The organism is Streptomyces sp. NPDC018833 (assembly GCF_044390825.1).
Classification (GTDB): Bacteria; Actinomycetota; Actinomycetes; order Streptomycetales; family Streptomycetaceae; genus Streptomyces.
Window position 1 is genome coordinate 55,243 of record NZ_JBIRZM010000012.1, and the last position, 55,103, is coordinate 110,345.

Here is a 55,103-nt window from a genome sequence, read left to right on the forward strand (position 1 = left end):
TCTCCACCCGCAGAGTCGAGAAACTCGCTGAGTCCCTCGGAGTCACGCAGCTGTCGAAGTCCCAGGTCAGTGCGATGGCCAAGCACCTGGACGAGCAGGTCGCCGCCTTCCGTAACCGGCCTTTGGAGGCCGGGCCCTACTCGTTCGTCTGGGTGGACGCGCTGACCCAGAAGGTCCGCGAGGGCGGCCGCATCATCAACGTCCACGCGCTGATCGCGGTCGGCGTCAACGCCGACGGACACCGCGAGATCCTCGGCCTGGACGTCGCCACCGCCGAGGACGGCGCCGGCTGGCTCGCCTTCCTGCGCTCGCTGATCGCCCGCGGCCTGTCCGGTGTCCAGCTGGTCATCTCCGACGCGCACGCCGGCCTGGTCGACGCCATCGGCGCGGTGCTGCCCGGCGCGTCATGGCAGCGATGCCGCACGCATTACGCCCGCAACCTGCTCAGTCAGGTTCCGAAATCGGCCCAGCCGTGGGTGGCCACGCTGCTGCGGACCATTTTCGAACAGCCCGACACCGACGCGGTCCGGGCCCAGATGGCACACGTCCTGGACGCCCTGGAGGCCAAGTTCCCCAAAGCAGCAGCCCACTTGGACACTGCCCAGCACGACCTGCTCGCCTTCACCGCGTTCCCGCGCGAGATCTGGCGGCAGATCTGGTCGAACAATCCGCAGGAACGGCTGAACAAGGAGATCCGGCGTCGCACCGACGTGGTCGGCATCTTCCCCGACCGCACCGCCGTCATCCGGCTCGTCGGCGCGGTGCTGGCCGAGCAGAACGACGAGTGGACCGAGGCCCGCCGCTACATGGGACTCGACCTGCTGGCCAAGGCCCGCCTCCACCCGATCGAGTTAGAAACTGACGAGACCGGTGGGACTGGCGTTGCCAGACGGTCGTCCTCGACGCGCTGGAATGTCTGCAGCGTTCCGCCCGGTGATCGCTCGGAGCGGCGCCCTCACTCCATTCAGGGGCATTTGCGACAGCCGCGCGACTTGATCACGGGGAGATGGTGGACATAGTCCACCATCTCCTTCCTTCCTCTCTCACCGCCCGGTCGAGTCTGGCGTACCCAGTGATCGTCGCCAACGATCAGTGCGCTCCCATGCGGCGGGAGTGCCCTACGCGTCCTACGCCGCTTTGGATGACCGCTGGTAGGCGGCCGGCTCAGGGGGTAGTCCGCGCAGCACTCGGTGTACAGGCCGGAACAGGAATCGGAAAACGTGTCTGACGCGACCGAGATCGTGTCCGCGCCGGGAGCTTCGGACGTCACCAGTGCCGGGCACAGTTCACGGTCAGGAATCTGCGTCGCGGGTACAGGAAGAGGACCAGGTGACCGGTTGAGCGCGGAGCACACGGCCCTTTTTGGTCGCCTCGGGCAAGCTTCAGGTTCAGGAGGACGGGATGCGTCTTTACCACAGCCGTCCCACGGACCCCGGGTACCGCCGCGTGCGGCACGGGCGCGGCTTCCGGTACCTCGACACTCACGGCGAGCCGCTGCGCGACGCTGCGGCGCTGGCCAGGATCCGGGCGCTGGTCATACCGCCGGCCTGGCGTGATGTGTGGATCTGCGCCCGGCCGAACGGGCATCTGCAGGCCGTGGGCACCGATGCCGCCGGACGCCGCCAGTACCTGTATCACCCGCAGCTCCGGGCCGAGCAGGAGGAGGCCAAGCACCACCATGTGCTTGACGTCGCCGAGGTCCTGCCCGTGGTACGGGAGGCCGTGGAGGGCCATCTGAGCGATCGGGGGCTGACCCGGCAGCGGGTTCTGGCCACGGCGTACGGCTGCTCGACCTCGGTTCTTCCGCGTCGGCAGCGAGCGCTACACCGAACTGAACAACAGCTACGGCCTGACCACGCTGCTGCGCGAGCACTCTCGCTGGCAGGAGCTGGCCGGCCTGGAGATCACCGCCAAGGACTTCCGTACCTGGCACGCCACCGTCATGACCGCCGTGGCACTGGCTGTCTCGGAGCCCGTCGCGCGCAGCGAGACCGCCCGGCGCCGGGCTATCGCCCGGGCGGCGCGCGAGGTGGCCGGGTATCTCGGCAACACCCCCGCAGTCTGCCGTGTCTCTTACATCAACCCGCGAGTGATCGAGATGTATGAGGAGGGGGTGACGGTCGCCTCCGCGCTGCCGTACCTCGGCGACGAGGGCGCGTACGGCATTCCCGCCACCCAGGGACCTGCCGAACGGGCCGTGCTGCGCATGCTCCGCAACGGACGCCCACCGGAGACCGGGTAACACCTCAGACGGGTGCAATGGGAGCCGCAGAGGGCCATGCCCACCCCCGGCTGCGATACCGGCGGCGTCGGGCTCCGGCCGCGGAAGCAGCGAAGACGTCGGCATGGACGGCCGTCCGCCAGGACCCAGAACCCGCCGTGGGTGAGAAGCCGAGCCAGGTCCCTCGCCGTCGTCGTCGGCGGGTTCCTCCTGGCGCGGGTCGAGCCGGGCGACTCTGTCTCGGGTAGGCGCTCAAGCCGACGGGGCGCAGTCGTCACCAGCGGGGTTTCCCCGGCGTCTGACCGGGTGACCCGGGGGTAAAGCCTGAAGATCTCGCTATGAAGAAGGGCCGATCCGATGGGTGGCGCACCGAAGGACATGGACCAGGCAGCGCGGCAGGATGACGATGTTGTGGCTCTGCTGCTGGAACAGCACTCCATGATCAGGGAGCAGTTCGGCACCGTGAACGGCAGCCGTGGCGCGCTGAAGCAGAAGGCGTTCGATGAGCTGCGGGCCATGCTTGCCGTCCATGAGACGGCAGAGGAGATGATCGTGCGTCCGGCTGCGGCGGACACCGCCGGGAAGGCGGAGGCCGATGCGCGCAATCAGGAGGAGGCCGCAGCCACCAAGGTGCTGGCGGACCTGGAGAAGATGGACGTCGACAGCACCGAGTTCGACACCAAGTTCGCCGAGTTCCAGCGCTCCGTGCTGGCGCACGCCGAACACGAGGAGAACGAGGAGTTCCCTCCCCTGCGGGCGGGCAAGTCCGAGGAGGAGCTGCGGACGATGGGACAGCGGCTGCGATCGGTGGAGAAGATGGCTCCCACGCATCCGCACCCGACGGCGGCCGGGTCCCCCAAGGCCCAGTGGTTGACAGGGCCGTTCGCCTCGATGATGGACCGCGCCCGTGACGCGCTGAGCCGCACCTGACCGACAACAGCCTTGGGGCGCTCCGAAGGCGCCCCTCGGTGGCGTCTTGGCTACTTGCTGCGCGGAGTTTCTGTCGCCACAGGACACACACTGCGGCACTGATGCTTGTCGCGCAGGCCATGACCGCACAGGCGCATGCGGCATGGCGTCTGAGGAGGGGGACCTGTCCCCGAGTGGTGGACACCTCTGATCCCGGCCCCGGCAGGGGCCGGGTAGGAGGCATCTTTTATGGTGATGAAGGTCTACTCGCCCGAGTTCAAGGCGGACGCCGTCGCGCTGTACCTGTCGGACCCGAGCCACACCTTCGAGGGCATCGGCAAGGATCTGGGGATCAGCCGCGAGACGCTGCGTAACTGGGTACGGGCCGAACGGGCCCGCCACGGCGGGGGCAGCACGACGAGCACGAGCACGGAGAAGAACACGGTGGATTCCCTGCCGACGGCCGAGGAGCTTCAGGCCGAGAACGAGGCCCTGCGCCGGGAGCTGGCGGCAGCGCGCAAGGAGATGCACAAGCTCGCCACCGAACGGGACATTCTCCGCAAGGCGACGAAGTTTTTCGCACAAGAGATGACCTGGTGACCAACCGCTTCCAGTTCATCGAGGACCACCACCGCGCCTGGGGCGTGAAGCGGTTGTGTGCCGTGCTGGAGGTCGCCCGCTCCAGCTTCTACAAGTGGCGGGCCGGCCGCGAGGCCCGCGCCGCACGTGAACAAGCAGATGCCGCGCTCGCCGAGCGGATCAGGGCCGTCCACGCCGAGTGGGACGGCACCTACGGCCGCCCGAGGATCACCGCCGAGCTGAGCGGCGACGACGACGAGCGCGTGAACCACAAGCGCGTCGGCCGGGTCATGCGCAAGTTCGGCATCGCCGGGCTGCGGCTGCGCAAGCGCCAGGCCACCACCGTGCCCGAACCGTCCGCCACACCGATGCCCGACCTGCTGGAGCGCGACTTCACCGCCAGCGCCCCGAACACGAAGTACGTCGGCGACATCACCTACCTGCCGGTGAGCGACGGCGAGTTCCTGTATCTGGCGACCGTGATCGACTGCTTCTCCCGCCGCCTGGTGGGCTGGTCGATCGCCGACCACATGCGCACCTCGCTGGTCACCGACGCGCTCCGGGCAGCCGCCCAGGTCCGCGGCAGCCTGGCCGGCGCCGTCTTCCACAGCGATCACGGAGCCCAGTACAGCTCCCGCGAATTCGCTGGTGTCTGCGCCGAGTTGGGTGTCAGGCAGTCCATGGGCGCGGTCGGCACCAGCGCGGACAACGCCCTCGCCGAGTCATTCAACGCGACCCTCAAACGCGAAACGCTCCGTGGCGCCCGCCGCTTCGACGGGGCCCGCGCCTGCCGCCTGGCCGTCTTCCGCTGGACCACCCGCTACAACACCCGCCGACGGCACTCGGCGAACGGACAGCAGGCGCCGATAGCCTACGAACAGCAGTCAGCTACCCTGACGCTTGCCGCATAACGACACGAACAGGTGTCCACTCCTCGGGGACAAGGCCCAGGGTCGTGCCGGAGTTCGGTGGCGAACAGCAGCTTGATCCCTTTTGATCCGTCGTCGTCAGCCACGACACGGTCACCTGGCCTCTGCTGCGGCGTGCCGCCGTTGGGACCGGTGAGATGGGGTCGGTGTGGGTTGCCATGAGATTCCTCGATGCGGATCCGTCGATGCATGGCAGGTTCGGGCGGAGGTCGCATGACTGCACGAGCCCTCAGCCGGCCCTCGTTACCGGGCGGTGCGTCGCTGCGGCCGAGTGGCCGATTACGTCGTCCATGTCAGTGACATGTGGTCATCGGGGGCCGGGAGTTGGAGGAGGAACGCAGTTCGGTTCACACGTAACTCCAGGTTCCGCATGCTTGTATGAGGGTGGTGGGGATGTCGGTCCGCGTGGGCGGTGGGCGGGCGGGGCCGGGGCGGCCGGAGTGGATGGCAGGGCTCCAGTCACCCAGCCCTGGAAGTCGGTGCGTCGGGTCCGGACCTGGCGATGGCCGTGCGCCGCATCGGCTTCGCCAGTCAGGTCACCGACAGGCCGAACCCGGCGCAACAACCTGGAGCAGCCGCTGCCCGGCCCCGGCGCCGTCCACGGCGAACTCAACGGTCACGCGCTGCGGCGCAGCCACTACACCGAATGGCTCGGCCACCACCCCGCCCTCCAGCTCGTCGCCTTGGCCGCCGGCCTCACCGCCACCGCGGCCATGCCTGTCGCCGCCTACGTCACCGGGCGTATTCGGCGTCCCTCCTGGCAGACGCGAGTGGCACGGCAGGCCGCAACACTCGTGCTGCAGGGACGCCGCGGGGCCGAGCGGCGGTGGAGCGGAAACCGTTTCGTGCGGCCATGACCTGACGCGCGTGCCGGGCAATCTGGCTTGCGCCCGCCCACGCCCCCATCGCGCGGGCCGCGGCGGGAAACCGCAGCCGTCGGGGGCTCGTCGAGCCAGCAGCCCACCGGCACTGCGTCCGGCCTGCCCGCGCATCGGAGATCAACCTCATGGGTACACGGCCGGTGGCGACGGGGGTCGTGGGAACTGGGAGCACTCGATGTTGATGGCGAACCCGGCGGTACTGCGAAACCTGCTGGAGGAGTACGAGGCGCTGGTGTCCTTGCATGCCGAGACCGGCGGAGCGCGGGCGCGGCAGCGGATGGAGGACGTGGCCTATACCCTGTGCGTCTCGACAGGGACAAAGGACGTGGACAGCGCCCTGGCCGCTGCACGGCAGCAGCTGGGGAGCGGCGCTGGACGATGAGCACCGCGGAGGCGCTGGTCGCCGGGGCTGAGCAGGCGCGTGCGGCGGTCGGCGGGTAGGCCGGGAAGGCGGCAGTTGCCGTCTGTCAGGAGGCAGCTTTGGTGAGGGCGCTGATGAGCTCGTCTTTGTTCATCTTCGACCGGCCGGGGATGTCGAGTTCGGTCGCCTGCTCGTACAGCTGACCTTTGCTCAGTTGCTTGAGCTGATCCTTTCCGCCTCGTGCGGCCTTCTCCTTCTTCTTGCCGTCTTTCTTCCCGCCGGCTTGGAGCCGCTTGACCTTTCTCTGGCCGGGGGAGGGCCGCTCGCGGCCTTTGCGGGTCTGGTCGACGCTGCGCTGGAGGGCCTCCATCAGGTCGATGACGTTGGTGGCCTGCGGCGGTGCCTCCTCGCTGACGATCTCCTGGCCCTTCGCCTTGGCGTCGACCAGTTCCTTCACCCGCTCCTCATAGGTGTCGTGGTAGTCCTCGGGGTTCCAGTCGATGGACAGCGCGCCGATCAGCTGCCGGGCCATGTCCATCTCCTTGCCCTTGGCTTCGCCACGCCCGGGCAGTACCGGCAGCTCCTGGTGCGGGTCGCGAACCTCGTCCGCCCAGTGCAGCGTGTGCAGCACGAGCACCTCTTCCTGCGCGCGCAAAGCGACGAGGTACTGCTTGCCGCGCATCACGAACGTGGCGATGCCGGTCTTGTTCTCCTTCTCCAAGGCAGCGCGCAGCAGCTCGTAGACCCCGGTGTACTCCTCACCCTTGGGGGCGAGGTAGTAGGTGCGGTCGAAGTACACCGGCTCGACCTGCTCGAGGTCGACGAAGCCGGTGATCTCGACGACCTGGGACTTGCCCGGGGCGATCTCGTCCAGCTCGTCGGGTTCGACGATCACGTAGTCGCCGCCGCCCAGGTCGTAGCCCTTGACGATGTCGTCGTAGTCGACCTCCTTGCCGGTTCTCTCGTTCACCCGCTGGTAGCGGATGCGGTCGGAGGTGTCGCGCTGCAGCTGGCGGAAGTGGACGGTGTGGTCCTCGGTGGCGGTGAACAGCTGCACGGGCACTGTGACTAGCCCGAATGTCAGCACTCCGCTCCAGATCGCTCGTGCCATCGTTGCTCCCTGCCCTTCTTCTCAAGTTCGTGACGGTGTGCGGCGCACCTGTTCGGCGAGCTTGCGGGCGTGCGCGGCAGAGTCCTCGGCCCGGCGCCGGGCTTCGCGGACGGCACGGTCGGCGTCACGGGCTCGCCGGGCGGCATCACGGGCCTGACGTTTGTCGCTCTCGGCTTCCTTCAGCTGCTGGGGCAGCTCGGCGATGCGCTGCTCGGCCTGCTGCTGGAGCTCCTCCGCCCGGTCGCGCTCCTGCTGGGCGTCGGCGAGGGACTCTTCCTGCTCCTTGAGCTGCCGCTCGGCGTCCGCCGCCTCCTGCTGGGCCCGCTGAAGGCGCTCTTGCTGCTCTTCTCGGCGAGCTCGGGCGGCATCCAGGTCGGCCACCCGTCCGGAGGGTTCGCTTCCGCGGCTGCGAGCCGGGCGCTCCGCGGGTGCCTGGGGCAAGGCGGAAAAGCCGACGAGGGCGCTCAACGGCTTGGTCAGACGGCCCTGGGCCCACTGCTGGGCCGCATCCGGGTCGGCCAGCACCGCGTGCAGCGTCTCCTGGACCTCACGCTGGACGTCTTCGCTGATGCGCTGCCCGGCCTCGGCGGTGAGCCGTCCGGCCTGCCGGGCCAGCGCGAACGTCACCTGCCGCTGCCGCGCCGACAACTCCCGCAGCTGCTCGCCGTCCAGATTCCGGTGGGCTTGGCGCAGCGCTTCACCGAGCTGCAGCAGCCGTTCGGCCTCGTCCGGCTGCTCGCGCACCAGCAGGTTGCTCGCCCAGGCCGCCAGGGTGGGGCGGCGCAGCCGACGGATCTGTTCGGCCAGCTCCCGGTAGCCTGCGGAGCGGGCGCCCTTGGCCCGCTCGTTGCGGGTGGCGGTGAAGTCACCCGGCGCGAGGCCGTAGAGCTCGTCGGTGACAGCGTCCAGATCCACCCCGCCCTCCCACCACCCCCTTGTGTAGATTTTGTCACTATTTATGAGGGTATGTGGTGGATGTGGTCGTGACTCCTCCGCTTGAGCCGATGCTCGCCCGTTCCGTGGATGTGCTGCCGGGGCCTACCGCGCTGCCCGGCGGTACGTTGTACGAGCCGAAGTACGACGGCTACCGGCTCCTGGTCTTCGCGCGTGGAGGTCAAGCCTTCCTGCAGTCACGCAACCAAAGCGACTTCACCGCCGCCTTTCCCGAGATCACAGACGCCGCCCGGACGCTGGACGAGGACGTCGTCCTGGACGGCGAGGTGATCATCTACCGGGAGGGCCGGCTGGACTTCGCCGCCCTGCAACAGCGGATCAACCGCAGACCCGCCACCGCGGCCCGCCTCGCCCGCGAACAGCCCGCCCACCTGATCGCCTTCGATTTGCTTTCGCACGCCGGGGGCGAGCTGCTCGGCCGACCGTACCGAGACCGTCGGGCGGCCCTGGAGTCGCTGTTCAAGGGGCACCGTCTTGCGGCGCCGTGGGCGCTTACTCCCGCCACGACCGACCCGGAGCAGGCCCGGCAGTGGATGCGCCGGTGGGCGGCCGTCGGAGTAGAAGGAGTGGTGGCCAAGGGCTACGCCCAGCCGTACCAGCCCGGGCGCAGAGGCTGGCAGAAACACCGCGCGCGGGACACCGCCGAAGGCGTCATCGGCGCAGTCACCGGCACCCTCCGCAGTCCGCAGACGCTTCTGCTCGGGCGCCACACGGAGCAGGGAGAGTTCCGGCTGGTCGCCCGAAGCACCCCCTTGCCGGACGGGCTGCGCAGTGACCTCTCACAACTGCTCACCCGGGCCGGGCCCGGCCATCCCTGGCACGATGTGCGTGTCTCCTCGCACTGGGGAAGCCGGGATCCATTGGACTTCATACCCGTGGCCCCCGCACTGGTGGCCGAGTTCTTCGGCGACGTGGCCGTCGACGCCGGCCGCTGGCGCCACCCTGTACGCGTGCGCCGGCTTCGCAGCGACATGACCCCCGACGATGTACCCCGGCTGGAGGAAGGCCGTGCTGGCACGCTCCCGAAGCGGCGGCAACCGGCGTACCCACAAGCAAAGCAGCACACCATGGCGGCCAAGAAACCCAAACGCACCCTCTATCACGTCACACCGGCAGGGGAGCGCAGTGGTGCCGGCCGTTGGCAGGTCGAACACGAGGAGGGCCGCCGCAGACTGCGTGAGCCGCACCGTACCCGGAAAGAGGCCATCAGCGCGGCGCGCGCACAGGCCAAGGAGCACGAACCCGCGCAGGTCATCGTCTACGGCCGCGACGGGCGCGTCCGCGCCGAGTACACCTACGGCGACGACCCGCGCCGCACCCCGCATGACCCCGCCGCGTGAGACGAGCAACGTCTGCGCGGGCTCTACGAGCTGATCAGCAGGGACGTGTTCCGTTGGTTGCTGGTGGACACGTCGGCCGCCGAGGGCGCCCGGCGACCACACCGTCCCGAGCCCACACGCAACGGCGGAACCCGCTATGCCGCTCGGGAGACCGACTGGTATGGGGTCGGCCCCGGGGGTACCCAGAGGACGCCGGGGGCGGACTCGCGCACGCGGGCGCCCGAGCAGCGAGGGAGCGGGCCATGGGACGGCAGGGGCAGCGGACGGAGCAGAGCCGGGCCACGCGTCTGCGCCGGACCGCCGCCGATGTCTTCGGCTGGGACTCCCTCCTGCCCGAGCAGCTGACCGCCATGGAATGGGTGCTGGAGGGCGAGGACACCCTCGTGGTGATGCCGACCGGATCGGGCAAGTCCGCCATCTACCAGGTCCCGGCCCTGATGCTGTCCGGCCCGGTGGTGGTCGTGTCGCCACTGCTGGCCCTGCAGCGGGACCAGATCGCCGGCCTGCCGGACGGCGTCGGCGCTCCCGGTGCCGTCGCGGTCAACTCCGACCTCGGCACGGCCAAGACGCAGGACGCGTGGGAGGCCGTGGGCCGGGGCGAGGCCCGATTCCTGTACCTGTCGCCGGAGCAGCTGGCCAAGGACGAGGTCGTGGAGCGGCTGGCCGACGCTGGTCCCGCCCTGTTCGTGGTGGACGAGGCCCAGTGCGTTTCCTCGTGGGGCCACGACTTCCGCCCCGACTACCTGCGGCTGGAGCAGGCGGTACGCCGCGTGGGCAGACCACCGGTGCTGGCGCTGACCGCGACCGCCGCTCCACCGGTGCGCAGAGAGATCGCGCAGCGGCTGGGCATGGTCCGGCCGAGGCTGATGGTGACGGGATTCGACCGGCCGAACATCAAGCTGGAGGTCCGCCGCTTCCTGGAGGAGGACGAGCGGCGCCTGGCCGTGGTGGAGCGTGCCGCCGCCGAGCCCAAGCCGGGCATCGTCTACGCCGGGACCCGTAAGGACAGTGAGTACTACGCCCGGGAACTGGCCTCCCTGGGACTGGCGGCCGAGGCGTACCACGCCGGACTGCGCGCCGCCGAACGCGAACGGATCCACGACTCCTTCCTCTCGGGTGCGGCGGACGTCGTGGTGGCGACCTCGGCGTTCGGCATGGGCATCGACAAGGAGGACGTACGGTTCGTCCTGCACGCGTCGCTTCCCGGGTCCCTGGACGCCTACTACCAGGAGATCGGCCGCTGCGGCAGGGACGGGCACCCGGCCCTCGCCGTACTGCACTACCGGTCCGAGGACACAGGAATGCAGACCTACTTCGCCGGCCGCACCCCAGGCCGCGACACCCTGTCCGACGTGGCTGACGCTGTCCACGATCATCGCGCGGATCCCGCCGGCCTGGACGAGTTGCGCCAGGACACGGGCCTGCCCAGGAACCGGGTCACCGCCGCGGTGAACCTGTTGGAGGAGGCCGAGACCGTCGCCACAGGGGAGGAGGGCGAGGTGCGTCCGTCCCCCGGCGTGTCTCCCGGTCGGGCGGTCGAACAGGCAACGCACGCTGCGCAGGCGCATCGCCGGACCGACCGGTCGCGGGTCGAGATGGCCCGCGCGTACGCCGAGACGGCCGGTTGCAGGCGGCATTTCCTGGTCGGCTACTTCGGCGAGGACTACGCAGCGCCGTGCGGGAACTGCGACGCGTGCGAGGAGGAGGGCGCCGAGAGCGGGCACGGGGAGAAGCCGACTCACCCCGCGGCGGCGTCCTACCCCGTAGGGACCGAGGTCCGGCACCAGCAATGGGGCGAGGGCACGGTGCTGAGCGAGGACCAGGACCGCATCACGGTGCTGTTCGGCCAGGCCGGTTACCGCAGGCTCTCCCTGGAGGCGGTGGCCGGGCGCGACGACCTGCTCGCGGTGGTGCGCAGACCGGGCGAGGAGCGGTCCGCCACCTGACGCTGGGCCGTTCCCGGCTCCGCCCTGTGAACCCCATGGCAGCGTGAGGAACCACCCTGTGGGCACTCGCCGAGCTGTGAGAGAGGCTTTCCGGTGGTTTAGTCACTTATTGAGCATCTAGTGGTCAAAAGGAGAAAAGGGGCCGTCGATGCGAGTACGTGATTCCGTGGTGCTGATCACCGGCGCGTCCAGTGGCATCGGTCGGGCCACTGCCGTCGCTTTCGCCCGTAAGGGCTGCCCGGTCGTCCTGGCCGCGCGGCGGGAGGAAGCGCTGGAGGCGGTCAGGCAGGAGTGCGAGCGCCACCGGGGCGCGGAGGCGCTCGTCGTGCCGACCGACGTCACGGACGCAGGCGCGGTCGAGGACCTGGCCCGGCGTGCGGTGGAGCGGTTCGGCCGGATCGACGTGTGGGTCAACTCCGCGGCCGTGACCGTGTTCGGCCCCTTCGAGGAGGTTCCCCTGGAGGACTTCCGCAAGGTCCTGGACGTCAACGTCATGGGGTATGTCCACGGGGCCCGCGCAGCCCTTCGTGTGATGCGCGAGCAGGGCGAGGGCACGCTGGTGAACGTCTCGTCCATCGTCGGGGTGGTGAGTCAGCCGTACACCCATGCGTACGGCATGTCCAAGTACGCCATCCGGGCTCTGAGCGCGAGCCTGCGCCAGGAGCTCCGTCTCGACAAGGCGAAGGACATTCACGTGTGCACGGTCCTGCCGGCCACGATCGACACTCCGCTGTTCGAGCACGCGGCGAACTACACGGGACGCAAGCCGGTGGCGATGCCCCCGGTCTACAGTCCCGAACGCGTCGCCCGGACCATCGTGGACCTGGTGCGCGTGCCCCGGCGGGAGGTCGTGGTGGGGCCGATGGGCCGTTCCATGGTGTGGCAGTCCAGGGTCGCGCCGGGGCTGGTGGAGCGGATGATGGCCCGTCAGGTGGACAAGAGCCACCTGTCCCGCAAGGAGCCCGCTCCGGCCGGCCACGGCAACCTGCATGTGCCCGCGCCTGGGGAGGGAGCGGCCCACGGCGGTTGGGGCGGACGCCGCCGTACCGCGATGCGACGGCTGACCACCGCCACGCTGCTCGCGGGCGTGGCGGCGGGTGTGGCACGACGGGTCCGTACCTCTTGACCAGTCGGGAGACACACGAGTTCACCCCTGCGGCCGGTACCCGCGTCCACGCGGCCGTCCTGGGGCCGCCCGGGGTGCCCGAGGCCGTGTGCGTCCACGGCCTCGGCTGCTCTTACCGCTACTGGCTGCCGTTCGCCAGGGCCCTGACGCCGTATGCCAGGACTGTGGCGGTGGACCTTCCCGGCTTCGGCCGCACCCGGGGACCCAGGCGCGCCCTCGATGTCCGGGGGCTGTCGCTCGCACTGGCCGACTGGCTCCGCGCCACCGCGCGGGGACCGGCGGTGCTCGTCGCCAACTCGACCGGCTGCCAGGTCGTCGTGGACCTGGCCGTCCACGCGCCCGAGCTGGTGGGGCCGGTCCTGCTGAACGGTCCGACGTTCGACCGCAACGCCAGGTCGTGGCCGATTCAGACGGGTCGCCTACTGCGCGACGCCCGCTGGGAGCGGCCGTCCCTCGGGGTGGCCCTGGCCGCGAGCTACGCCGACTGCGGCGTGCGCCGGGCCCTGCACACATACCTGCGCATGGTGCGCGATCCGGTGGAACGCAAGCTCCACCACCTGCGCACCCCCGTCGTCGTGGCGCGCGGGACGAGGGACCCGATCGTGCCGAGGGCGTGGGCGGAGGAGGTCACCGGGCTGCTGCCGGACGGCCGCCTTGCCTCGGTGCCGGGCGCCGGACACACGCTGAACTACTCGGCGCCGCGCGAGCTCGCCCGCATCACCCGGACGCTGCTGCCCGAGAGCGCTCATGCGCCGGGGACGCCGGAGAGGGAAGGCCGATCCGATGCGTCGCCTTGAGGCCGCGCGGTACCTGACGGACTTCGACTCCTCCGTCAACATGGTCCGCGCGGTGGCCTCCTTCCTGAGAGGTGAAGACCATCGCGGGCTGTCGGTGGGGCCAGGCTCCCCGAGGCTCGCCGCTCTCCTGTCCGCGCCGCCGCGACCGGTTCGACGCCGTATGTTCGAGCTCATGGGCTTCTCCCAGGGCATTCCGCTCGACCGGGTGCGTCATGTGACGTCGGAGGACCTGGATACCTGGGTGGTACGGCAGTACGGGCAGGGCCCTTACCCGGCCGTGGTGATCGGGGCACCGAGCGGCGGGGCGGTCCACCTGGCCGCCGCCCTTCGCGCACCGTTCCTGCCGCAGACGCTGCTCGTGGCCGTACGGGATGTCGCCACGTACCCCGACGACCCGGTCGGCGCCATGGAGGCCGTGGCTCCGAGCGCGCGCATGGTGGCGGCGAGAAACCCGGACCTGGCCGTCCATCACATGCACGATCCCGCCCAGGACAGGCCCATGCTGCAGAAGATGGCGTACCTGCGGCTGAAGAAGCAGCGTCTTGGGCGGGTGTACGAACGCTTCCTCGAGCAGTGCCTGGCGCCCGGGGCCACGGTCATCCAGCTGGAATGCACCCGCGACTGGCGCAGCCGGAAAGTGGGCGAACGCACCTTCCTTCAGTTCGGCTGTCTGGGTGGGGTGACGGAAGAGGAGTACCACTCCAGTGGCGAACGCATCTCCCGGTATCTGCGGGCCGAGGGTTCGCCGTACGACCACTGGGAGCCGCCCGAGCCGGACGCTCGCCGCCCGGAAGCGGAATGGGGGTTCGACCCCGCCCTCGCCCCCGACATCCGGCGGACCGCCGACGTCAACGGTTACGTACTGCGCCGTCTCGTCGTCCACGAGCCGCAGGACCTCAGCCCGTTCGTCGCCGACCTCCACCGATGGTGGTACCGGCGGCGTGGCCTCACCGGTGACCGGCTGCTCGTCGAGTCCTACGTTCAGTGGGACCCACTGTGGACGCTGCGGCTCGGAGCCGTACCGTTCTGGATGAGGTTCAACATGCAGCCTTCGTACGACGCGCTGAAGACCTACCTCGACGCGAGCGAACCCTATGGAGCAATTCACCTGAACCTCTTCTCCCAGGGGCTGAGGTCCCCAGGCGTCGTCCCGCTGGAGCGGTTCGCGGATCTCGTCACCTCCCGGGCCACACGCACGGGTCAGATCATCGGCGTGGACGAACGCGCCTACCCCTCCGACACCGGCAGCAGCTTGCGCTACCAACCGGCCTTCGAATCGCTGCCACCACGACACCCGCTGCCTCCACCGCTGACGGTCGAAGCGGTGGACACCTTCCTCGGGCAGGCCACCCGCAGTTACGAGGTTGAGTGGGCCTGACCTCGGCCGGCCAGGCAGCCGGAGTAGCGGCACCGTTGGAGAGCGGCGGCCAGGAGTACCGGTGACGCGCGGTGTTGTGAGGTGTACGGGGCCGGGCGGCGCGTTGAGCGCCCCTCGGAGAAGGGACTCAGTAGGTTTTGTCCGCATACACCGACTCTCGGGAAGGCGCTACGTGAGTCCCAACGGCTCTGACCTCCCCCACGACCTGGGGGCGCGGGCGGTACCCTCACGCCGCAGCGGCCGACGCGGCGGAAGCCCGTGCAGGCACTGACCGCGGGCCTGGTCCTGGCGACCGCCACCAGTTGTACGTACAAGGACTTCCCCGGCCTGGGGATGCCCAGAGGATCCGCGGATCCTTTCCCTGTGGCGGGGTTCCTGGGCGGCTGCGCTGGCCGTGGGAGTGGTGGTCTGGGGTCTGATCCTGTGGGCGGCGATCTTCCACCGGCGCAGTAGGACGAAGGTCGAGGTTCCCCCGCAGACCCGGTACAACATGCCGATCGAGGTGCTGTACACCACGGTTCCGCTGATCATCGTCTCGGTCCTCTTCTACTTCACCGCCCGTGACGAGTCCGAGCTCCTCACGCTCTCCGAACGGCCGGCCCACACGATCGGCGTGGTCGGCTTCCAGTGGAGCTGGGGCTTCAACTACATCGAGAACGTGGACGGCAAGGCAGAGACGGGCAACGCGAACGCCGACCCCGACCAGGGGGATTGTTCCGGACAGGTACAGCAGGGATTTCCCCAAGGGCGCCGAAGGTGTCTACGACGTGGGCGTCCCCAGCACCCGCAACCCGCAGACCGGTAACCCTGGCCCGACACTGTGGCTACCGATGGGCGAGAAGGTCCGGTTTGTCCTGTCCTCGCGTGACGTCATCCATTCTTTCTGGGTGTTGCCGTTCCTGATGAAGCAGGACGTTTTCCCCGGCCACAATGTCAATGCCTTTGAGATGACGCCCAACCGTGAGGGCACCTTCCGGGGCAAGTGCGCCGAACTCTGCGGCGTCGACCACGCCCGGATGTTGTTCAACCGTCAAAGTCGTCACCCCTGACCGCTATCAGCAGCACCTTGAGGAACTGGCCGCGAAAGGGCAGCGCGGCTTCATTCCGGCGAGCATCAACATCACTGACCCGGCCAGAAACGCTGAGCCACGCAAACTGTAAGGACCGTGGCCGTACTCCAGCTCGCTGTGCACGTCGCTGAGGGGGAATCTCGGCAGCGACGGCCCGGCGCAGGTCGTCAACGAGCCAGCGCCTCATCAGCCAGGGATTGGCGACACACGGCGTTGATCAGCCGTGGTGTCGAGCGAACCGTCCCGTTTCAGCGAGCCGGCGGTTCCACCAGCCGGGGCGGGCTGCCGCGATCGCCTTCAGCCGGCGGTGTTCCGCTCGCTGGGCGGCGACGAGGAGGGGAACCAGCGGAGGAGTCAGCAGGGGCAGGCGTCGCGGAGCGGAGTCGTTCTCCAGGAGCAGGGCGGCTACGGCCGCGGTACCGGAGACGTAGAGGATCGGGTTGTAGTACGGCATGAGCCGCGGGCCGAGTCCTTCGCAGTCCGTGAGCCACGGGAGGCCCAGCCGCGTCCGCCTGCGCGGCCAGCCCGTCAGGTGGGCGATCACCGCGGCCAGGCTCACGCTGTTGAGTACGGCGAAGGCTGGATCGTCGTGCGAGGGCCGGGTGCCCGCCGCGCGCCAGGCCGTTGCCGTACCGGCGGCCCACGCGGTCGCAGCGGTGAACGGTCCGAGAAGGGACGCCAGGGGCATTCCGACGCCTGCGGCCAGTTCGAAGAAGACGTGTCCGGCCGTCGCGGCTGCGGTGACCCTGGTCAGGGGCCGCCGTCGGGGTGCCGTCCGGTTCATCGCCGTCACCTCCTCCGCCTCCGGGCGTTCCGCCTGCTGTCCTGCTCATGGCCGCCCTGGTGCGGGCGGCATCGGTCCGACGGTGTGGGTCGCACCGGCTCGTTGCCCTGTTGTCGTTGCCGCCGCGGGTACCCGGAGTTGCGCGTCGCCACCCACTGGCCCGGGCCACTGCACGCCTCGCGTGTATATCCGGCGGCTGATGATCGCGGATCTACCGCATGAGTTCGCGTGCGGCGCCGGGTCAGCACCGGGCGTACGGTGGACCGGCGGGGCGTCGTGGCGTTCCGCGGGGGAGGGGGCGGGTTTCCACGGCGCGCCTGCCTCGGCCGTCGACCGGGTCGGGCAGGCAGCCTAAGCCACCACAGCGAGCGCTGGAGGGCCGGTTCCGATGGCCACGCCGGTTATGGACAGGGCGGAGCAGACTTCCGCCGCGTCCCCGTAGATCACGGTCACCTTCCGGACCCGCCGGTTCGAGCCGGAGGTCTCCGCGGAGGCGACCTGGCAGGACTTCCTGGTCGAGATCGATCCGAAGGAGCGCGTCCTCGACGGTCTGCACAAGATCAAGTGGGAGCAGGACGGCTCGCTGACGTTCCGCCGCTCCTGCGCGTACGGCATCTGCGGGTCGGATGCCATGCGGGTCAACGGTCGCAACCGGCTGGCGTGCAAGACACTGATCAAAGACATCAACCCGGGCAAGCCCATCACAGTCGAGCCCCTCAAGGGCCTGACCGTGCTCAAGGACCTGGTCGTGGACATGGAGGCGTTCTTCCAGGGCTACCGGGACGTGATGCCGTTCCTCATCACGACCGGCAACGAGCCCACCCGGGAGCGCAGACAGTCCCCAGAGGAGCGGGAGCGCTTCGACGACACGACCAAGTGCATCCTGTGCGCCGCGTGCACGTCGTCGTGCCCGGTCTTCTGGACCGACGGGCAGTACTTCGGTCCGGCGGCGATCGTCAACGCGCACCGCTTCATCTTTGACAGCCGGGACGAGGGCGGTGAGCAGCGGCTGGAGATCCTCAACGGAAATGACGGCGTGTGGCGCTGCCGCACGATCTTCAACTGCACCGACGTGTGCCCGCGTGGTATCGCCATCACCAAGGCGATCCAGGAAGTGAAGCGGGCGCTGATCACACGCCGCATCTGACCGGGGCAGCGCGCCGACGCCGACGGCTGGGCATGCGGGAGGAGCCGTTGGGCTGCGCTGGTACCTGCACCCGGGGGCTTCCCCGCCGACTGTCCGTTGGTGCAGCTGGCGACGGGCGCTGTCACGTGCTTCTGTGTCCGTCGGTATGCCCGTCAGCCTGTTCGGCCGGTCGGGGATGGTCGCGTTGGAAGGTGGCGTACAGCCACCACAGGGACGGCAGCAGGAGAACCGCTCCGGCGGCCAGGGACATCAGGCTGGCCGACAGGACGGTGTCGGTGGCGGCGGCGTCCTGGAGTGTGACGCCGGGCAGCAGCCGGGGGTACTGGGCGACTCCCCAGCCCCACAGCAGGCCGGTGACGGCCAGGGCGGCCGTCAGCCGCACGGCCAGAAAATGGCGGCCCCACGTCAGGAGGGCCAGGGAGGCCAGCCCCGACGCCACGGAGAGGATCAGCAGGGGCAGGGCGCTGCCGGAGGTGAGTTCGGCGTAGAGCTGGGGTGCGTCGGCGTGCAGGACGACGAGCCCTGCGGCGGACAGGGCACCGACGACGAGGCCGGCAAGGAGTGCGCGGCGGCGGAACGCTTCGGTCAGCGGCGTATCACCGGCTCGCTGGGCGTCTTGGGTGAGGTAGACCGCGGCGAGGTAGGCGGCGGTTCCCACTGCGAGAGCCCCGCTGATCAGCGAGGTGGGGCTGATCCAGCTGGAGACTGTGTCGCCTTGGGTGATGCCCGCGGGGACTCGGCCGGAGGCCACCGCGCCCGCCACGGTGCCCAGGAAGAAGGGTGTGGCGAGGGAGGAGAAGGCGAAGGTGGCGCCGAAGAGTCGTTGCTGCCAGATCTCGACGCTGACCTTGCGGAAGGCGAAGGCCGCACCGCGGGCGATGATCCCCAGGGCGGCCAGGGTCAGCGGAATGTAGAGGGTGGAGGCGATGGCGGCGAAGACGGGCGGGATACCGGTCCACAGCAGCACGATGACGAAGATCAGCCAGACGTGGTTGGCCTCCCATACGGGTCCGATGGAGTGCTCCACCAGGTCGCGCTGGGGCCTGCCGCGTTGGGTGGTTCCGGCGAGCAGGTCCCATACGCCGCCGCCGAAGTCGGCGCCGCCGAACAACACGTAGGCGGTCAGGCCGATCCACAGCACGGCCAGCGTGGTCTCGGGCAGCGACATGACCGGTGTCCTCCCTTCCGCTCGGCATCTCAGACGACCTTGAACTCGGCGACATCGCGCTCCTGCGGGGCGATCGGCACCGGCTGTGCACCGGCCAAGCGGCGCAGGACATAGACCGTGGCCACGGTCAGCACCAGATACACGACGCTGACCACCACGAATCCCCACACCACTCCGGGTGCGGGGTTGACCGCCTCGGAGGTGCGCATGACGCGGTAGACGATCCAGGGCTGGCGCCCCACCTCCGTGACGACCCACCCGGCCTCCAGCGCCAGTACCGCGGCCGGACCGGAGAGCGCGGCGGCGCGCAGGAACCACCGGGTGCCCGGCAGCCGTTTGTGGCGCCGCCACACCAGGCCCAGCCACGCGGACAGGGCCAGCAGCGCGAACCCGCAGCCCACCATGATCTGGAACGCCCAGTGGGTGATGTTGACGGGCGGGCGGTCGCGTGCCGGAATCTCGTTCAGGCCCATGATTCGCGCATCGGGGTCGAAGTGCGCCAGCAGGGACAGGCCGCGCGGGATTTCCAGGGCGTAGCGCATCTCGCCGTCGACGGCGATACCGCCCACATGCAGGGGAACACCGCGCGCGGTGTCGAAGACGCCTTCCATAGCGGCGAGTTTGACGGGCTGGTTGTCCGCCACGAAGTGCGCCGCCCAGTCGCCCACCCCGATCTGCACGGGGGTCACCAGCGCCGCGATCGTGAACGGCACCAGGAAGCCGAGCCGGTGGTACCGGTCGCGGCGACCGCGCAGCATCGCGACGGCGTACACGCTGGCCATGAGGAAACCGGCGACCATGAACGCGGCAAGGATCATGTGAACGGTCTGCGGCGGCGTCGCCGGATTGAACATCGCCTCCCAGGGATCGACGGCGACGACCCGGCCGCCCTGCACCCGGAAGCCCACCGGTTGCTGCATCCAGGCGTTGGCGGCGACCACGAAGAAGGCGCTGGCCACTCCCGCGACGAGGATCGGCAGCGCGGTGAGCATGTGCCGGCGGGGCGGCAGCCGGTCCCAGGCGTACAGGTAAATACCGAGGAAGATCGCCTCAATGAAGAAGGCGATCCCCTCCAGTGAGAACGGCAGGCCGATGACCTGTCCGTAGGTGCCCATCATCCCGGGCCACAGCAGCCCCATCTCGAACGACAGGATCGTTCCGGACACCGCTCCGACCGCGAACAGCACCCCCATCGCCTTCGCCCACCGCCGCGCCAGCAGCCGGTAGTGCACATCCCCCGTGCGGTGACCGCGCCACTCGGCGAACACAGTGATCGCGGGCATCCCCACCCCCAGGCAGGCGACGATGATGTGCCAGCCCAGCGACAACGCCATCTGCGACCGGGCCGCCCCCAAACCGCCGGCCTCGGCAGCGGACAGCACGTCCCCCACAAGCGCCGTTCCGCTCACCCGAATTCCTCCTCACGGCAGACATCGGGGCGCGAACCGGCACGCAGCACATGAGACCGCCATGGCCCGCAACCCGGTGGCCACCCGGCCGGCCCATCCACGCCAACGTGCAAGAACGCGCCCGGTGGAGAATCACGCGTCCCTCGCATCGACCATCCGACAGCCCAGGAACCGGCCAGGCAACGCCGCCAAGGTATGGCACCCGACAGGCATGTCACAGCAGCGACGCGACGTCAGCCGCAATCGGCACAGGCTCCAAGCGGCCATACCCCTGACCCGTCACGTCCCGGCCGCCGAACCCAAGGACGGGGCGGCAGCGATCCTGGCCGCCACCGCGACGGTGAAGTTCCCCAAGGTCATCACCGGCCGGCGCCCGCTTGCGGTTTTCGCCGATCACGGCGGGGGACTCGCCGTTTGTGGTCGCATATGGAGCGGAGCAGCGGGTGCGCGTTCCGGCACTGCGGGCCGGCTGGCTGAGGCAGACGTTCGTCCACTGGGCCTTCCCGCCGGACGAGGTCCAGGCGCTGCTGCCCGGTGACCTGGTAGTGGACGAGTACGACGGTGCCGCGTGGGTGGGCCTCACCCCCTTCGTCATGACAAATGTGCGCCCTCCCGGCCTGCCCGCCCTGGCGCCAGGGCTTCCGACCTTCGCGGAAACCAACCTCAGGACGTACGTCCGGCACCGGGACGGGCGGGACGGGCTGTGGTTTCTGTCCATCGAGGTGGCCTGCCCGCTGATGCTGGCGGCCCGGGCCGTCGGCGCACCGTACAACCAGGGCACGCTGAGCGTCTCCGTGAACGGGGACGCCGTTTCCTACACGGGGTCCAGATGGGTCGGCGACGCCTCCTACCGCCTGGTCGTCCGGCGCGGCGACCCGATCACGCCCACCGGGCGGGACGTGTGGCTGACCTCGCGCTGGCGGGCGTACACACGGCGACTCGGCATGCTCTGGCAGACGCCGGTCGAGCACGAGCCCTGGCCGCTGAGGGACGCCGTCGTCGACGTACTCGACGAGACGCTGACCACCGCGGCCGGCCTTCCCGCGCCCACGGCCAAGCCTGTGGTGCACTTCTCGGAAGGAGTCAGGCATGTGCGGCTCGGGCCCAGCACGCCCGCTGCCCCGAGGCCGAGATCTTCCTGACCTCCGGTCGGGAGCAGGGAGATGAGCTGGAAGCGCCGCCGTGCCGGTCGGCGCCGGCGGCTGCGCTTCGACGGCTGCATCGCGGGTATCGGCACTTCGTCCGGGACGCGCCTCGTGCTGGGGCACTGGCAGCGGTCGCCGTTCGGGCCGTTCAGCGACGTGATGATCGAGCGGACCGACGGGGAACGGCTGCTGCTGGCCCCCTCAGGCCATACGGCGGACTTCGTTCGCGGCACCTACACCTTCGACACGGTGTGCGTCGTGCCGGTCGACGTGCGCGTCGCCGACAGCACCTGGACCGTCACCGCCGGCCCACTCGACCTGAGCTTCACCGCCGGCCGCCGAGGGGTAGCGGGGATCTTGCTGCGGGCCGTGCCCGGCGTACTCGCCGCCCGCCCGGCATGGGCTGCCTTGACGAACTGGCCCGCCCGCCTGCTGCCGGCCCACGTGCGGACCCGCGGCAGCGCCGGTGCGGGCCGCCGCGAGTGGTACGGCGTGCGCGATCTGCGGCCGGTCGGCTCGGTCTCGGCGGTCTTCGAGGGCCATGACCTCGGTGGAACGGCGCCCATTGATCCGCCTGTGCGCTTCGGGTTCGGTTCGGTGCCGCGCAAACCCACCCTCACGCGGGTCACGACGACGGTGGAGCTGGGCAAGTGACCTTCGTTTCCTGCCGGGTCGACCGGGTACCCGGCCGACCCCCGGAAACGGAGCCGAAGGGACGGCCCATGACCAAGGCCAGAGTGCCGGAGCGGGCGGACACGGTCGCGGTGGCGCACGGCGCCTTCAACGTCGTGGGCGGGCTGTGGCCGCTGCTGCATCTGCGCAGCTTCGAGTGGGTCTTCGGCCCCAAGGCCGACGTCTGGCTGCAGATGACGACGGGCGGCCTGCTGGTCTCCGCCGGCGTCGCCCAGCTCGCGGCCGCTCCCGGCCCCCAGGGCCCGGCCCATGCCCGCCGCATCGGCCTCGGCACCGCCTTCACCCTGCTGGCCATCGACCTGATCTACGTACCCAAGGGCCGGATCCGGCCCACGTACCTCCTCGACGCCGCAATGCAGACCGGGTGGATCACCGCCTGGCTGCGCTCCGCCCCCGGAAAGAGCGCCACGAGGAACGCCAGGAGCAACGCACGATGAGGGACCGACTACGACGGGCTGCTGCACCGTGCCCCGAGATCCGAAGAGCACCTTTCACCCAAAGGACGGCAGGGCATCGCCAGCACACCGGAGACACAACAGGGTTTCGCACTGAGGAGGTCGCCGTTGAGTGAGCAGACCCCGTCCCAGGCAGAGGGCGAGCGGCAGGAGGTCGCCGCGATCGACCAGGAGCTGGAGAAGGCCGGTCGTCGCGATGTGCCACGGACGACCCCGTCGCAGGCCGAGGGCGACCGGGCGGGCGAGGAAGCCGAGGAAGGGGACGCGGAGTCGGAGAGCGGCTGGTCAGGCCCATGAGAAACCCCCAATGGCCGCCCCCTCCGGCGCCCGGAGCGGCCGCCGACGGCGGCCGACAACGGAAGCGGCCGGTGCCAGGATCAGTGCCGGTCACCACGGTGGAGGCGGGTTTCCGTCTACTGGCGCGCCTGCGGAGGGCGCCGGCGCTGCATCCGCACGGGCTGACGTGCACGGCCGACCTGGACGTCATGGGCGACGGCGGCGGACCGTGGGGCGCGACGTGGCTCGACACACCCACCCGGTACGCGGCGACGGTACGTCTTTCACGAGCGGCCGGCCTGCCCCCGTGGCTGCCCGACGGGCTGGGGCTGGCCGTGCGCGTGGAGCAGGCCGACGGTCCCGACCACCCCCTCGACCTGCTCCTCACCAGCAGCGGTCGGAGCCGGGTCACCCGACATCTGCCCCTGCCACGCGCTGATGTGCTGGGCGGCCCCTACAGCAGCCTGCTCCGCTACCGGGTGGGCGGCCGCCACCGCATGCTGGCCGCCTTTCCCCGTCGTACCGGGCGGGCGCCGGTCAGGGGCGACCCGGCGAGCCTGAGCGACGCCTTGGCCACCGGCCCAATCGTCTTCGACCTGTGCGCTGAGACCTCCCAGGGGTCGTGGCGTACGTTCGCCGTATTGACGGTACGGACTGCCCTGCCCGTACCTGAGGAGCAGAGCCTGGGCTTTGACCCCTACGCCCACAGCCTTCCGGGCCTCACCCCGGGCAACGCCCTGGCCGCGACCCGCTGCGCCGCCTACCGCGGATCTCGCGCAGGCCGCCGGGACAGCTCCCGGGGAGACTGACCGGCGGCATCACCTTGTCGGCAAAGATCGGCTCGGCGGTGGTCTGCGCCGTGGTCGGCGTCACCATCGGCAGCCTCCTGGCCGCCGTCGTCCCCTTCGGGGTCACCACACGCCGCCCTTTCGGTCGGCCAGTGTCCCAACTCCCCCGCCGCAGCCAAGACGATCGCTGGGCAGGCCGCCCACCATGCCAACCGCTCATCACCCAGCCGTACGGCTGCCGGCGCCGAACCCCAGCGCCCCAGGGTCTGCAAGGGGTTCCGCTCCCGTCACTCGCTGCCGGTGGTCTTGTCGATGAGCGCTCCGTACGCGAGTTGCAGCGTGTCCGCCCCGGCCAGCGCGGCCAGTGCGCCCATGGCGGTCCGCGTGGCGCGCGGCCAGAGCAGCTGGCCGGCGGTCAGGGTCGAGGCCACCCAGACGCTCATGCAGAAGGGGCAGGTCATCAGCTCGCCGACGGTGTCCTTGCCGTTGTCCGGCTGCGCCTCCTCATGCAGTTCGGCCGGGCCTTGCGGACCGACGTACGTCGTGAAGGGGGCCCGGAGCGGGCTGGTCACCGACGCCTTGCTCAGCAGTCTGCTGAGTCGGAACGTGGCCAGGGACGTCAGCACCACGTCCCAGGGCTCGGGTCGCTCCGGCAGCGGGCGCTCCCGCAGCCGGACCGCCGTGGCCCAGGCCGCCGTGTACGCGCCGAATCCCGCCATGGCGGCGAGATAACCGCCCAACGGCCGCTCGTGCCCTGCCGAGTAGTCCCCTTCAGCACGGCGGACAAGCCCGCGCACCTTCCCTCTGAAGCGACTGTCAGCCTGCCTGGCCATGCGCAGTCCCCACTCCGTTTCCGGCGTGGCCACGATCGGTGTCCCCACCGCTCCTGGCCCGTTGGCCCCCGTCCTGGTGGCGCAGGCGCACCTCGACGTGGCCGTCGGCGATCCGTGTCTCGAAGGCGGGCTGGGGCGCGGTGGCGGGGCCACGCACGTTCCAGCCGTCCGAGAGCCGGAAGACGCTGCCGTGCCAGGGGCACTGGACACATCCGTCGGCGACCGTGCCCTCAGAGAGCGGTCCCGCGAGATGGCTGCACCGCTCGGACAGCACATGGATCGTCCCACCGAGCTCGCGCACCACCAGGAGCGGCACATCGTCCACGCTGCGCCGCACGGGCTCCCCGGCCGGGAACTCCTCTACCGCCCCGATCCGGTGCCAGCCCTCCGTGACCACGTGCGGCACCTCTTCGGCGTGGTTGGCGCCAGAAGCCTGGCGGTAGGCCAGGTGACCGCCCAGCATGCCGCCGAGTGCGGCCGCCGACAGACCGAGGAAGCCGTACGCCCGGCCGAGGCCGTTGCGGCCCTTGGTGCGGCAGGCGAGCGAGGCGGAGTAGAGGCCGACGGCCGCCGTGTTGGTCACGGCGTGCACCAGGCCGACGCGCTGCTGCTGGTGGTGCAGCTCCGCCCAGTCGGTGGCGCCTGCCAACGCCGCGGGCGCGGCCGCGGCCAACCCGACGCCGATGAGCAGGCCCGCCTCACGGGAGCGGCCGGGGCGTAGATCCAGTACGGCCGCGGACAGCCAGCTGCCGATGGGCACCTGCACCATCAGCGGGTGGACCGGGTGCCCCAGCCACCGGCCGTGCAGCAGGTCCCGGCCGCGCCCCAGTGGCAGGGACCGTACCCCCGCGCGGAGAGCGTCGATCAACGGATCCGCCCGGGGCTCGCGCTCCAGACGGTCCAGCAGCCACAGCACTCGGCTCTGCTTCATCCGGCGGCGAGGAGGCGTTGTACTCATGAGCAGCCGGGTCCCCACCTGCGCAGACGGCAAACGAAGCGACGGGGGCGGCACGCCACCGCTCAGCCGCCGGGCCGGATGACCGCGCGGACGCAGCCGTCCGTCTTCTGCTTGAACATCTCGTAGGCGCGCGGTGCCTCGTCCAGGGGCACGGTGTGGGTGGCCAGATGGGATGTGGTGAGGTCCCCGGCGGCAAGGCGATCCAGCAGCATGGGGATGTAGCGCTGGCCGTGCTGCTGAGCACCTCGTACGGTCAGGCCCTTGTTGATCACCGCGCCCAAAGGGAACTTGTCGACCGCCCCGGCGAAGACGCCGAGGACGAAGACCGTGCCGCCCTTACGGCAGGCGTGGATGGCCTGCCGCACGGCGGTGGGCCGGTCCGTCTGGAGCCGCAGCTGCTGCTTGGCCTGGTCGTAGAGGTGGACGGGGCTGTCGCTGTGCGCCTCCATCCCGACCGCCTCGATGCACACGTCCGGGCCCCGTCCACCGGTGCGTTCACGCAGTTCCGCCCCGACGTCGGTGGCCGTGTAGTCGATGACTTCGCTGCCGATGTGCCGCTCGGTCATCTCCAGCCGTTCGGGGATCCGGTCGATGGAGATCACGCGCTCCGCGCCCAGCAGGATCGCGGCGCGGGCCGCCATCTGGCCGACGGCCCCGCACCCCCACACGGCGACGACGTCACCGGGCTTCACGCCCCCCAGGTCGGCGCCCATCCAGCCGGTGGGCACCGAGTCGGACACGAACAGGGCGCTGGTGTCGTCGATGCCCTCGGGGACGGGGAAGGCGCCGTAGTCGGCGAAGGGGACGCGTACGTACTCGGCGTGGCTGCCGCGCAGTCCGCCCATGGCGTGCGAGTAGCCGAAGATGCCGCCGGTGTCTGCGCCGAAGAGGGCCTGTCCGATGCCGGGGTTGGTGTTGGTGTTGTCGCAGAGGGACCACAGGTCGTGGGTGCAGTACCAGCAGCGGCCGCAGCCGACGAACGAGGCGACCACCACCCGGTCGCCCACCTTGTGCCGGCGCACGGCGGCGCCCACCTCGACGACCTCACCGACGAACTCGTGGCCGATGACGTCCCCGGACCGCATGAAGGGGATGTAGCCGCCGATCAGATGCAGATCAGAGCCGCAGGTGGTGCCTGCGACGAGCCGTACGATCACATCCTGGTCGTTGCGCAGGACAGGATCGGGCACCTGCTCGACGGCGAGCTTGTTGACTCCTTCCCAGCACAGCGCCTTCACAGCACTCCCTCCCCCCTCGCGCGTCGGCTCAACAGCCCGACGAGTTTCCCGCCGGGGGTCTCACGTGTGGTGGGCGGCGTGTCGGGTTGCAGGACCTCGCCCGCCTCCAGCAGCGCCTTCGCCTCGCGCAGGGCGCGGCGCAGGTCCTGGCGCGGGTCGTCACCGGTGAGCCGTGCGGGCACCGAGTGCGCGGTCGTCGGCTGAGGTTGCGTGGGGCGCACTGCCAGTTCCGTCCCTCGATCCCCCGGCGCCGGTCGAATCCGCGTCTCGATCCGTTCGCCGTACTCGCTCAGCGGCGACGGCAGCTTCTCGGGCTGTACCTCGCCCGGTTCGCAGTTGATCGTCACCGTGAGCCATCGGTCCGGGGCGGCCGGGTCTGCCGGGCGCGCCTGCAGGCGCCGTCTCACGACCACGGCTGCTGCGGTGAGCCCCGCGGCGGCCGCCCACAGGGATTTCGGAAAAGTCATCGTCGGTCACATCCTGCGGATAGCGGGGGTGGGATGTCGGGTGAGCAGATCCCCAGGGCGGTCAGCGCAAGACCAGCAGTGCTGCCTGCCGGACAGGGGTGCGGGCACCTCTCGTGGCATGTGTCCGGGTGGTCATGGTCACGGGCCTTCTCAGTAAGGGTGAGCGCATGTGCGCGGCGAGTACCCCCGACTCCATTTCGCTATCTCTCCGAGGCGGGCCTCGCAGCGGCTGTGTATCACCCGAACAGTGCCGCAGATGCCAGGAGCTGGGCCACGCACCGGCACAGCAGCCGCTACGCAAGAGCGCGATTGCCTCCAGTGGCAGGGGTCTGACCTGGGTGGGACCGTGGGAAGTCGAACAAACTGCACACAGCTCGGAATATCAGTCGTGATGTACGGAGGGCGCCATGTCGTTGGTCGAGAAGCTGCTTGATGCCTATCCCGCCGAGACGGGAATGCCGCCCAGGCTCCTGGGAGAGGCAGTGGACAAGCTGTATGAGTGCGCCGGCGTCTGTCTCTCCTGCGCCGACGCGGCCGCCGCCGAGCAGGACCCGGGAAAGATCGTGATGTCCATCAAGTGCGTACGGCTCGACAATGACTGCGCCGACCTGTGTACGGTCGCCGCGCGCATCCTGGCCCGGCAGACGGGCTACGACGCGCCTACCACGATGGCGATCATCGAGGCGACACGCACCGTCCTGCGCGCGAGCGCCGACGCCGCCGAGGAGATCAAGGGCACCCCGTACTTCGAGCTCTCCGCGAGGGCCTGTCGTGAGACGGAACGGCTGCTCGGCCAGTTGGTCGAGCAGATGGGTTCAAGCGAGGCGGGGGAGGGCTACCCGACGTCGCCGCCCAGTGCGACGACTCCTGCCGGAGCGTCCATGAGCGGCGGAACCCGGGCGTCGGAGGAGACCGACGTGTCCGAAGAGCAACTCCGTGAGATGAATGTGGACGAACTGCGCGATATGGCCCGCGAGAAGGGTCTCAGCGGCGTCCACGACATGCGCAAGGAAGACCTGATCGACGCGCTCAGCGGCAAGCACAGCTCGTAAGACGAGCACGCCGGCTCCGCCACGCGCCGTAGAGAGCCTGGCGGACTTCAGTGTCTGGTCCACAGCGTGCCCTCCCGCGCGGCCGCGTCATCAATGTGCTGCGGACGCCGCCTCAACGCCCCGAACCTTGACCGGACGGCGGGCGGTGGCCCGGCCGGTGATGGTGTACCACTGGACGGCCAGCGCGACGGCCAGAGCGATTTCGACGAGGTCGCCGCCGTAGTACATCAGTTGGGCACCGGTGTGCAGGTCGCTGGTGGTGAAGGCGGTGCCGGGCGGGGGTGCGGCGTAGAGGCTCTTGGCGAGAACGGCGTGGCCGGCACCGGCAAACAGCAGCGCCGGACCGCGCACGGCGAGGCTCCAGCGGCGGCGCACCGGGTCGACTTGGCAGACCGTGAAGGTGAACAGCAGTCCGGCAGCCAGCACATGCGTGTGCGTCACGGCGTGCAGCAGCGGCTGGTGCTGTGCGGCGGCGAAGAGTCCGGTGCGGTAGAGCAGCCACAGGCCGCCGATGTCCACCAACGCCGCCACCGGAGGGAAGAGGAGCAGGTCAAGCGGCCGCGCGTGGGCCGTCGCCAGCAGGCCCTGTCGCACACGCCCGGGGGGCAGACTGCGCAGGGCGAGGGTGAGGGGACGGGCGAGGACAAGTGGCAGCGGGGCTGCCATGCCGACGATCAGGTGCTGGATCATGTGTGCGGCGAACGGCCCGCTGGGCAGTTCGCTCGACACCGCCCAGGCCACCGTGACGCAGCCGGTGGTGAAGGCCACGTCCCGCGGCCATGGCCATGCGTCCCCACGGCGGCGCAGGCGGTGGGCGGCCAGCAGATAGACACCGGCCGCCAGTACCGCGAGCACCGCAAGCACCGCGATGTACGGCTCGGTCAGGCTGCCCGGTCCTGATCCCGTCTCGGCCGGTACGGGGTGGACGTGGACCTGCGTCACGCTGTCGGCTCCGTCCGGGTGCGGCGGGCCGCGCGGACGGCGAGGGTGCAGCCGATGAGCAGCAGGACGAGGCCGCCGATGTTCCATGCCCAGTCGTACGGGGTGACGTCCACCCCGTAGCGGATCTGGTGCAGGCGCAGCAGCTTGTGGTCGACGATCCCGTCGAAGAGCTGGAAGGCGCCCAGGCCCAGGAAGAACCCCGCCCACGCGTGGGCGGCGGCCAGGGCCCGTCGGCGGCGCAGGTCGGCGTAGAGAAAGAATCCGGCGACCAGGGCCAGCAGCTCAGCGGTGTGCAGAAGGCCGTCGGAAAGCAGGCCAACGCTGCTGGTGGAACGGTCGTAGAAGTGGTGCCATCCCAGGAGCTGGTGGAAGACGATCTCATCCACCGCGGCCATCACGGCCACGCCGATCAGGGCGCACACGGCCAGAGACCTCCGGCGCTGTGGACGCGGCCCGGAGGCGGGCTGCGGAGGGACTGAATCGCTCATGGCGGAGTCTCGCCTTCCTGCCGGGCTACTTCCTGTCGACCTTCCATCTGACCCCGGTGAACTGGCCCAGGGCATTCGTCCGGGGTGCTGGTGAGTCCCTGGCGCGGTGCAGTCCGCTCGGATGGGTGAAAGGTGTACGCGCCGGGTACCCGGCAGGGCATGATCACGCGCGCACTGTGGCAGGGACTGCTGGCCGGCACGGCCGGAGGCGTGGTGATGACGCTCGGCGAGAAGATCGAGCAGGCAGTCACCGGCCGACCCGACTCTCATGTTCCCGGGCGGGTCCTCGAACGCCTCACCGGCATGCCCGAAAGCCCCGGCAGACAGCCGCTGCCGGTCAACTGGACCATGCACTTCGGCCAGGCCGCCCTCCTTGGTGTCCTGCGCTCGGTCATGGCCCATGCCGGGCTGCGAGGACCGGTGGCCTCGGCGAAATTCACCGTGGTCCGCCTCACCAACGACCAGATTCTGGAGAACGCCACGGGTGTGGGCGCCCCGCCGTCGACCTGGCCCCGTACCGAACTGACGGTGGACGTGCTGCACAAGGCCGTCTACGCCTTCGTCACCGGAGTGGTCGCCGACGCACTCGCCGCCCGTTCCGGCCCCGGACCGGGACAGCGTCACGCCGCCGTCCGGCCCGGCCGGCACTCCGACGTCGGACCCCTGCCTCGGCGGGACGCCTACGGACGGTAGGCGCCTGCGGTCGTGCATCGGAGGCAGGAGGTCCTGCGCCCGATCGCACCACCGTGGCGGGGTACCCGGTCGGCGAGCGCCTGACCACCGACCCAGGGCCGCCCCTGCGGCAGCGGCGGACGGGATCCAAAAGGACGAACGCCCTGCACCGCTGTGTCGCTCCCTCCAGCGAGTGAAACGACCCCTTTTCGCCCACAGAAGCCGCCACGCCGGGGAGACAAGAACTGCCGACCGGGTCCAAAGGCCGGCGCCGTCCCGCACCGAGGAGAGACAGATGACGGACACCGACCGGCCTTCACAGATCGGCCCCGATGACGACGTGGTGGCCCTGCTGAAAGCGCAGCACGTCACCATCCGGGAACTGTTCCAGGAGGTGGAGAGCAGCACGGGTGATCAGCAACGTGACACCTGGCGCAGGCTCGTACGCATGCTGGCCGTGCACGAGACGGCGGAGGAAGAGGTGGTGCACCCGACGGCCCGCCGCGCCTTCGACAGTGGCGAGCAGGTCGTCGCCGAACGCCTGGAAGAAGAGCGGCAGGCGAAGGAGCAGCTCAGCCGCCTTGACGACATGGGCCCGGAGGACCCCGGCTTCATGTCCGCCTTTCTCGCTTTGCGTGAAGCGGTACTCGCCCATGCCGAGGCGGAAGAACGCGAGGAGTTCGCCCAGCTGCAGCAGCGCACCGACGCCGACAAGCTCTCCGCGATGGCCAAGGCCGTCAAAGCCGCCGAGGCCATGGCGCCCACCCGCCCGCATCCGGGTGTGGAAAGCGCCGCGGCCAACATCGCGGTGGGCCCCTTCGCCGCCATCGTCGACCGCACGCGCGACGCAGTCCGCAAGGCCATGGGCCAGAACGGCTGAGACGCCGCAGTGCGCGCCAGATGGACACGGAACATCCCGGGCTGATGGCGTCCACTCTGACGCAGGGCGCCTTTTCCGGAATCAGGCTTCCTCGCAGGTCCGGGGACAAGGCGGGCTCGCGCAGCGAGGTCGTTTATGAGTGCCGTGCCCATGCCGAACCCAGCGTGCCGCAGTCGGCGGTGGGCCCTGGACTGTCTTCTGTCTTTCGGACTGGCGGGTACCTCCGGAAACCAGGCACGTTTAGCCTGTCGCCGCGAAGTCCTCACCTAGGGTGCTGCAGCAGTAGGCGCGGCGCAGCGCGTACGAGGGCGGTAGCCGCGAGGCCGATGACGGCGCCGACGGCGACGTCGGTGGGGTAGTGGGCGCCGCTGTGAACCCGCTCGGCCGCCACCATCACCGCCGGCACCGCACACGCGGTGGCCCCACGCGGCCACGTCGGCGCAACGGCGCTGGTGAAGGCGACCGCTGCGGCGGTGTGCCCGGACGGGAAGGAAGACGACGCGGGACGGTCGTCGACGTCGTCATGCGGGATCCACTCCTTCGGCGGCCGAGGACGGCCTCGAAGGGGCTTGGCCACCGCGTTGGAGACCAACTCCGCCACGGCCATGCTCGCCAGCCCCGCCACCGCGGCCTTGCGGCCACGCCGGCCCCCGGCGACGGACATCAGCACGGCGGCGCCGCACCACAACCTGGTGTGCTCGGCTGCCCCCCGGACGGCGGGCAGCACCCGGCGCACGACCGGCGAGTTCCACGACGCCATGCGGGCGGTCAGGCGCCGGTCGCCTTCTTCAAGCCCTGCCAGCACTCTCATGACTCCAGCTTCCCGGCCGGGACGGCTGACGGCGGTCGTCCTGGTCCCACTTTCTGGTGTCGCGGGGGTGGACGTACGGCTCCTTCTGGGGCGGGTGCCCGCCGGCGACGGCGCGCTGGCGTGAGGTCTCGGCGTCGAACTCCAGGCCGAGCAGGATGGCGATGTTGGTGATCCACAGCCATACCAGAAAAATGATCACGCCGGCGAAGGTGCCGTAGGTCTTGTTGTACGAGGGGAAGTTGGCGACGTAGAACGCGAAGCCCGCGGAGGCGATCATCCAGATCACCAGCGCGAGGACGCTGCCGGGCGTGATCCACCTGAAGCCGCGCACCCGAGCGTTCGGGCTGGCCCAGTACAGGATCGCGATCATGAGGGAGACCAGGAACACCAGCACCGGCCACTTCGCGATCGACCACACCGTCAGGGCCGTGTCCCCGACCCCGAGCACCTTGCCCGCCTGCCGGGCCAGGGAGCCGGTGAAGACCACGATCAGCGCGCTGACCACCGCAAGGATCATCAGCACGACGGTGAGGGCGAGCCGCAGTGGCATCACCTTCCACACGGGGCGGCCCTCGGGCATGTCGTATACGGCGTTGGAGGTGCGGATGAACGCCGCCACGTAGCCGGATGCCGACCACACCGCCAAGGCCAGGCCGACGATCGCCATGACGGATCCGACGCCGCCGCGGCCTTCCAGTTGCTGCACCGCGTTGCGGATCACATCGCGGGCGGCGCCCGGGGTCAGCTGCTGCACGTTGTCCAGCACTTGCCTCGTCGTCGACTGTCCGGTCATCCCCAGCACCGAGACCAGCACCAGCAGGGCCGGGAACAGCGAAAGGATGCCGTAGTAGGTCAGGGATGCCGCCCGGTCGATGAGCTCGTCGTCCTTGAACTCCTTGAACGTCCCGCGCAGCACCGCCCACCAGGACTGCTTCGGCATTCTGCTGAGAGCCTTGGGTGCTTTGCGCTCCACCTCCGGAGCCGGACCGAACCTGTCCGGCTCATCCTCGCGGCCGTACGCTTCGGCGTCGCGTCGCTGTTGCTCGCCGTTCTCCAGACTTCCGCCGTGGCGAGTGGCGTCACGTCTGTGCCGCAGTCTCATGAGCTGACCGCTCCTTACGCACAAGTGCATGCCGGGCGCCGCACTCAGGTGGCGTCGGCAGTCGTATGCAGCAGAACGGGCACGGGCGAAAAGCAGTTGGTCCGGTGGTCGCCGGGCACCCGGTGAGGGCTGTCCCTGTTCCTGTCCGGGCGCCCGGGGAATGGATCAGCGGCGCGGGCGCCGCTTGCCGCTTTCGTCCGTCTCCCCCTCTGCCTCGATGCGCTCCTTGCGGACCTCGCCTGTGACGGTTTCCTCCTCGGTGACCTCATCAGTGGTCAGGCGGACCCGCTCCTTGGGCTCGGCCCTGGTCTCGACCACCGGCTTCTCCTCGTGGAGGGTCACCTCGTGCTCGGCCTCGGAGATTTCCGGGCCGGACAGGGCCGCGTCACGGTTGGCTTCCGTGATCGGCTCGCGTTCGACGCGGACCTCCTCGTGGCGCACGGGGATCGTCTGCTGCTGCTCCTCGGTGACGACGTACTTGCGCAGCCGCATGCGGCCGGCCTCACGGCGTTCGGTGCCGACGTGCATCTCCTCCTCGGAGCGGGTCATCGCCTCGTCGGCTGTGCGCGACTGCGCCGTGTCCGCCGTGGGCCGGGCGGCCTGCTGCCAGGCGGCGTCCCAGTCGATGCCGTAATACTCGTACAGGCGGTGCTCCTCCTGCTCGGACAGGTGACCGCCGGCATCGACGTCGACGTTGGGCGCGTCCTTGACCTGGTTCTTCGCGTACGGCACCTCTAGGTGGTCCTCGACAATGCCGGCGTCGTGGATGGGGACGAACGACTCACTGGTGCCGAACAGGCCGGTCTTCACGCTGACCCATTCGGGCTCGCCAGTGACGTCGTCGAAGAAGACGTGCCTGGCGTCGCCGATCTTGCTCCCGCTCGAGTCGTAGACCGGGTGGTCCAGCACGGCGGGTATCTGCTCTCGGGTGATCATCTCGGTTCTCCTTCGGTCATAACCGGTCTGTCGCCCCGCACGACTCGCATACCGGCTCGGTCAGCGGCCGACACCGCCGCCGTATGCGCCCCCGTAGGCGCCTTGGTCACCGCGTCCGGTGCGCTGGCGGGCTCCTGCGCTTGCGGCCAGGGCCAGCAGCAGCGCTATGCCCCCGGTGATCACGTTGTTGACGACGGTCCGTGTGGTGTCGACGTTGCCTGCCACCACCCACGGGGCGATGACCGTCCACACGCCGAGGCCGCACGCGGCCCACGCCATGCTGTGGGTCCGGTCGTAGGCGCGGCCGAAGCCGCCGCTCATGAGCAGCGCGTAGCCGATTCCCGTGATCAGATTGGTGAGGGCCAGCCGGGAGAAGTTGCCGCCGGGGAACCCCGCGATCCAGGGGGAGGCTGCGAGGTAGAGGCCCGTCAGCAGCGCCATCGCTTCGATGGCTTGCGCCCGCGGGGTGGTGGCGGCGCGCTCGGCCAGCGCGTGGCGCTGGCGCATTTCGACAAGGTCGGGATGGGTTTCCATCGTCGACCCGGAGCTGGGTGACGTCATTCCGATCATCTCCGGTGTTGGACAAGCTTGTTCGTCGTTGTGGTGTGTCCGCCGCACAGGCAGGCCCCTGCTGCCGGTACGTGCAGCGGCGTTCTACGGTCCGGTCTGCTTGCGTGTTTCGTCGGCTGTGGTCTGGGCGGACTGGCGGGCCTGGTCGGTGACCTGCCCGGCTTGCTCCTTGGCTTCTTCCGCCGTGCTGCGGGCGGCCTCGGTGGCGGTGTCCTTGACCTCCTGCGCTGCCTGTCGGCCGGCCTGGGTCGCGTCCTGCTTGAGCTGCTGGGCGGACTCCACCGCGGCCTGCTTGACCGGTTCGACCGCCTCGCCGGCCTGGTCGGCGAGCCGGGTCGCGGCCTGCTGCTCGGCCTCGGAGGTGGGAAGGAGCGATGCGGTCAGCAGGCCGGCGCCGAAGGCGATCAGACCGGCGGCCAGCGGATTGCCCTGGGTCTGCCGCGCTGCTTGCTCAGGGGCCTGACGTACGGCTTCACCCGCCTGCTGGGCGGCCTGTCGGGCGGTGTCCGTGACCTCACCGGCCGCCTGACGTGCCGTGTCCGTGGCCTGCCCGGTGGTCTCCTGCACCGACTGGGCAGCCTGTCGCGTCCGGTCGGCGGCCTGACCGGTCACGTCGGAGGCGGTGCCCATCACCCGCTCCCGCATCCCGGACAGCGCGCCGCGGACCCGCCGGGCACGGCGCCGTGCCATCTGGCGCGGCCGGGCGCGGTCCGCCAGCCGGGAGACGTCATCGGACAGTCGTTCCCGGGTTCTTTCTATGTCGGCCCTTACCTGGTCGGGTGCCGTGCCCATTGCGCGTCCTCCTTCAGTGTCTCCATGGTCTGTTCTGGCTTCGGCGATACGGTCCGCATCCGGTCGCGGCCCCTGCGGTACAGAACGGCACCGATCACCGCCCACATGGCGGTGACGATCAGCGCGGCCCAGCCCAGGTCCATGACGTTGCCCAGGGCGAACATCGCCGCCAGCGACAGGAAAACGGCCACCATGTAGCCGGCGAACCCCGCGCCGCCGAACATCCCGGCGGCCTTGCCGGCCTTGGTGGCCTCCTCCTGGACCTCGGCCTTGGCTAGCTTCACCTCCTGCCGGAACAACTGCTGCACGTCCGACGTCACCGTCGACAGCAGCTCACCCACCGAGCTGTCCTGGCCGGCCTGAACCCCTGGCCTGGGGGATTGTGGCGAAACCGACGACATCTCAAACCCCCCGGCCAGGAAGCTCCGGTGGCACGCCCGCTGCAGGCAAGCTCTGCTGACTCGTCCGCTCACTCGGAGACGGGGGCAGCGCCGACGGGCCTGGACGGGAGCCGTCGGCCTTGCTGCCGGCCTTGGCAAGCCGCCCGACGACCAACCCGGCCAGCGCCGCCGCGCCGAGGAAGGCGCCCGGCCGTCGGCGGGCGAAGCCCTGCAGGTCCTGGACCAAGCCTTCCGCGCCCTGCTTGTCCAGGTAGTCGGCGGCACGGTGACCGCGGTCGGCCACCTGCGCCACAAGGGTCCTCGCGGGGGAATCACCGTCTGCCTTGTCCGCAATACCGGAAAGGTCGTCCGCCCACTGCCGCAGGACCTCCGCCCCGCGCTTGGTCTGGCTCTCGGCCTGCTCGGTGACCCGCCCCCGCAGCTCACGAGCTGCCGCGCCGGCCTGTTCCCGGGCCTCACCGGTTACGGCCTTTGCCTGCTCGGTGACCGTACCGGCGACCTCACCTGCCGCCTGCCTGGCCCGGTCGGCCGTGGCCGACGCCTCCTGCTTCGCCGTCTGCCCGGCCTGCTGAGCACGCCCGGCATCCTCACTCGCCATGTCACTCATGAGTCCCTCCTTCTCCCAGGGACACCGCCCATGGATCAAGAACCCTGACTGTCCGCGGCATCGACACACGCCACACCGCGCTCCACCCCTGCTGACGCCGAGACTGAAGCCGCCTGCCCCTGGCATGTGCGGCCCTCTCTCCCCCTCGACTAACCCTCACTCGATCGGCGAAACAGAAAAAAAGTCGTAAATCGGGTTAAATCTGCCTAGTTGGTGACCCCGTCACCCGGTCGGTATCTCCGCATTGCCTGACCTGCCACAACCTCGGTGTGCTGGGCTCCTGCGCAGGTCTTGGTTCCGGTGGGTGCCGACAATGCGCAGCCGGGCCTCCTCGCTCACCGGTTCAGGCGGATGTACGGGCAGGCAGGGACACCGCCCGGGCCGCGGCCCGGATCGCCGCCGCCGGGACGGTTTGCGGCGCACCGGCGCCGGGCGGAGCCTGAAGGTGTACGCCTCTGTCCGAGGAGAGGAGGCGGGGCTGTGAGCAGCATCGCCGACCGCGTCACCCTGTTGTTCCGGAGCAAGGCGAACCGGGCTCTGGACCGGGCCGAGGATCCACGTGAGGTGCTGGATTACTCCTACACCCAGCAGCTGGAGCTGCTGCGCAAGGTGCGGCGCGGGGTGGCGGATGTGGCCACCAGCCGCAAGCGGATGGATCTGCAGCTGGTACAGCTACAGCAGTACGCCGGGAAACTGCAGACCCAAGCACAGCAGGCACTGGCCGCAGGCCGCGAGGACCTCGCCCGCGAGGCGCTGACCCGGCGCAGCGCGGTGACCTCCCAGCTCAACGATCTGCAGAGCCAGCAGGCAGCATTGCAGGCCGACGAGGACAAGCTCACCGTCGCCTCGCAGCGCCTGCAGGCCAAAGTGGACACCTTCCGTACCCGCAAGGAGACCATGAAGGCCACCTACACCGCGGCGGAGGCCCAGACCCGCATCACCGAGGCCGTCGCCGGCATCAGTGAAGAGCTGGGCGACGTCGGCCTGGCCATGCAGCGCGCCCAGGACAAGACCGAGCAGATGCAGGCGCGCGCCGGCGCCCTGGACGAGCTGATCGACTCCGGGGTCCTCGCGGACGCGACCCTTCCCGCCGGCCGCGACGACATCCAGGCAGAACTGGAGGCCCTCAGCTCCGGCACCGAAATCGAGCAGGAGCTGGCCCGGATGAAGGCCCAACTCCCCGCATCCGCCGCCCGTCCGGCGGCCGTGGAAGGCGGCAGCCCCGGCCGCTCGAGGGAACAGGAGACGCCATGATCATCCGGATTCTCGGCGAGGGCCAGTACGACGTCACCGATGCCCGCCTCGACGAGCTCAACAAGCCCGACTCGGCCCTGCAGTCCGCGGCCGACGCCGACGACGAGGCAGCCTTCCACACCGCGCTGCACGCCCTCCTCGATACCGTGCGCCGCCTGGGCACCCCGCTGCCGGACGAAGCGATCACTCCGTCCGACCTGGTGCTCCCCGACCCGGACGCCAGCCTGACCGACGTACAGGCGCTGCTGACCGACGAGGGCCTGATCCCGGGGTGAACACGCTGGCTCCACTCGGTATTTGTTGCAGATTCTCACCGGCAACCTCAGCCACCACATCGAGCACCACCTCATCCCCGACCTGCCCAGCAACCGCTACGCCAGATCGCCGCGGTGCGCAAGGACGATGTCCGCGTCGCCCGTAGGCCACGGCCCGGAGGTGGTCGGAGCCGAAATCTCGGTGGCGCGGATGAGGCCCGTGCAGTCAGGCGTATCCCAAGGCAGCAGGTGCTCGCACCCTCGGTCTATGCCAGCGGGCTCTGCGGCGATTCCTGCGCTGGGCTGGTCGGCCGGGACGTCGAGCGGGAAGGGCTGTTGCAGGGCGGTGCTCGGGGATGCGCGACAGTCATGTCCGCACTCGCGCGTGCACGTCGAAACCGCTGAGACCAAGCGCGGTGCCACCCTAATGGCATCTCTTCGTCCGCTACCCGAGCGCACTACCAGCGGCGCAGAGCGTACGACGCAAGCCCGCCACGGGCGAGCGTGTTCAACACGTCGGGCCGGCACCCGCGGCCGGACCAGCGGTCACCGATGCCGGTGCCGCCGCTCCTGGAGCTTCTTCATCTGCTCCTCGATGCGCTTGCCGCGCCCTTCGCTCCTGTGTCGCGACTTGCTGCTCTGCCCACCCTGGCCCTTCTGCAGCAACCTCTCAGCCATGTCCTTGGCTCGCTGCCTCATCCCCTCTGCGCCCATGACCGCACCTCCTGCATCGCTTTCAGTCCTCTGACCAGACTGGCATCGAGTGAGGGGCCTCGCATCTGGCAGCACCACACATCGAAGCGCCATGCCGGGCGCCCGCTCATTTTGTCCGTGCCGGCTGGCTTCCAGATGTCAGGGTGACCCAGTCGTCGCGATGGTGTTCGGCTTCCTACGTCTACGGGCGGCTGCAGTCCTGCATCAGCTGATCCGCCTGACGCGGTGCGTTGGCCAGAACCGTGGCGTACTGCGCCAGCACCGCAGGATTGCTCGTCGGTGGTGATCCGGACTCGCTCGACCAGCTCTCCTTCGGTCTGCGTCACGAGGCGCTCCGCGTGCAGGGTCCCTTCCTGCTCGCCTTCGCTGATGTACAGATAACAGGACGAGGATTAGCTTCGTCGCACGAGCTGCCGGCGGCTCACTAGCCGAACTCCATCTGGACGGGGATGCCGTCGATGATTTCGGTCCGGGCTACCTCAACCGGCACGCCGAGCTGGGTGGCGATGGGTGTGTACAGGTCGGTTGAGACGTCCGGGGTTCGCAAGGAGACCAGCAGGGCGTAGCTGACGGGCAGACCGATCCGGTCGGTGCGCTTGTCGGCTTTCCACCAGCCGCCTACTGAGGAACAGACGCGCCCCGGCCGCCTCGGTGCCGAACGCGGCCTGACCGCCCGCGAGCGCATGCTCGACGAGCACGGCTACGAACCCGTCCGCGAAACCCCCACCGACCTTCGGTTGCGCAACTGCCCCTTCCACCCCCTGGCCGCCAAGACTCCCGACCTGGTGTGCGGCATGAACCACGCCTTCCTCACCGGCTACCTCGACGGCCTCCAAATCAGCGGAGTCCAAGCCGTCCTGGCCCCCGAGCCCGGAGAATGCTGCGTCCGGCTCAGCCCCAGCGGCACCGAACCGGGCGACCGGACGGGCGAAGGCCGCTGACCGCATGCCGCCCCGGCTCCAGTGCCCTGGACGATTACCGTGCGCGGGGACTCCGCGAACACCGTGCCATTCCATACCGCGCGCAGCATGGAAGCGCTCCTCATGAGCCGGGGCCTGCTCCCGGATGATTCACGCTGGACAAGGCCGTCTGGCCGGTTCCGTGAGGGCGCTCACCAAGGGAGCCACTCACCTTGGTGAGGATGCGGCAGACGTCGGCATCGGTGCAGTCGGCCGGATCGGTGGCGGCGGCACGCCCCGCGAGGGTGCGCAGGACTGCCCTGGTGGCGCGGAGCTCGGCCAGGCGCTGGTCGATGTCCGCGATGTGCTGGTTGATGAGCGCGGTGACGTGCGTGCAGGGGGAGGAACCGGCATCACGCAGTGCAAGCACCGAACAGATTTCGGCCAGAGTCAGGCCAGCGCCCTGGGCGTCGCGGATGAACGCCAGCCGTTTGACGGTCTGGCCTGGATAGTCGCGGTAGCCGCCTGCGGTACGAGGCGGTGCGGACAGCAGCCCGGCCTGCTCATAGAAACGGATGGTCTTCGTCGTCAGACCACTGGCGGCGGCGACCTCGCCGATACGCATACCTCCAGGCTAGCCCTTGACCTTCCAGCGCACTGGAAGGTCTACGGTTCCAGGCAGCGACGAACCGGGAGGTTTCCCATGACCCCGCGCGAGACAAGACTGCGGATCACCGTCCTGACGGTCCCGGGCTGTCCGAACGCTACCGTCGTACGCCACCGCATCGACAGCGCCCTGGACGGCCGAGAAGTCCCCGTTGACTGGATTGAGGTGTCCGACGAGGCGGGAGCAGCGCAGTGGCAGATGACCGGATCACCCACCATCCTGCTGAACGACGTCGACCCGTTCGCCACGGCCGAGTCCCGGCCCAGCGTGTCCTGCCGGCTCTACCGGCACCCGGACGGCACCGCTGACGGCGCGCCGACCACGGCGGACCTGCGCCAGGCACTCGCCGCTGCCGGACTGCCCGCGCCCGGCACTGACTGACACCTGGCGGACGCCCTACACCCTGCCCCCTCTCGCGCCTCGATGCCGGGCCCGCCGTCCCGCACGCATCGAAGCCTTGCTCGACGAAGCCCTCCCCATAGTCGGGGAAGCCAGACCGCTGTTGGCGAATAACGATCTGCGTGCTGATCTGCAACGAATTGCCCGCTGCTCCGCCAGGCCGGTCACTGATCAGCAGTCGGGCAGCGCAGTGGACCGCAGTCGCTCGATCACTGTCTCCAGCCCGGCGGTGAAGGCGGCGACCTGCTCATCCGGCATGCCCTGGAACAGCTCGGCCGCCAGTTCGTCGCGGCCGGAGCGCAGCGCGGCCGTCAGCGACTGCCCTTGCTCGGCGAGGGAGACCAGCAGCGCGCGTCGATCGGTGGGGTCCGCCTCGCGCCGGACCAGCCCATCCGTCTCCAGGGCATCCAGCAGTCCGGTCACATTGCGGGGCGTGACGCCCCAGCCGGGCGGTAAGGGCCCGCTGTGTCATCGGACCGCCGTGCAGCAGCGCCCACAGCAGGCCCGCCCGGGCCCGGCTGATGCCCCGCTCCGCCATGCCGCGCTCTATCAGCGCCCCGAGCGTCTCGGCGAGTTCGAACAGCCGGTCCAGCGAAAGGCTGGCGGAGGAAGAGGGGCTTGTTCGGAATGTCGCATCACCAGACCGCGGTGGCTCCGGCGACGGCTAGGCCCAGAACGGCGCAGATGCCCAGGACGCGCAGGACGCTCCACTTGAGTCCGAAGATCATGACCAGGGCGGCGAGGGTGATGGCCAGGGCGGTCGGCCGGACGGTGGACAGGTCAGGGAGCTGGAGGTGCAGCGGGCCCCAGGTGCGGTCGTCGACCTTCGTGAACAGGGTGTGGAGCGCGAAGTAGACGGCGAGGTTGGCGATGACGCCGACGACGGCTGCCGTGATGCCGGTGAGGGCGGCGGAGACGGAGCGGTTGCCGCGTAGGCGCTCGATGTAGGGGGCGCCGAGGAAGATGAACAGGAAGCAGGGCACGAAGGTCACCCATGTGGTGAGCAGCGCGCCGAGCAGAGCCGCGGCCCAGGGGTTGAGGGCGCCGGGGTCGCGGTAGGCGCCGAGGAAGGCGACGAACTGCACGACCATGATCAGCGGTCCTGGGGTGGTCTCGGCGAGGGCGAGGCCGCGGACCATTTCGCCCGCGCCGAGCCAGCCGTAGTGCTGGACGGCCTGCTGGGCGACGTAGGCGAGGACGGCGTAGGCGCCGCCGAAGGTGACCAGGGCGGTGCCGGAGAAGAACAGGCCCTGGGTGGTGAAGACGCTTCCGGCGCCCGTGAGGACCGCCACTGCGGCCAGGGGCGCGCCCCACAGCAGCAGGCTGAGGCCGAGGATGCGCAACGCCCGGCGGCGGCTGGGGCGTTCGGCGTGCAGTGCGTCGTCGGCGATCAGCGGTGGCGGTCCGTCGTCGGCCGTGTGTGCGGCGGCCGGGCGCAGGGTGTGCGGGGCGAGGCGGGCGAGCAGCCAGCCGATGAGCGCGGCCGCGACGACGACCAGGGGAAAGGGGACGGCGAACAGGGCGAGTGCGGCGAAGGACGCGACCGCGAGGGCGATCAGTGCCGGGTGGGTCAGCGAGCGGCGGCCTACCCGCCACACCGCCTGGGCGACGATGGCGACCACGGCCGGGGCGAGCCCGGCGAACAGCCCGGTCACGGCCGCCGTCGTGCCGAAGGCGACGTACAGCGCGGACAGCGCGAGCAGGGCGAGTACGCCCGGCAGCACGAAGAGGGTGCCGGCGGCCAGGCCGCCGCGGGTGCCGTTGAGCAACCAGCCGACATAGATGGCCAGTTGCTGGGCCTCGGGGCCGGGCAGCAGCATGCAGTAGCTCAGGGCATGGTTGAAGCGTTGCTGGCCGATCCAGCGTTTCTCCTCCACCAGGGCGCGCTGCATGACGGCGATCTGCCCGGCAGGGCCGCCGAAGGTCTGCAGGGATATCGCGAACCAGGTGCGCACGGCCGTGGGGAACGGCACGACATCGCGTACGGCTGCGGACTTTGTCGTGCTTCCGGCCGTGGTCTCGGGGGCGCTCATGTGGGATTCCGTCCGATCAGCATGGCCCGGCGGTGGTATTCGTACAGCCCGTCGAAGAGCGGGCCGGTCAGCTCCAAGGTCCGTTCGTCGTCGCAGATCATGGACAGGCCCCGCAGGACGACGTCGAGGCCGGGGGCCTCGGGGGCGTCGTAGCGTTCGTCGTCGAGGTCGGCCTCGTGGACGATCTCGGCCAGCTTCCACAGCACCGGGTCGGTCAGGTCGTAGCGGCGCAGGATGGTCTCGAAGGAGCAGTCGCCGCCGTGGTGGCCGAGGTCGACGCCGCGCATGTCGAACGGCGTTGCGTCGTCCGGGACATCGGCGGGGTCGGTGACGAAGACGAACTCGGCTTCTTTGTCGACGTGGTGGCGGATGAGCCAGGCGCAGGCGGCACGGTCGATGTGGATGCCGGCGCGGGTCGCCCACTTCATGCGTTCTCCTCCTTGGGTGTTTCGGTCTGTTCTGCCAGGGCGCGGACGGCGGCGTGGGCGCGGTCGCGTTCGGGTGGCGGGAAGAAGTCGCGGCGGCCGATGCGCCGCAACTCGGCGCGCAGCCGCCGGACGGCGGCCGCGGTGTGGGTGCTGCCTGTCGCCTCGGCGGCTTGGTCGATCACAGCCTGGTATTCGGCGGCGCGGGCTGCAGCCATGGCGGTAGCCAGCTCACGTTCCTGCGCGAGGCTCGCGGGGCGCGCCAGCCAGATGGATGCCGTGCCGCCCGCCTCGATCGCCTCGTCGGCGAGCCACTCCAGTTGTTCGCGGGTGCGGGCGTCGGCGGGCAGTGCGACCAGACCGTCGGAGAGCTGGGCGACTCCGAGGCGCTTGAGCTTGCGCCAGACGGTGATGCGGGGCGTGGAGGGTTCCCGGGGCATCCGGTAGGAGAGCAGGACCCACTCGCCCGGGCCGCGTGCCGGTCGGTCAGGGGGCACGGAGAATTCCGGTTCGTACGGTGTGGTTCACGGTGGCTTCCCGGGCGGCTCGACGCGTGGCGATGCAACCATGGTTACATGCAACCGTGGTTACATCAATGCTGTCGGGAGGGTGATCCAGACGACGGCGCCGCCGTCGGGGTGGTTGGCGGCGCCGTACGTGCCTCCGGCTGCGCGGGCAATGGCGGCGGTGATGGCCAAGCCGAGGCCGGTACCGGTGGTGGCGCGGGCGGTGTCGGCCTGGGTGAAGCGGTCGAAGGCGCGGGGGAGGAAGTCGGGCGGGAAGCCGGGGTCATGGTCGCGTACCTCGATACGGATCGCTCCGTCCTCGCGGCGGGCGATGACGTTGATGGGGGCGTGGCCGTGCTGCTGAGCGTTGTGGATCAGGTTGGTGATCGCACGTTCCAGCCGATCCACGGAGACCGCGGCGGTGAGGCCGGCGGGGGAGTCGACGGTGACCGTCTTGTCGGGGGCGCCGTTACGGAGTCGGGCGGCCACGCGACGCAGCACCGGCTCGAGGTCGGCAACCGTGGCTGTCTCAGGTGCAGTGCCCTGACGGCGGTCGGTACGGGCCAGAAGCAGCAGATCTTCGGTGAGCTGGACCAGCCTTACCGTCTCTTCGAGGGCTGAGACGAGTGCGGCGTGCAGCTCGGTGGCGTCGCGTGGGTGGCGCAGGGCGAGTTCTATCTCGGTGCGCAGCAGGCTGAGTGGGGTGCGCAGTTCGTGGCCGGCGTCGGCGACGAACTGCCGTTCCCGGTCCAGGGCGGCCTGGAGCCGGGCCAGCATGTCGTTGAGGGTGGTGGCGAGGCGGGCGATCTCGTCCCGGCTGGGTGGTACGTCCAGGCGGTGGCCGGGGGTGTCCTCGGTGACGGCGGCGGCCTGGAGGCGCATGAGCTCCACCGGGCGCAGGGCCGCGGCGGCCAGCAGGTGCATTTAATTTGGCCCCACGCGTGCCACTGTGAGACGACATGCCCTCGTCCGAGTGAATGGTCTGGTCTGTCTGCTCGATCCCGACAGGGTGTGTCCGTCGTCACGGTCATGTCGGAGGCCGTGCTGGTGGTCATGGCCGTGTCGGGAGGCTGGGTTGCGTGTTTCGCGTGTCGAGCTGTTCGAACAGATCCGTTGGGATGAACGTCTCGATCCGTCGATCTCGCTGCGGGCCCTGGCGACGAAGTACGGCGTCCATCGCCGAACCGTCCGGCGGAACATTGCCGGGCTCATAGCTGACGCCTTACTGCTGTTTGCGGCTGCTGGCGCGGTTCCTGCCAGCGCCCCAAGTGCTGACACGACCTGCTTCAAGAATCGAGATCGGCACCCCATACTGGGCGGCTGCCTCGGCCCAGTTGGGTCCGAACCGCTCTCCGTCGGCCGTGCCAATGCCGGTCCTCGTCGTCCACCGCAGATCGGAGAATCTGTCGGTCCCGGATCGAACACGGGTCGAGATCCTCTGGTCCGGCGGGCTGTCGGGGCCCGTCGTCCAGTCCGGATCCGATGTGCTTCACGCTGTCGCTCCTGCCCCTCCCCACGGCCAGGGAACCCACTCGTTAGGGGTGGGGCCAAAACAACTTGCCGGAGCGAGGTTGACGACCCTACCCCGACTGTCTACCACCCGCTGACGGGGCCGCCTTCAGTGCCGGAGTGGGGCCAATTGAAGTTGCCACAAACAGGGCCCGCACGGCAAGCCGTGCGGGCCCTGTTTGTGGCAACCCTTGCTTTGCGGACGCATACACCCTAGGGGGGTGCTTCCCGCCTCCCAGGTGGGAGACGAGTGGGAGATGATCATGGCGTGGTGATGCAGTCAGACGCTAGAAAATGCTAGGTAGCGCTACATGTGCGCACTCCGTCAGCTGGCCGATTCCGCCGCATGGGGACTCAGCGCACCCACGCTGACCAGCACGATGATGAGCACGCCCAGGGCGACGCGGTAGTAGACGAAGGGCATGAAGGACTTCGTGGTGATGAATTTCATGAACCAGGCGATCACCGCGTACCCAACGCCGAACGCGATGATCGTCGCCAGGATCGTCGGCCCCCAGGAGACATGTCCCTCACCGGCCTCCTTCAGCTCGAACAGGCCGGACGCCAGCACCGCGGGGATCGCCAGCAGGAACGAGTACCGGGCCGCGGCCTCGCGGGTGTAGCCCATGAGCAGACCCCCGCTGATCGTCGCACCGGAGCGCGAGACGCCCGGGATCAGCGCCATCGCCTGGCACACACCGTAGATCAGACCGTCCCGGACGCTCAGGTCCTGCAGCGACTTGCGTTCCCTGATCGCCCGGTGGCGGCCGCCGATCTCGTCGCGGGCGGCCAGCCGGTCGGCGACGCCGAGCACGATGCCCATGACGATCAGCGTCGTCGCGATCAGCCGCAGATCACGGAAGGGGCCCTCGATCTGGTCCTTGAGGGTCACGCCGAGCACGCCGATCGGGATCGAGCCAACGATGACGAGCCAGCCCATCTGGGCGTCGTGGTCGCGGCGCATCGTCTTGTCGGTGAGGGAACGGAACCAGGCCGAGACGATCCTCGCGATGTCCTTGCGGAAGTAGATCAGCACCGCGGTCTCCGTGCCGATCTGGGTGATCGCCGTGAACGCGGCACCCGGGTCGTGCCAGCCCGCGAACGCGGCCGTGAGCCGCAGATGCGCACTGGAGGAGATCGGCAGGAACTCCGTCAGCCCCTGGACGAGTCCCAGGATGATTGATTCGAACCAAGACATTGAAAGCTAAGCCACCCAAGAGATGATCACGGTCCGACCGGCGAACGCACGGGCCGGCGCTGAGGTATCGGTTGCCGGTCGACACACCGGCGGCTCATGGGCAGGCGTGTTCCCTCGTCGTCATGCGGACCCTTTGCTGACTTGGCTGACGGTCTGTCAGACACCCATGGGACTGACGGCCCGTTCGGACACGCGGGTGCGCGTACGCCATCGGGCCGGCGCCGATCGTGAGGCAGCGTAGCGCCCCGAAATGACGGCACTTCGCCCAGGCCCGCCCATGCGGCCGAGGCAGTGGTCACCGGGCCCGCAGCCGGTGCCGCTTGGTCCAGGCGACGCACGCCGCCGCCACCCCTGTCACCACGATGAACCCCATCGCGATCAGGAACGCGGGCGAGGTCGGCGAATCCGCCCGGCTGCCCGCCACCACGTAGGCCGCGGTGTTGGGGATCGATCCCAGCCCCGTGGCCAGCAGGAACGGCACATAGCCCATCCGCGAGATCGCGGCGCCGTAGTTGGCCGCGGCGAACGGCACACCCGGGAACAGGCGGATCGCCAGCATCGAGCGGAAACCGTGCCGGCTGAGCTGTCCGTCCGCCGCCTTCAGCCAGCGCCCCCGCACCAGCGGGCGCAGCGCGTCCTGGCCCAGCAGCCGGCCCAGCGTGAACGCGATGCCCGCGCCCAGCACCGTGCCGCCGAGCGCCGAGAGCAGCCCCGCCTGCGAACCGAACAGGGCGCCCGCCGCCAGATTGAGGACCGGCCGGGGCACGAACGCCGCCGTGCACACGCCGTACCCGATGCCGAACAGCACGACCGCCGCCGCTCCGCTCAAGTGGGGTGGCCAGCCCGCGGAGAGTAGCCGCTGCGGTTCGCAGAGCACCACCGTCACCGCAGCCGACGCGAGCAGGGCCGTGAGCAGCGACAGCCGCGACCAGGGCGAGAGCAGGGCCCGGGTGCAGCGGACGGTGAGGCCGGATGCCGGCCTGGGGACGGGGTCGAGCATCCGGGGAGACTAACCGACGAAAGTGTCCGAACGCCGTGCCCCTGCCCACATCCCCAGCGGCCGCCGGGAAGCGTGGTGTGCTCCGACGCCCGTGACCTGCCGAACTGCCGTCCCGGAAAACCGGTCGACGCCGCAGATGCCGTGCACGATCATCGACGGCATGTTCCGGTACGCCTTCCCCGCAGCGCCGTCCGCAGTCGCGGACGCGCCGAAGGCTGCCGCACTCGCTGCTGTCGCAGTCGCCCCGGCTCCCGGCGGCGCCCGAAGCTGACCCTTCCCGGATCGTCCGGCGGACCCCGCAGGGGGAGGGTCGGCGAGGTCCAGGGGGTCCTGATCACGTTTCGAGTTCCGGGAAGGAACGAACCCAGTCATGCCCAAGACGGCATACGTGCGCACCAAGCCGCACCTCAACATCGGGACCATGGGCCACGTCGACCACGGCAAGACCACGCTGACCGCCGCCATCACCAAGGTGCTCAGCGAGCGCTCCGGCAGCGGCACCTCGTACGTCTCCTTCGACCGGATCGACCGGGCACCGGAGGAGGCCGAGCGCGGCATCACGATCAACATCGCGCACGTCGAGTACGAGACGGACACCCGGCACTACGCCCACGTCGACATGCCCGGCCACGCCGACTACATCAAGAACATGGTCACCGGGGCGGCCCAGCTCGACGGCGCGATCCTCGTCGTGTCGGCCCTGGACGGTGTCATGCCGCAGACCGCCGAGCACGTCCTGCTCGCCCGCCAGGTGGGCGTGGACCACATCGTCGTCGCTCTCAACAAGGCGGACGCGGGCGACGAGGAGCTGACCGACCTCGTGGAGCTGGAAGTCCGCGACCTGCTCACCGCGCACGGCTACGGCGGTGACGCGGCGCCCGTCGTCCGGGTGTCGGGGCTGCGGGCGCTTCAGGGCGACGCGCGGTGGACGGCGGCCGTCGAGGCGCTCCTCGACGCGGTCGACACGTATGTGCCGATGCCCGTGAGGTACACGGACGCGCCGTTCCTGATGCCGGTGGAGAACGTCCTCACCATCACCGGGCGGGGCACGGTCGTCACGGGAGCTGTCGAGCGCGGCACCGTGCGGCTCGGGGACCGGGTACATGTCCTCGGCGCGACTGCGTCATGGAAGGAGGGCGACACGGTCGTCACGGGCCTGGAGACCTTCGGCAGGCCGATGGAGTCCGCCGAGGCCGGCGACAACGTCGCGATGCTGCTGCGCGGAGTGCCGCGCGACGCGGTCCGCCGCGGGCATGTGGTCGCGGCGCCCGGCAGCGTCGCGCCGAGCCGCCGCTTCACGGCGCGGGTCCACATCCTGTCGGCACGCGAGGGCGGCCGCAGCACGCCGGTGGCCACGGGCTACCGCCCGCAGTTCCACATCCGCACCGGGGACGTCGTCGGCAGCGTCGACCTCGGGGAGAGCGGCGTCGCCCGCCCCGGCGACACGGTCACCATGACCGTCGAACTGGGACGGGACGTGCCGCTGGAGCCGGGCCTCGGCTTCGCGATCCGCGAGGGCGGGCGCACAGTCGGCGCCGGGACGGTGACCGCGGTCCTGTGACCGCCCGCCGGGGCGGCCCTCCAGGTGAGGGCCGCCCCGGCGGCGCCCGGCACAATGGAGCGGTGAACGAGCAGCTCCCCGTCCTGCGCGACGTCGACGGCGGCACCGCCAAGCTCATGCCCGACGTCGATCGAGCCCGGGCCTGGCTGTTGACCGTCGACGGCGCACCCCAGTCGTACGTCGATCTCGACGACCCGGCACATCTCGAATTCGAGTACGCCCGCAGGCTGGCGCATGTCATCGACCTCGCGGGCCGGCAGGACGCGCCGCTGGACGCGGTGCACCTCGGCGGCGGCGCGCTGACCCTGCCGCGCTATGTCGCAGCCACGCGTCCCGGCTCCCGCCAGGACGTCGTCGAGGCGGACCGCGGCCTGCTGGCGCTCGTCGCCGAGTGGCTTCCGCTGCCCGGGGACGCGGACGTCACCGTCCATGCGGCGGACGCGCGTGCCTGGGTGGAGTCCGCGCCGGCGGACTCGGCGGACATCGTGATCGCGGATGTCTTCGGCGGCTCGCGCGTTCCCGCTCATCTCACGTCCTTGTCCTACGCGCGCGCCGCGGAACGTGTGCTGAGACCGACCGGCATCTACGCGGCCAACCTGGCCGACGGCGCGCCGTTCACCTTCCTGCGCTCGCAACTCGCCAATTTCGCCGCGGTCTTCGGCGAACTGGCTCTGATCGCGGAGCCTTCGGTGCTGCGAGGGCGCCGTTTCGGCAACACGCTGCTGCTCGCCTCGCAGAGCCCGATCGACGTGGCGTCCCTGACCCGCCTCGTGGCGGCGGACGCCTTCCCGGCCCGGGTGACCGACGGCGCGGCGCTCGCGCGCCTGATGGGCGATGCCGCGCCGGTCGAGGACAAGGACGCGGTGGCTTCTCCGGAGCCCCCGGCCGGAGCGTTCAGCGTGGGCTGAGGGAGCGCGAGGACCCGCCGCCTCGCAAGGTGCGGGCCCGGGTCTCCGCACGCCCCGACAACCGCGGTCGCCGCGCCGTAGCCCGAGGGATGTGAGGCCGCGGTCCGCGGACCGCAGCCTCACATGCTGCTCAGGATGCCGGGGCGTCGGCGAGACGTACCGTGCTGAGGATCTTCTGGATGGTCGCGTCGTCGACCTCGTCCGCGATCCCGGTGTTCGCGTACAGCACCCAGCTCTTGAAGTCACCCGCGGGGTCCTTGAAGGAGAACGCGATCGACTTGCCGTCGGTCTCGCACTTGTTCTCCTTCTTCACGCCCTTGGCCGTGGCCAAGGCGACGCTGCCCTTCAGGCCCGACTTCGTCGTGTAGTCCCTGGCCTTGGTGATCTTGACCGTGCCCTTGGGCTCGGTCTGCGCGTAACCCGCCCACACCCAGTTGCCGGCCTCGTTGTAGGCCGCCTCGGCGGTGCTCTTGGCGCCCTTGCCGCCCTTGGTTCCGGCGCTGCTCAGGCCCCAGTCCTCCATGCGGCCGTCCTTGTCGACGTCGAGCTCGCACCACTTGCTCTTGAAGTGCGCCGGCGCGGACATCATGACGACGGCCGAGCCGTCGCCCTTCTTCTCGTCCTCGAAGCCGTGCGCCACGCCCGAGCCCGCCACCTCCCAGTCGGCCGGGACGTCGAACATGGTGCCGTGCTTGGGGTTGGTGACGACCTTCCAGCCCGCGATGGTGGGCTTCACGTCGCTGCCGTCGCGCGGGTTGTCCACCGAGGGCGACGGCGCCGGATCCGTCGAGGGGTCGGTACCGGGCTTCTGCGACGCCTTGGTGCCGGCGCCCTTGTCGGAGGTGCCCTGGTCGTCGTCCTTGAGCACGATGAAGCCGGTGACCGCGGCGGCCACGACCACCGCGGTCGCCGCGACGATCGCGACGATCGTCGTCTTCTTCCTGTCGTCCTGCGGCGGCATGGGCGCGCCGGGCATCTGACCGGGCACGGCGTACTGCGGCGCGGTCGGCTGCTGGTACGGGTTCGGCTGCTGGTATCCCGGCTGCTGGTACGGGTTCGGCTGCTGGTATCCCGGCTGCTGGTACGGGTTCTGGTCCTGCGGGTTCTGCTCGCCCCCGGGCGGCTGCTGTCCTGGCCACATGGCGAGTAACCATAGAGGTGCCCCGACCGCACTTCCACGCCCGCCCCCGCGCCGCCTCTTCGCGGGGATGGCCAAACCATGCTACTCGCGGGTAACATCCGGCCCATGAGCGCAGATCAGATGTCCATCGGCGAGATGCTCGCCGCCACCGTTCCCATGGTCCGGACACTCAACCTCGAGTTCCTCGAGACCACCGCGGAGCGGGCGGTCCTCCGCATGCCGGACCAGGCCGACTTCCACAACCACGTCGGCGGCCCGCACGCCGGTGCCATGTTCACACTCGCCGAGTCCGCGAGCGGTGCGATCGTCATCGCCGCGTTCGGCGACCAGCTCGGCCGCGCCGTGCCCCTCGCTGTCAAGGCGGAGATCGGGTACAAGAAGCTCGCCATGGGCGCCGTCACGGCCACCGCCACGCTCGCCCGCCCGATCGCGGACGTCCTCAAGGAACTCGACGCCGGGCAGCGCCCCGAATTCCCCGTGGACATCAGCATCCAGCGCGAGGACGGCGCCGTCACCGGCGAAATGACCATCGTGTGGACCCTGCGTCCCAACAGCTGACGCCGGTCGCACCGGGTAGGCTGCCCGGCGTGCGCCGACGGGGGTGCACGCCGGGCAGGGGCCCGGTGCGTACGGAAGGAACCGGCGTTGCACGTCCAGGAGTGGCTCGAGACCATCCCCCCGGTCAGCATCTACCTCCTGGTGGGTGTCGTCATCGGCCTCGAAAGCCTCGGTATTCCGCTGCCGGGTGAGATCGTCCTCGTCAGCTCCGCGCTGCTCGCCTCCCAGCACGGCGAGATCGACCCGTACGTCCTCGGCGCCTGCGCGACCGCCGGCGCGATCATCGGGGACTCCATCGGATACGCGATCGGACGCAAGGGCGGCCGACCGCTGCTGGCCTGGCTCGGCGGAAGATTCCCCAAGCATTTCGGCGACGCGCAGATCGCCATGGCGGAGCGCTCGTTCGAGAAGTGGGGCATGTGGGCCGTCTTCTTCGGCCGCTTCGTCGCCCTGCTGCGGATCTTCGCCGGACCGCTGGCCGGTGTGCTGCGTATGCCGTACTGGAAATTCCTGATCGCCAACGTCTTCGGCGGGATCCTCTGGGCCGGCGGCACCACGGCCGTCATCTACTCGGTCGGTGTCGTGGCCGAGGCGTGGCTCAAGCGGTTCTCCTGGCTGGGGCTGGTCCTCGCCGTGCTGATCGGCATCACCTCGATGCTCGTACTGAAGAACCGCGCCAAGAAGGCGGCGGCCGAGGCCCCTGCCGCCCGGGAGCCGGAGCCCGTGGGCGTGACAGCCGCCGACTGACGACGCGCTGCCCTGGGCCGCGGGCCCCGAGCCGCGGGGTGCGGCGGACGCCGGCCCGCGGCCGGGGGCGTCACCCCTCGTGCGCCGTGCGGTGCTCCTTCGCCAGGTCCGTGTACACCGCCGCGTTCAGCTTGATCCCCTCGCGCTCCTCGTCCGTGAGCTCCCGGCGTACCTTCGCCGGGACGCCCGCGACCAGGGAACCCGGCGGCACCCGCATGCCCTGCGGGACCAGCGCCTGAGCCGCGATCAGGGATCCCGCCCCGATGTGCGCGCCGTTCAGAACGGTCGCGCCCATGCCGACCAGGACGTCGTCCTCCACCGTGCAGCCGTGCAGCACCGCGTTGTGGCCGACCGAGACCCGCTCGCCCACGGTCACCGGGAATCCGGGGTCGACGTGGACGGTGCAGTTGTCCTGAATGTTGCTGCCGGCGCCGATCACGATCGGCCCGCCGTCACCGCGCAGCACGCTCTGGTACCAGACGCTCGCACCGGCGGCCAGCGTCACGTCTCCCATCACGACCGACGTGGGCGCGGTGAACGCGTCCGGGTCGACCTTCGGCTCCTTGCCACCCACACCCGCGACCAGTGCCCGCTCCGCCATGCCGTCTCTCCTCGGTGCTCGTTCCCACGCCTGCTGCCGCGCCTGCCTGCACCGTAGGCGACCCGCCGCCGGGCCGGACGCCCAGGGGGCGCACCGACGCGGCCGGTTGCCGCCGCCCCCGGCGGTCGCGGCGGTCCTGCTTGCTACCGCCTTGCTACCGCACGACGGGCGTGAACCGCACCGGCAGCGAGGTGAGCCCGCGCATCCACACCGACGGCCACCACGTCAGCTCCTCCGGCTCGACGGCGAGCACCACGTCCGGCAGCCGTTCCAGCAGTGTCTCGACCGCCGTACGGGCGATCACCTCGGCGAGGAGGGGCGCCGGGTAGGGACAGCGGTGCTCGCCGTTGCCGAACGACAGATGCGCGGCGTTCTCCGCCCGGGCGGAGCCGTCACGGCCGTCATGGCCCTCCGGCCAGATCCGCGGGTCCGTGTTGGCCGCCGCCAGGCCCAGCACCACACAGTCGCCTGCGCGGATTCTCCGGCCGCCGAGGGTGGTGTCGCGCAGAGCACGGCGCCCGCTGACGGTCTGCACCGGGGTGTCCAGCCACAGCACTTCGTTGAGGGCCTGACCGACGCTGAGGCGTCCGCCCGAGACGTTCAGCGCGAACGCGTCGTCGGTCAGCAGCAGACGCAGGGTGTTGCCGATCCAGTCCGCGGTGAGCTGCTGGGCCGCGGCGATGACGGTGATCAGATCCTGGACGGCCTCCTCGTCGGTGAGCCCGGCCGGATGGGTCAGCATGCGCGAGGTGACATCGGGCCCCGGCCGCCTGCGCTTGTCCTCGACCAGCCGCCGGATCCGCTCCTGGACTCGTGCGTACGCGGCCGCCGGATCGTCGTCCCCGGCCGCGTCCAGCGAGATCCGCAGGTCCCGCACCAGTTCCCCGGCCACCGCACCGCCCTCGGTCATGCCACACAGCTGCACCGCCGCGCGCATCGGCAGCGGGTGCGTGTACGCCGACATCAGCTCCGCCTGCCCGCTGCCCGCAAAGGAGTTGATCAGCCCCTCGGCGATGCGGCGGCACCAGTGGGCGAGTTCGAACTGGTCCACGGCCTCCAGCGCCGCGATGACAACCTCCCCGCGCACCTGGTGCTCCGTTCCCTCGGTGAACACCTCCGAGGGCTGATGGCCGACGAACGACAGCAGCGGCCAGTCGGCGGGGACAGCCGACCACTGGTTCCAGCGCCGGGAGTCGCGGCCGAACAGCTCGTCGTGCGCGGCGACATGGGCCACCTCGGCGTATCCGAGGACGAGCCAGGCCGGCACGTCCCCGTCCAGCAGGACGGGCGCGACCGGACCGTGGCGGCGGCGCAGTGAGCGGTACAGCTCCGCCGGCGTCCGCCGGAACTCCGGCCCGCCGAGGCGGACCGCCCCCTCGTGGACCGGGCATACGGCCGTGGGCGGCGGGCACGGTGCGGTTCCGACGGGGTCGTTCACAGCCCTCTCCCGGGCCGTGGCCGGTTCGTTCGGGCGCGTACGGGTGGGCAGTTCAGAGGTTGCGGAGTCCATGGAGCACCTCTTCCAAGAGCTCGGAGCCGGGCGGGGAGCAGTCCGCACGGGCCGTCTCCGTGTGCGGACGGCGCGCGGTGACGCGGCCGGCGGCGAGCAGATCCCCGAGCAGGATGCGCACGACCGTCACCGGCAGCCCCATGTCCGCGGAGATCTCCGCAAGGTCCATGGGGCTCCGGCACAGCGTGAGGATCCGGATGTGCTCCTTCTGCATACCCGGCGACGGCTCACACGCGCTGACGACCGGCGTGACGAGGTCGAACCCCTCGTCCACGGCACGGCTGCGGCCGGCGGTGACGGTGTAGAGCCGCTCCGGGGTGCCCAGGTCGACGGGGCGGCGGGTCATGACGGGGAGTTCCCTGCGGCGGGCAACCGGGGCTCGGCCGGCTGGGCGTTGCCGCCGGACCCGGCGGGGGGAGCGTGCGGGTCGCGGTGTCCCCCCGCCTCCTCGGCGGGAATCCCGGGCGCTTCGGAGCGGTGCGTATCTCGGGCGGTGGCGGGGCCCGCGATGTGGCCCTCGAGCGCGTCGGGGCCTTCGGCGGCGAGGGGCTGCGCGTGGTCGGCGGCGGGCGTATCGGGCCATTGGGTGGTGCCGGGCGATGCGTGGCCGTCGAGGGCATCGGGTCGGCCCGTGGTGCCCGGTTCGGGGTCGGCGGTGGGCGTGTCCGACATCTTCCGCGCGGGCCTGCCGGTGCGGTGGAAGGCGTCGAAGCGGGCGCCCGCGTCCTGGGCGGGGCTCAGGTCCGCGGGACCCCGGTGCGCCGCCATGGTGCGCCCCGGCGGGCGTACGGGGAGGCCGCCCGCGGTCGTCGTCCGGCGGGTGTCCTGTGCGGGCACGAAGCCCCTGTCCTGCGGTGCTCCCGACACCGTCCCGGACGCCGACGAGGTCGGCGCCGTCGGCTCCTGCGGGGCCGCGGCCCGGTGTCCCGCCTGCTCCGTGTCGCTGTCGGCCGGCCGCGCCAAGAGGTGGGGCGGGACCAGCACGACCACTCCCGTACCGCCC

General features: G+C 70.2%; 57 protein-coding genes and 4 pseudogenes (2 of these 61 only partly in view). 28 read left to right on the top strand and 33 right to left on the bottom strand.

Annotation, left to right across the window (positions count from 1 at the left end):
- The 5 genes and pseudogenes from ACH5AF_RS23205 to ACH5AF_RS23225 form a co-directional block, all read left to right on the top strand.
- Positions 1–839: pseudogene (locus ACH5AF_RS23205) on the top strand (IS256 family transposase); its annotated part reaches 343 nt to the left of the window's first position; the annotation flags it as partial.
- A gap of 562 nt (positions 840–1,401) precedes the next feature.
- A pseudogene (locus tag ACH5AF_RS23210) lies at positions 1,402–2,242 on the top strand (DNA topoisomerase IB).
- 336 nt (positions 2,243–2,578) lie between these two features.
- Positions 2,579–3,151, top strand: coding sequence for a hemerythrin domain-containing protein (locus ACH5AF_RS23215; protein ID WP_398903790.1), 573 nt, complete (start codon positions 2,579–2,581; stop codon positions 3,149–3,151).
- Between the two features lie 228 nt (positions 3,152–3,379).
- A protein-coding gene (locus ACH5AF_RS23220) for an IS3 family transposase (protein ID WP_398903791.1) occupies positions 3,380–4,620 on the top strand; the annotation gives its coding sequence in 2 pieces (ribosomal slippage) (positions 3,380–3,704 and positions 3,704–4,620; 1,242 coding nt in all).
- 1,074 nt (positions 4,621–5,694) lie between these two features.
- Complete coding sequence (locus ACH5AF_RS23225) at positions 5,695–5,901, top strand: DUF5133 domain-containing protein (protein ID WP_398903793.1); 207 nt, start codon at positions 5,695–5,697, stop codon at positions 5,899–5,901.
- Between the two features lie 85 nt (positions 5,902–5,986).
- Here the strand turns inward: ACH5AF_RS23225 and ACH5AF_RS23230 are convergent, their stop codons facing one another.
- Complete coding sequence (locus ACH5AF_RS23230) at positions 5,987–6,991, bottom strand: Ku protein (RefSeq protein WP_398903795.1); 1,005 nt, start codon at positions 6,989–6,991, stop codon at positions 5,987–5,989.
- 21 nt (positions 6,992–7,012) lie between these two features.
- Positions 7,013–7,906, bottom strand: a complete 894-nt coding sequence (locus ACH5AF_RS23235; RefSeq protein ID WP_398903797.1) for a hypothetical protein — start codon at positions 7,904–7,906, stop codon at positions 7,013–7,015.
- 68 nt (positions 7,907–7,974) lie between these two features.
- On the opposite strand from ACH5AF_RS23235, the gene ACH5AF_RS23240 reads away from it, so the two are divergent.
- The 6 genes and pseudogenes from ACH5AF_RS23240 (at position 7,975) to ACH5AF_RS23265 (ending at position 15,693) form a co-directional block, all read left to right on the top strand.
- Positions 7,975–9,285, top strand: a complete 1,311-nt coding sequence (locus ACH5AF_RS23240) for a DUF2188 domain-containing protein (protein WP_398903799.1) — start codon at positions 7,975–7,977, stop codon at positions 9,283–9,285.
- Positions 9,286–9,527: 242 nt separating this feature from the next.
- Entirely contained in the window at positions 9,528–11,231 is a 1,704-nt protein-coding gene (locus ACH5AF_RS23245) for a RecQ family ATP-dependent DNA helicase (protein WP_398903801.1), read from the top strand.
- Between the two features lie 148 nt (positions 11,232–11,379).
- Positions 11,380–12,357: an SDR family oxidoreductase gene (locus tag ACH5AF_RS23250; RefSeq protein ID WP_398903803.1), complete on the top strand. Its 978-nt coding sequence runs from the start codon at positions 11,380–11,382 to the stop codon at positions 12,355–12,357.
- Positions 12,354–13,154 (top strand): alpha/beta fold hydrolase, encoded by an 801-nt coding sequence (locus ACH5AF_RS23255; RefSeq protein WP_398903805.1) that lies wholly within the window; start codon positions 12,354–12,356, stop codon positions 13,152–13,154. Before ACH5AF_RS23250 ends, ACH5AF_RS23255 begins: the two co-directional genes overlap by 4 nt.
- On the top strand, positions 13,141–14,532 hold the full coding sequence (locus tag ACH5AF_RS23260; protein WP_398903807.1) for a hypothetical protein: 1,392 nt from the start codon (positions 13,141–13,143) through the stop codon (positions 14,530–14,532). The genes ACH5AF_RS23255 and ACH5AF_RS23260 overlap by 14 nt, the downstream gene beginning before the upstream one ends.
- A gap of 258 nt (positions 14,533–14,790) precedes the next feature.
- A pseudogene (locus tag ACH5AF_RS23265) lies at positions 14,791–15,693 on the top strand (cytochrome c oxidase subunit II).
- A gap of 126 nt (positions 15,694–15,819) precedes the next feature.
- Here ACH5AF_RS23265 and ACH5AF_RS23270 read toward each other — a convergent pair.
- Positions 15,820–16,386 (bottom strand): hypothetical protein, encoded by a 567-nt coding sequence (locus ACH5AF_RS23270; RefSeq protein ID WP_398903809.1) that lies wholly within the window; start codon positions 16,384–16,386, stop codon positions 15,820–15,822.
- 442 nt (positions 16,387–16,828) lie between these two features.
- Between ACH5AF_RS23270 and ACH5AF_RS23275 the strand changes: the two genes are divergently transcribed.
- The gene (locus tag ACH5AF_RS23275; RefSeq protein ID WP_398904119.1) at positions 16,829–17,533 is read left to right on the top strand and encodes a succinate dehydrogenase iron-sulfur subunit; all 705 of its coding nucleotides are present in this window, start codon (positions 16,829–16,831) and stop codon (positions 17,531–17,533) included.
- Positions 17,534–17,654: 121 nt separating this feature from the next.
- Here the strand turns inward: ACH5AF_RS23275 and ACH5AF_RS23280 are convergent, their stop codons facing one another.
- Both ACH5AF_RS23280 and ACH5AF_RS23285 read right to left on the bottom strand, forming a co-directional pair.
- Complete coding sequence (locus tag ACH5AF_RS23280) at positions 17,655–18,701, bottom strand: cytochrome d ubiquinol oxidase subunit II (RefSeq protein WP_398903811.1); 1,047 nt, start codon at positions 18,699–18,701, stop codon at positions 17,655–17,657.
- 29 nt (positions 18,702–18,730) lie between these two features.
- Complete coding sequence (locus tag ACH5AF_RS23285; protein WP_398903813.1) at positions 18,731–20,110, bottom strand: cytochrome ubiquinol oxidase subunit I; 1,380 nt, start codon at positions 20,108–20,110, stop codon at positions 18,731–18,733.
- Between the two features lie 443 nt (positions 20,111–20,553).
- Between ACH5AF_RS23285 and ACH5AF_RS23290 the strand changes: the two genes are divergently transcribed.
- From ACH5AF_RS23290 to ACH5AF_RS23310, 5 genes are all read left to right on the top strand, one after another.
- Complete coding sequence (locus ACH5AF_RS23290; RefSeq protein ID WP_398903814.1) at positions 20,554–21,252, top strand: YqjF family protein; 699 nt, start codon at positions 20,554–20,556, stop codon at positions 21,250–21,252.
- A 21-nt stretch (positions 21,253–21,273) separates the two neighbouring features.
- A complete protein-coding gene (locus ACH5AF_RS23295; protein ID WP_398903816.1) occupies positions 21,274–21,909 on the top strand; it encodes a hypothetical protein in 636 nt (211 codons plus the stop codon).
- 68 nt (positions 21,910–21,977) lie between these two features.
- Positions 21,978–22,385 (top strand): hypothetical protein, encoded by a 408-nt coding sequence (locus ACH5AF_RS23300; protein WP_398903818.1) that lies wholly within the window; start codon positions 21,978–21,980, stop codon positions 22,383–22,385.
- A gap of 126 nt (positions 22,386–22,511) precedes the next feature.
- On the top strand, positions 22,512–22,700 hold the full coding sequence (locus ACH5AF_RS23305; protein WP_398903820.1) for a hypothetical protein: 189 nt from the start codon (positions 22,512–22,514) through the stop codon (positions 22,698–22,700).
- 71 nt (positions 22,701–22,771) lie between these two features.
- On the top strand, positions 22,772–23,488 hold the full coding sequence (locus ACH5AF_RS23310; protein WP_398903822.1) for a phosphodiesterase: 717 nt from the start codon (positions 22,772–22,774) through the stop codon (positions 23,486–23,488).
- Positions 23,489–23,754: 266 nt separating this feature from the next.
- Here ACH5AF_RS23310 and ACH5AF_RS23315 read toward each other — a convergent pair whose 3' ends face one another.
- From ACH5AF_RS23315 to ACH5AF_RS23330, 4 genes are all read right to left on the bottom strand, one after another.
- Positions 23,755–24,186, bottom strand: a complete 432-nt coding sequence (locus ACH5AF_RS23315) for a DUF1360 domain-containing protein (RefSeq protein ID WP_398903823.1) — start codon at positions 24,184–24,186, stop codon at positions 23,755–23,757.
- 97 nt (positions 24,187–24,283) lie between these two features.
- Positions 24,284–25,231 (bottom strand): Rieske 2Fe-2S domain-containing protein, encoded by a 948-nt coding sequence (locus tag ACH5AF_RS23320; protein WP_398903825.1) that lies wholly within the window; start codon positions 25,229–25,231, stop codon positions 24,284–24,286.
- Between the two features lie 89 nt (positions 25,232–25,320).
- The gene (locus tag ACH5AF_RS23325; RefSeq protein ID WP_398903827.1) at positions 25,321–26,496 is read right to left on the bottom strand and encodes a zinc-dependent alcohol dehydrogenase; all 1,176 of its coding nucleotides are present in this window, start codon (positions 26,494–26,496) and stop codon (positions 25,321–25,323) included.
- Positions 26,493–26,963, bottom strand: a complete 471-nt coding sequence (locus tag ACH5AF_RS23330) for a hypothetical protein (RefSeq protein ID WP_398903829.1) — start codon at positions 26,961–26,963, stop codon at positions 26,493–26,495. Before ACH5AF_RS23330 ends, ACH5AF_RS23325 begins: the two co-directional genes overlap by 4 nt.
- Positions 26,964–27,370: 407 nt before the next feature.
- On the opposite strand from ACH5AF_RS23330, the gene ACH5AF_RS23335 reads away from it, so the two are divergent.
- Positions 27,371–28,015, top strand: a complete 645-nt coding sequence (locus ACH5AF_RS23335) for a Rho termination factor N-terminal domain-containing protein (protein ID WP_398903830.1) — start codon at positions 27,371–27,373, stop codon at positions 28,013–28,015.
- Positions 28,016–28,105: 90 nt separating this feature from the next.
- On the opposite strand, the gene ACH5AF_RS23340 is transcribed toward ACH5AF_RS23335, so the two are convergent.
- Together ACH5AF_RS23340 and ACH5AF_RS23345 are read right to left on the bottom strand one after the other, a co-directional pair.
- The gene (locus ACH5AF_RS23340; protein WP_398903832.1) at positions 28,106–28,957 is read right to left on the bottom strand and encodes a cytochrome c oxidase assembly protein; all 852 of its coding nucleotides are present in this window, start codon (positions 28,955–28,957) and stop codon (positions 28,106–28,108) included.
- Positions 28,954–29,445, bottom strand: coding sequence for a DUF2243 domain-containing protein (locus ACH5AF_RS23345; RefSeq protein ID WP_398903833.1), 492 nt, complete (start codon positions 29,443–29,445; stop codon positions 28,954–28,956). The genes ACH5AF_RS23340 and ACH5AF_RS23345 overlap by 4 nt, the downstream gene beginning before the upstream one ends.
- 159 nt (positions 29,446–29,604) lie before the next feature.
- Here ACH5AF_RS23345 and ACH5AF_RS23350 point away from each other — a divergent pair, with 159 nt between their 5' ends.
- Positions 29,605–30,138, top strand: a complete 534-nt coding sequence (locus ACH5AF_RS23350; protein WP_398903835.1) for a hypothetical protein — start codon at positions 29,605–29,607, stop codon at positions 30,136–30,138.
- Positions 30,139–30,412: 274 nt separating this feature from the next.
- Positions 30,413–30,997, top strand: coding sequence for a hemerythrin domain-containing protein (locus tag ACH5AF_RS23355; RefSeq protein ID WP_398903837.1), 585 nt, complete (start codon positions 30,413–30,415; stop codon positions 30,995–30,997).
- A 262-nt stretch (positions 30,998–31,259) separates the two neighbouring features.
- On the opposite strand, the gene ACH5AF_RS23360 is transcribed toward ACH5AF_RS23355, so the two are convergent.
- The 7 genes from ACH5AF_RS23360 to ACH5AF_RS23390 all read right to left on the bottom strand — a co-directional run bounded on the left by ACH5AF_RS23360 (position 31,260) and on the right by ACH5AF_RS23390 (position 36,216).
- Positions 31,260–31,808, bottom strand: a complete 549-nt coding sequence (locus tag ACH5AF_RS23360) for a phosphatase PAP2 family protein (RefSeq protein WP_398903838.1) — start codon at positions 31,806–31,808, stop codon at positions 31,260–31,262.
- A complete protein-coding gene (locus ACH5AF_RS23365) occupies positions 31,786–32,910 on the bottom strand; it encodes a YihY/virulence factor BrkB family protein (RefSeq protein ID WP_398903839.1) in 1,125 nt (374 codons plus the stop codon). The genes ACH5AF_RS23360 and ACH5AF_RS23365 overlap by 23 nt, the downstream gene beginning before the upstream one ends.
- Positions 32,911–33,075: 165 nt before the next feature.
- Positions 33,076–33,846: a DUF2382 domain-containing protein gene (locus ACH5AF_RS23370; RefSeq protein WP_398903841.1), complete on the bottom strand. Its 771-nt coding sequence runs from the start codon at positions 33,844–33,846 to the stop codon at positions 33,076–33,078.
- Positions 33,847–33,906: 60 nt separating this feature from the next.
- Positions 33,907–34,407, bottom strand: a complete 501-nt coding sequence (locus ACH5AF_RS23375) for an SPW repeat protein (RefSeq protein ID WP_398903844.1) — start codon at positions 34,405–34,407, stop codon at positions 33,907–33,909.
- Between the two features lie 93 nt (positions 34,408–34,500).
- A complete protein-coding gene (locus ACH5AF_RS23380) occupies positions 34,501–35,208 on the bottom strand; it encodes a DUF3618 domain-containing protein (RefSeq protein WP_398903846.1) in 708 nt (235 codons plus the stop codon).
- On the bottom strand, positions 35,184–35,549 hold the full coding sequence (locus ACH5AF_RS23385; protein ID WP_398903848.1) for a phage holin family protein: 366 nt from the start codon (positions 35,547–35,549) through the stop codon (positions 35,184–35,186). Before ACH5AF_RS23385 ends, ACH5AF_RS23380 begins: the two co-directional genes overlap by 25 nt.
- 61 nt (positions 35,550–35,610) lie before the next feature.
- Positions 35,611–36,216, bottom strand: coding sequence for a hypothetical protein (locus tag ACH5AF_RS23390; protein WP_398903849.1), 606 nt, complete (start codon positions 36,214–36,216; stop codon positions 35,611–35,613).
- A 480-nt stretch (positions 36,217–36,696) separates the two neighbouring features.
- Here ACH5AF_RS23390 and ACH5AF_RS23395 point away from each other — a divergent pair, with 480 nt between their 5' ends.
- Together ACH5AF_RS23395 and ACH5AF_RS23400 are read left to right on the top strand one after the other, a co-directional pair.
- Complete coding sequence (locus ACH5AF_RS23395; RefSeq protein ID WP_398903851.1) at positions 36,697–37,470, top strand: PspA/IM30 family protein; 774 nt, start codon at positions 36,697–36,699, stop codon at positions 37,468–37,470.
- Positions 37,467–37,745, top strand: coding sequence for a hypothetical protein (locus ACH5AF_RS23400; protein ID WP_398903852.1), 279 nt, complete (start codon positions 37,467–37,469; stop codon positions 37,743–37,745). Before ACH5AF_RS23395 ends, ACH5AF_RS23400 begins: the two co-directional genes overlap by 4 nt.
- A gap of 525 nt (positions 37,746–38,270) precedes the next feature.
- Here the strand turns inward: ACH5AF_RS23400 and ACH5AF_RS23405 are convergent.
- Together ACH5AF_RS23405 and ACH5AF_RS23410 are read right to left on the bottom strand one after the other, a co-directional pair.
- Positions 38,271–38,438, bottom strand: coding sequence for a hypothetical protein (locus ACH5AF_RS23405; protein ID WP_398904135.1), 168 nt, complete (start codon positions 38,436–38,438; stop codon positions 38,271–38,273).
- A gap of 424 nt (positions 38,439–38,862) precedes the next feature.
- Positions 38,863–38,985 (bottom strand): hypothetical protein, encoded by a 123-nt coding sequence (locus ACH5AF_RS23410; RefSeq protein WP_398903854.1) that lies wholly within the window; start codon positions 38,983–38,985, stop codon positions 38,863–38,865.
- Between the two features lie 43 nt (positions 38,986–39,028).
- Here ACH5AF_RS23410 and ACH5AF_RS23415 point away from each other — a divergent pair, with 43 nt between their 5' ends.
- Entirely contained in the window at positions 39,029–39,379 is a 351-nt protein-coding gene (locus ACH5AF_RS23415) for a hypothetical protein (protein WP_398903856.1), read from the top strand.
- A gap of 100 nt (positions 39,380–39,479) precedes the next feature.
- Here ACH5AF_RS23415 and ACH5AF_RS23420 read toward each other — a convergent pair whose 3' ends face one another.
- Complete coding sequence (locus ACH5AF_RS23420; protein ID WP_398903857.1) at positions 39,480–39,962, bottom strand: heavy metal-responsive transcriptional regulator; 483 nt, start codon at positions 39,960–39,962, stop codon at positions 39,480–39,482.
- Between the two features lie 78 nt (positions 39,963–40,040).
- Between ACH5AF_RS23420 and ACH5AF_RS23425 the strand changes: the two genes are divergently transcribed.
- The gene (locus tag ACH5AF_RS23425) at positions 40,041–40,385 is read left to right on the top strand and encodes an alkylmercury lyase (protein ID WP_398903858.1); all 345 of its coding nucleotides are present in this window, start codon (positions 40,041–40,043) and stop codon (positions 40,383–40,385) included.
- A 189-nt stretch (positions 40,386–40,574) separates the two neighbouring features.
- Here the strand turns inward: ACH5AF_RS23425 and ACH5AF_RS23430 are convergent.
- The 7 genes and pseudogenes from ACH5AF_RS23430 to ACH5AF_RS23460 form a co-directional block, all read right to left on the bottom strand.
- Positions 40,575–40,832: pseudogene (locus tag ACH5AF_RS23430) on the bottom strand (MarR family winged helix-turn-helix transcriptional regulator); the annotation flags it as partial.
- 206 nt (positions 40,833–41,038) lie between these two features.
- Complete coding sequence (chrA, locus tag ACH5AF_RS23435; protein WP_398903859.1) at positions 41,039–42,436, bottom strand: chromate efflux transporter; 1,398 nt, start codon at positions 42,434–42,436, stop codon at positions 41,039–41,041.
- Complete coding sequence (locus ACH5AF_RS23440) at positions 42,433–42,864, bottom strand: chromate resistance protein ChrB domain-containing protein (protein WP_398903860.1); 432 nt, start codon at positions 42,862–42,864, stop codon at positions 42,433–42,435. The genes chrA and ACH5AF_RS23440 overlap by 4 nt, the downstream gene beginning before the upstream one ends.
- A complete protein-coding gene (locus ACH5AF_RS23445; protein WP_398903862.1) occupies positions 42,861–43,358 on the bottom strand; it encodes a Chromate resistance protein ChrB in 498 nt (165 codons plus the stop codon). The genes ACH5AF_RS23440 and ACH5AF_RS23445 overlap by 4 nt, the downstream gene beginning before the upstream one ends.
- A gap of 90 nt (positions 43,359–43,448) precedes the next feature.
- Positions 43,449–44,291, bottom strand: a complete 843-nt coding sequence (locus ACH5AF_RS23450; RefSeq protein WP_398903864.1) for an ATP-binding protein — start codon at positions 44,289–44,291, stop codon at positions 43,449–43,451.
- A gap of 910 nt (positions 44,292–45,201) precedes the next feature.
- Positions 45,202–46,074, bottom strand: coding sequence for an undecaprenyl-diphosphate phosphatase (locus ACH5AF_RS23455; protein WP_398903866.1), 873 nt, complete (start codon positions 46,072–46,074; stop codon positions 45,202–45,204).
- Positions 46,075–46,369: 295 nt separating this feature from the next.
- On the bottom strand, positions 46,370–47,074 hold the full coding sequence (locus ACH5AF_RS23460; RefSeq protein ID WP_398903868.1) for a TVP38/TMEM64 family protein: 705 nt from the start codon (positions 47,072–47,074) through the stop codon (positions 46,370–46,372).
- A gap of 370 nt (positions 47,075–47,444) precedes the next feature.
- On the opposite strand from ACH5AF_RS23460, the gene tuf reads away from it, so the two are divergent.
- Positions 47,445–48,635 (top strand): elongation factor Tu, encoded by a 1,191-nt coding sequence (tuf, locus tag ACH5AF_RS23465; protein WP_398903870.1) that lies wholly within the window; start codon positions 47,445–47,447, stop codon positions 48,633–48,635.
- A gap of 62 nt (positions 48,636–48,697) precedes the next feature.
- Positions 48,698–49,543, top strand: a complete 846-nt coding sequence (locus tag ACH5AF_RS23470; protein ID WP_398903873.1) for a spermidine synthase — start codon at positions 48,698–48,700, stop codon at positions 49,541–49,543.
- Positions 49,544–49,673: 130 nt separating this feature from the next.
- Here the strand turns inward: ACH5AF_RS23470 and ACH5AF_RS23475 are convergent, their stop codons facing one another.
- On the bottom strand, positions 49,674–50,684 hold the full coding sequence (locus ACH5AF_RS23475; protein WP_398903874.1) for a hypothetical protein: 1,011 nt from the start codon (positions 50,682–50,684) through the stop codon (positions 49,674–49,676).
- A gap of 120 nt (positions 50,685–50,804) precedes the next feature.
- On the opposite strand from ACH5AF_RS23475, the gene ACH5AF_RS23480 reads away from it, so the two are divergent.
- Both ACH5AF_RS23480 and ACH5AF_RS23485 read left to right on the top strand, forming a co-directional pair.
- Complete coding sequence (locus ACH5AF_RS23480) at positions 50,805–51,242, top strand: DUF4442 domain-containing protein (protein ID WP_398904121.1); 438 nt, start codon at positions 50,805–50,807, stop codon at positions 51,240–51,242.
- An 87-nt stretch (positions 51,243–51,329) separates the two neighbouring features.
- Complete coding sequence (locus tag ACH5AF_RS23485) at positions 51,330–51,989, top strand: DedA family protein (protein ID WP_398903876.1); 660 nt, start codon at positions 51,330–51,332, stop codon at positions 51,987–51,989.
- A 70-nt stretch (positions 51,990–52,059) separates the two neighbouring features.
- Here the strand turns inward: ACH5AF_RS23485 and ACH5AF_RS23490 are convergent, their stop codons facing one another.
- From ACH5AF_RS23490 to ACH5AF_RS23505, 4 genes are all read right to left on the bottom strand, one after another.
- Positions 52,060–52,590, bottom strand: a complete 531-nt coding sequence (locus ACH5AF_RS23490) for a gamma carbonic anhydrase family protein (protein WP_398903878.1) — start codon at positions 52,588–52,590, stop codon at positions 52,060–52,062.
- Positions 52,591–52,744: 154 nt separating this feature from the next.
- Positions 52,745–54,028: a cytochrome P450 gene (locus tag ACH5AF_RS23495; RefSeq protein ID WP_398903879.1), complete on the bottom strand. Its 1,284-nt coding sequence runs from the start codon at positions 54,026–54,028 to the stop codon at positions 52,745–52,747.
- A gap of 52 nt (positions 54,029–54,080) precedes the next feature.
- Entirely contained in the window at positions 54,081–54,446 is a 366-nt protein-coding gene (locus ACH5AF_RS23500) for a DUF742 domain-containing protein (protein ID WP_398903881.1), read from the bottom strand.
- On the bottom strand, positions 54,443–55,103 hold the 3' portion of the coding sequence (locus tag ACH5AF_RS23505) for an ATP-binding protein (protein WP_398903883.1). 1,241 nt of this gene lie beyond the right edge of the window; 661 of the gene's 1,902 nt are visible here — the last part of the coding sequence; its start codon lies off the right edge, out of view; it ends in the stop codon at positions 54,443–54,445. The genes ACH5AF_RS23500 and ACH5AF_RS23505 overlap by 4 nt, the downstream gene beginning before the upstream one ends.

Bases quoted from the DNA above. Each gene is read 5' to 3' on its own strand.
- ACH5AF_RS23370 (WP_398903841.1), bottom strand. From the start codon at position 33,846: ATGATCACCCGAGAGCAGATACCCGCCGTGCTGGACCACCCGGTCTAC.
- ACH5AF_RS23335 (WP_398903830.1), top strand. From the start codon at position 27,371: ATGTCGTTGGTCGAGAAGCTGCTTGATGCCTATCCCGCCGAGACGGGA.
- ACH5AF_RS23280 (WP_398903811.1), bottom strand. From the start codon at position 18,701: ATGTCGCTGCCCGAGACCACGCTGGCCGTGCTGTGGATCGGCCTGACC.
- ACH5AF_RS23245 (WP_398903801.1), top strand. From the start codon at position 9,528: ATGGGACGGCAGGGGCAGCGGACGGAGCAGAGCCGGGCCACGCGTCTG.
- ACH5AF_RS23425 (WP_398903858.1), top strand. From the start codon at position 40,041: ATGACCCCGCGCGAGACAAGACTGCGGATCACCGTCCTGACGGTCCCG.
- ACH5AF_RS23225 (WP_398903793.1), top strand. From the start codon at position 5,695: ATGTTGATGGCGAACCCGGCGGTACTGCGAAACCTGCTGGAGGAGTAC.
- ACH5AF_RS23330 (WP_398903829.1), bottom strand. From the start codon at position 26,963: ATGACTTTTCCGAAATCCCTGTGGGCGGCCGCCGCGGGGCTCACCGCA.
- ACH5AF_RS23260 (WP_398903807.1), top strand. From the start codon at position 13,141: ATGCGTCGCCTTGAGGCCGCGCGGTACCTGACGGACTTCGACTCCTCC.
- ACH5AF_RS23375 (WP_398903844.1), bottom strand. From the start codon at position 34,407: ATGACGTCACCCAGCTCCGGGTCGACGATGGAAACCCATCCCGACCTT.
- ACH5AF_RS23360 (WP_398903838.1), bottom strand. From the start codon at position 31,808: ATGAGAGTGCTGGCAGGGCTTGAAGAAGGCGACCGGCGCCTGACCGCC.
- ACH5AF_RS23230 (WP_398903795.1), bottom strand. From the start codon at position 6,991: ATGGCACGAGCGATCTGGAGCGGAGTGCTGACATTCGGGCTAGTCACA.
- ACH5AF_RS23400 (WP_398903852.1), top strand. From the start codon at position 37,467: ATGATCATCCGGATTCTCGGCGAGGGCCAGTACGACGTCACCGATGCC.
- ACH5AF_RS23250 (WP_398903803.1), top strand. From the start codon at position 11,380: ATGCGAGTACGTGATTCCGTGGTGCTGATCACCGGCGCGTCCAGTGGC.
- ACH5AF_RS23450 (WP_398903864.1), bottom strand. From the start codon at position 44,291: ATGCACCTGCTGGCCGCCGCGGCCCTGCGCCCGGTGGAGCTCATGCGC.
- ACH5AF_RS23455 (WP_398903866.1), bottom strand. From the start codon at position 46,074: ATGTCTTGGTTCGAATCAATCATCCTGGGACTCGTCCAGGGGCTGACG.
- ACH5AF_RS23320 (WP_398903825.1), bottom strand. From the start codon at position 25,231: ATGAAGCAGAGCCGAGTGCTGTGGCTGCTGGACCGTCTGGAGCGCGAG.
- ACH5AF_RS23500 (WP_398903881.1), bottom strand. From the start codon at position 54,446: ATGACCCGCCGCCCCGTCGACCTGGGCACCCCGGAGCGGCTCTACACC.
- ACH5AF_RS23490 (WP_398903878.1), bottom strand. From the start codon at position 52,590: ATGGCGGAGCGGGCACTGGTCGCGGGTGTGGGTGGCAAGGAGCCGAAG.
- tuf (WP_398903870.1), top strand. From the start codon at position 47,445: ATGCCCAAGACGGCATACGTGCGCACCAAGCCGCACCTCAACATCGGG.
- ACH5AF_RS23295 (WP_398903816.1), top strand. From the start codon at position 21,274: ATGAGCTGGAAGCGCCGCCGTGCCGGTCGGCGCCGGCGGCTGCGCTTC.
- ACH5AF_RS23355 (WP_398903837.1), top strand. From the start codon at position 30,413: ATGACGGACACCGACCGGCCTTCACAGATCGGCCCCGATGACGACGTG.
- ACH5AF_RS23475 (WP_398903874.1), bottom strand. From the start codon at position 50,684: ATGTGGCCAGGACAGCAGCCGCCCGGGGGCGAGCAGAACCCGCAGGAC.
- ACH5AF_RS23215 (WP_398903790.1), top strand. From the start codon at position 2,579: ATGGGTGGCGCACCGAAGGACATGGACCAGGCAGCGCGGCAGGATGAC.
- ACH5AF_RS23345 (WP_398903833.1), bottom strand. From the start codon at position 29,445: ATGAGCGATTCAGTCCCTCCGCAGCCCGCCTCCGGGCCGCGTCCACAG.
- ACH5AF_RS23480 (WP_398904121.1), top strand. From the start codon at position 50,805: ATGTCCATCGGCGAGATGCTCGCCGCCACCGTTCCCATGGTCCGGACA.
- ACH5AF_RS23350 (WP_398903835.1), top strand. From the start codon at position 29,605: ATGATCACGCGCGCACTGTGGCAGGGACTGCTGGCCGGCACGGCCGGA.
- ACH5AF_RS23270 (WP_398903809.1), bottom strand. From the start codon at position 16,386: ATGAACCGGACGGCACCCCGACGGCGGCCCCTGACCAGGGTCACCGCA.
- ACH5AF_RS23440 (WP_398903860.1), bottom strand. From the start codon at position 42,864: ATGAAGTGGGCGACCCGCGCCGGCATCCACATCGACCGTGCCGCCTGC.
- ACH5AF_RS23300 (WP_398903818.1), top strand. From the start codon at position 21,978: ATGACCAAGGCCAGAGTGCCGGAGCGGGCGGACACGGTCGCGGTGGCG.
- ACH5AF_RS23405 (WP_398904135.1), bottom strand. From the start codon at position 38,438: ATGGGCGCAGAGGGGATGAGGCAGCGAGCCAAGGACATGGCTGAGAGG.
- ACH5AF_RS23315 (WP_398903823.1), bottom strand. From the start codon at position 24,186: ATGGCGGGATTCGGCGCGTACACGGCGGCCTGGGCCACGGCGGTCCGG.
- ACH5AF_RS23365 (WP_398903839.1), bottom strand. From the start codon at position 32,910: ATGAGACTGCGGCACAGACGTGACGCCACTCGCCACGGCGGAAGTCTG.
- ACH5AF_RS23460 (WP_398903868.1), bottom strand. From the start codon at position 47,074: ATGCTCGACCCCGTCCCCAGGCCGGCATCCGGCCTCACCGTCCGCTGC.
- ACH5AF_RS23390 (WP_398903849.1), bottom strand. From the start codon at position 36,216: ATGAGTGACATGGCGAGTGAGGATGCCGGGCGTGCTCAGCAGGCCGGG.
- ACH5AF_RS23420 (WP_398903857.1), bottom strand. From the start codon at position 39,962: ATGCGTATCGGCGAGGTCGCCGCCGCCAGTGGTCTGACGACGAAGACC.
- chrA (WP_398903859.1), bottom strand. From the start codon at position 42,436: ATGAGCGCCCCCGAGACCACGGCCGGAAGCACGACAAAGTCCGCAGCC.
- ACH5AF_RS23380 (WP_398903846.1), bottom strand. From the start codon at position 35,208: ATGGGCACGGCACCCGACCAGGTAAGGGCCGACATAGAAAGAACCCGG.